Origin of the sequence: Pseudoalteromonas sp. MM17-2, assembly GCF_022347945.1 — a bacterium.
Classification (GTDB): domain Bacteria; phylum Pseudomonadota; class Gammaproteobacteria; order Enterobacterales; family Alteromonadaceae; genus Pseudoalteromonas; species Pseudoalteromonas ruthenica.
This window is the reverse complement of record NZ_JAKRFV010000028.1, coordinates 1-43,042: the sequence shown is the minus strand read 5'-3', so window position 1 is coordinate 43,042 and position 43,042 is coordinate 1. Positions and strand designations below refer to the sequence as shown.

General features: G+C 47.8%; 34 protein-coding genes and 1 rRNA gene. 13 read left to right on the top strand and 22 right to left on the bottom strand.

The features are described 5' to 3' along the window. Positions 1-1,397: ribosomal RNA gene (locus MHM93_RS17805) — 23S ribosomal RNA — on the top strand; the annotation flags it as partial. A 422-nt stretch (positions 1,398-1,819) separates the two neighbouring features. On the opposite strand, the gene MHM93_RS17800 is transcribed toward MHM93_RS17805, so the two are convergent. The 10 genes from MHM93_RS17800 to MHM93_RS17755 form a co-directional block, all read right to left on the bottom strand. Then, on the bottom strand, positions 1,820-2,653 hold the full coding sequence (locus tag MHM93_RS17800) for a chemotaxis protein (protein ID WP_239450054.1): 834 nt from the start codon (positions 2,651-2,653) through the stop codon (positions 1,820-1,822). 73 nt (positions 2,654-2,726) lie between these two features. Then, the gene (locus MHM93_RS17795) at positions 2,727-3,809 is read right to left on the bottom strand and encodes an ABC transporter substrate-binding protein (RefSeq protein WP_239450053.1); all 1,083 of its coding nucleotides are present in this window, start codon (positions 3,807-3,809) and stop codon (positions 2,727-2,729) included. Between the two features lie 8 nt (positions 3,810-3,817). Further along, positions 3,818-5,881: a GNAT family N-acetyltransferase gene (locus MHM93_RS17790; RefSeq protein ID WP_239450052.1), complete on the bottom strand. Its 2,064-nt coding sequence runs from the start codon at positions 5,879-5,881 to the stop codon at positions 3,818-3,820. Further along, positions 5,859-8,024, bottom strand: a complete 2,166-nt coding sequence (gene uvrD, locus MHM93_RS17785; RefSeq protein ID WP_239450051.1) for a DNA helicase II — start codon at positions 8,022-8,024, stop codon at positions 5,859-5,861. Before uvrD ends, MHM93_RS17790 begins: the two co-directional genes overlap by 23 nt. Positions 8,025-8,166: 142 nt before the next feature. Next, positions 8,167-8,571: a GNAT family N-acetyltransferase gene (locus MHM93_RS17780; protein ID WP_239450050.1), complete on the bottom strand. Its 405-nt coding sequence runs from the start codon at positions 8,569-8,571 to the stop codon at positions 8,167-8,169. 10 nt (positions 8,572-8,581) lie between these two features. Continuing rightward, positions 8,582-9,274, bottom strand: a complete 693-nt coding sequence (locus MHM93_RS17775) for an HAD-IA family hydrolase (RefSeq protein WP_239450049.1) — start codon at positions 9,272-9,274, stop codon at positions 8,582-8,584. A gap of 2 nt (positions 9,275-9,276) precedes the next feature. Continuing rightward, positions 9,277-10,209, bottom strand: coding sequence for a tyrosine recombinase XerC (xerC, locus tag MHM93_RS17770; protein ID WP_275444320.1), 933 nt, complete (start codon positions 10,207-10,209; stop codon positions 9,277-9,279). Further along, positions 10,206-10,817: a DUF484 family protein gene (locus MHM93_RS17765; protein WP_022943591.1), complete on the bottom strand. Its 612-nt coding sequence runs from the start codon at positions 10,815-10,817 to the stop codon at positions 10,206-10,208. The genes xerC and MHM93_RS17765 overlap by 4 nt, the downstream gene beginning before the upstream one ends. After that, positions 10,814-11,644, bottom strand: coding sequence for a diaminopimelate epimerase (gene dapF, locus MHM93_RS17760; RefSeq protein ID WP_239450048.1), 831 nt, complete (start codon positions 11,642-11,644; stop codon positions 10,814-10,816). The genes MHM93_RS17765 and dapF overlap by 4 nt, the downstream gene beginning before the upstream one ends. A 66-nt stretch (positions 11,645-11,710) precedes the next feature. Continuing rightward, the gene (locus MHM93_RS17755; RefSeq protein WP_239450047.1) at positions 11,711-11,896 is read right to left on the bottom strand and encodes a lipoprotein; all 186 of its coding nucleotides are present in this window, start codon (positions 11,894-11,896) and stop codon (positions 11,711-11,713) included. Between the two features lie 146 nt (positions 11,897-12,042). Between MHM93_RS17755 and cyaY the strand changes: the two genes are divergently transcribed. The 8 genes from cyaY (at position 12,043) to add (ending at position 21,610) form a co-directional block, all read left to right on the top strand. Continuing rightward, positions 12,043-12,363 (top strand): iron donor protein CyaY, encoded by a 321-nt coding sequence (gene cyaY / locus MHM93_RS17750; protein WP_026110922.1) that lies wholly within the window; start codon positions 12,043-12,045, stop codon positions 12,361-12,363. Beyond that, on the top strand, positions 12,364-13,023 hold the full coding sequence (locus MHM93_RS17745; RefSeq protein WP_235420180.1) for an alpha/beta fold hydrolase: 660 nt from the start codon (positions 12,364-12,366) through the stop codon (positions 13,021-13,023). It begins immediately after the preceding gene. 22 nt (positions 13,024-13,045) lie between these two features. Next, a complete protein-coding gene (locus tag MHM93_RS17740) occupies positions 13,046-13,921 on the top strand; it encodes a DUF2914 domain-containing protein (protein ID WP_239450046.1) in 876 nt (291 codons plus the stop codon). 18 nt (positions 13,922-13,939) lie between these two features. Further along, positions 13,940-14,881 carry a hydroxymethylbilane synthase gene (gene hemC, locus MHM93_RS17735; RefSeq protein ID WP_239450045.1) on the top strand — a complete coding sequence of 314 codons (942 nt, stop codon included), beginning with the start codon at positions 13,940-13,942 and terminating at the stop codon, positions 14,879-14,881. 15 nt (positions 14,882-14,896) lie between these two features. After that, complete coding sequence (locus MHM93_RS17730; RefSeq protein ID WP_239450044.1) at positions 14,897-16,735, top strand: uroporphyrinogen-III synthase; 1,839 nt, start codon at positions 14,897-14,899, stop codon at positions 16,733-16,735. A gap of 1 nt (position 16,736) precedes the next feature. After that, a complete protein-coding gene (locus MHM93_RS17725; RefSeq protein WP_239450043.1) occupies positions 16,737-17,849 on the top strand; it encodes a heme biosynthesis HemY N-terminal domain-containing protein in 1,113 nt (370 codons plus the stop codon). Positions 17,850-17,876: 27 nt separating this feature from the next. Then, positions 17,877-20,543, top strand: a complete 2,667-nt coding sequence (locus MHM93_RS17720; RefSeq protein ID WP_239450042.1) for an ATP-binding protein — start codon at positions 17,877-17,879, stop codon at positions 20,541-20,543. 62 nt (positions 20,544-20,605) lie between these two features. Continuing rightward, the gene (gene add / locus MHM93_RS17715; RefSeq protein ID WP_045979492.1) at positions 20,606-21,610 is read left to right on the top strand and encodes an adenosine deaminase; all 1,005 of its coding nucleotides are present in this window, start codon (positions 20,606-20,608) and stop codon (positions 21,608-21,610) included. Position 21,611: 1 nt separating this feature from the next. Here add and MHM93_RS17710 read toward each other — a convergent pair whose 3' ends face one another. The 4 genes from MHM93_RS17710 to MHM93_RS17695 all read right to left on the bottom strand — a co-directional run bounded on the left by MHM93_RS17710 (position 21,612) and on the right by MHM93_RS17695 (position 24,790). After that, positions 21,612-22,025, bottom strand: coding sequence for a CBS domain-containing protein (locus tag MHM93_RS17710; RefSeq protein ID WP_239450041.1), 414 nt, complete (start codon positions 22,023-22,025; stop codon positions 21,612-21,614). Positions 22,026-22,176: 151 nt separating this feature from the next. Continuing rightward, positions 22,177-22,890, bottom strand: a complete 714-nt coding sequence (fre, locus tag MHM93_RS17705) for an NAD(P)H-flavin reductase (protein ID WP_045979494.1) — start codon at positions 22,888-22,890, stop codon at positions 22,177-22,179. 69 nt (positions 22,891-22,959) lie between these two features. Beyond that, on the bottom strand, positions 22,960-24,426 hold the full coding sequence (ubiD, locus tag MHM93_RS17700) for a 4-hydroxy-3-polyprenylbenzoate decarboxylase (protein ID WP_239450040.1): 1,467 nt from the start codon (positions 24,424-24,426) through the stop codon (positions 22,960-22,962). Positions 24,427-24,484: 58 nt separating this feature from the next. Further along, the gene (locus tag MHM93_RS17695; protein ID WP_082342288.1) at positions 24,485-24,790 is read right to left on the bottom strand and encodes an MliC family protein; all 306 of its coding nucleotides are present in this window, start codon (positions 24,788-24,790) and stop codon (positions 24,485-24,487) included. 368 nt (positions 24,791-25,158) lie between these two features. On the opposite strand from MHM93_RS17695, the gene MHM93_RS17690 reads away from it, so the two are divergent. After that, positions 25,159-27,117, top strand: a complete 1,959-nt coding sequence (locus MHM93_RS17690; RefSeq protein ID WP_239450039.1) for a S9 family peptidase — start codon at positions 25,159-25,161, stop codon at positions 27,115-27,117. 109 nt (positions 27,118-27,226) lie between these two features. Here MHM93_RS17690 and MHM93_RS17685 read toward each other — a convergent pair whose 3' ends face one another. The 5 genes from MHM93_RS17685 to MHM93_RS17665 form a co-directional block, all read right to left on the bottom strand. Beyond that, positions 27,227-28,513, bottom strand: coding sequence for a hypothetical protein (locus tag MHM93_RS17685; protein ID WP_239409445.1), 1,287 nt, complete (start codon positions 28,511-28,513; stop codon positions 27,227-27,229). A gap of 121 nt (positions 28,514-28,634) precedes the next feature. Then, a complete protein-coding gene (locus tag MHM93_RS17680) occupies positions 28,635-29,486 on the bottom strand; it encodes a tetratricopeptide repeat protein (protein WP_239450038.1) in 852 nt (283 codons plus the stop codon). Between the two features lie 64 nt (positions 29,487-29,550). Next, the gene (locus MHM93_RS17675; RefSeq protein WP_239450037.1) at positions 29,551-30,945 is read right to left on the bottom strand and encodes a M20/M25/M40 family metallo-hydrolase; all 1,395 of its coding nucleotides are present in this window, start codon (positions 30,943-30,945) and stop codon (positions 29,551-29,553) included. A 114-nt stretch (positions 30,946-31,059) separates the two neighbouring features. Beyond that, a complete protein-coding gene (locus tag MHM93_RS17670) occupies positions 31,060-33,129 on the bottom strand; it encodes a TonB-dependent receptor (RefSeq protein ID WP_239450036.1) in 2,070 nt (689 codons plus the stop codon). A gap of 51 nt (positions 33,130-33,180) precedes the next feature. After that, positions 33,181-33,780, bottom strand: coding sequence for a DNA-J related domain-containing protein (locus MHM93_RS17665; RefSeq protein WP_152440082.1), 600 nt, complete (start codon positions 33,778-33,780; stop codon positions 33,181-33,183). A gap of 72 nt (positions 33,781-33,852) precedes the next feature. Here MHM93_RS17665 and MHM93_RS17660 point away from each other — a divergent pair, with 72 nt between their 5' ends. Further along, positions 33,853-36,639: an ATP-binding protein gene (locus MHM93_RS17660; protein ID WP_239385987.1), complete on the top strand. Its 2,787-nt coding sequence runs from the start codon at positions 33,853-33,855 to the stop codon at positions 36,637-36,639. Here MHM93_RS17660 and MHM93_RS17655 read toward each other — a convergent pair. From MHM93_RS17655 to trxA, 3 genes are all read right to left on the bottom strand, one after another. After that, positions 36,631-37,893, bottom strand: a complete 1,263-nt coding sequence (locus MHM93_RS17655) for a methyl-accepting chemotaxis protein (protein WP_239450035.1) — start codon at positions 37,891-37,893, stop codon at positions 36,631-36,633. The genes MHM93_RS17660 and MHM93_RS17655 overlap by 9 nt on opposite strands. A gap of 117 nt (positions 37,894-38,010) precedes the next feature. Then, on the bottom strand, positions 38,011-39,270 hold the full coding sequence (gene rho, locus MHM93_RS17650) for a transcription termination factor Rho (protein ID WP_022943569.1): 1,260 nt from the start codon (positions 39,268-39,270) through the stop codon (positions 38,011-38,013). A 173-nt stretch (positions 39,271-39,443) separates the two neighbouring features. After that, on the bottom strand, positions 39,444-39,770 hold the full coding sequence (gene trxA / locus MHM93_RS17645) for a thioredoxin TrxA (RefSeq protein WP_022943568.1): 327 nt from the start codon (positions 39,768-39,770) through the stop codon (positions 39,444-39,446). A 91-nt stretch (positions 39,771-39,861) separates the two neighbouring features. Between trxA and rhlB the strand changes: the two genes are divergently transcribed. Then, on the top strand, positions 39,862-41,127 hold the full coding sequence (gene rhlB / locus MHM93_RS17640) for an ATP-dependent RNA helicase RhlB (protein WP_053911841.1): 1,266 nt from the start codon (positions 39,862-39,864) through the stop codon (positions 41,125-41,127). A gap of 55 nt (positions 41,128-41,182) precedes the next feature. Beyond that, positions 41,183-42,676 (top strand): guanosine-5'-triphosphate,3'-diphosphate diphosphatase, encoded by a 1,494-nt coding sequence (gppA, locus tag MHM93_RS17635; RefSeq protein WP_239450034.1) that lies wholly within the window; start codon positions 41,183-41,185, stop codon positions 42,674-42,676. The last annotated feature ends 366 nt before the right edge of the window (positions 42,677-43,042 follow it).

The following is a 43,042-nucleotide window of genomic DNA, read 5'->3' as shown; positions in this document are numbered from 1 at the left end:
TAAGGCTGAGAGTCGAGACGACACTCTACGGAGTGGAAGCTGTTGGTGCCATACTTCCAGGAAAAGCCTCTAAGCTTCAGTCTATATCGAATCGTACCCTAAACCGACACAGGTGGTCAGGTAGAGAATACTAAGGCGCTTGAGAGAACTCGGGTGAAGGAACTAGGCAAAATAGTACCGTAACTTCGGGAGAAGGTACGCCCACATTAGGTGAAGGACCTGCGTCTGGAGCTGAAGTGGGTCGCAGTGACCAGGTGGCTGGGACTGTTTATTAAAAACACAGCACTGTGCTAAATCGTGAGATGACGTATACGGTGTGACACCTGCCCGGTGCCGGAAGGTTAATTGATGGGGTTAGACTTTGTCGAAGCTCTTGATCGAAGCCCCGGTAAACGGCGGCCGTAACTATAACGGTCCTAAGGTAGCGAAATTCCTTGTCGGGTAAGTTCCGACCTGCACGAATGGTGTAACCATGGCCACGCTGTCTCCACCCGAGACTCAGTGAAATTGAAATCGCAGTGAAGATGCTGTGTACCCGCGGCTAGACGGAAAGACCCCGTGAACCTTTACTACAGCTTGGCACTGAACATTGAGCCTACATGTGTAGGATAGGTGGGAGGCTTTGAAGTGGTTACGCCAGTAATCATGGAGCCATCCTTGAAATACCACCCTTGTATGTTTGATGTTCTAACGTTGGCCCCTGAATCGGGGTTGCGGACAGTGCCTGGTGGGTAGTTTGACTGGGGCGGTCTCCTCCCAAAGAGTAACGGAGGAGCACGAAGGTTGGCTAAGTACGGTCGGACATCGTACGGTTAGTGTAATGGTAGAAGCCAGCTTAACTGCGAGACAGACACGTCGAGCAGGTACGAAAGTAGGTCATAGTGATCCGGTGGTTCTGAATGGAAGGGCCATCGCTCAACGGATAAAAGGTACTCCGGGGATAACAGGCTGATACCGCCCAAGAGTTCATATCGACGGCGGTGTTTGGCACCTCGATGTCGGCTCATCACATCCTGGGGCTGAAGTCGGTCCCAAGGGTATGGCTGTTCGCCATTTAAAGTGGTACGCGAGCTGGGTTTAGAACGTCGTGAGACAGTTCGGTCCCTATCTGCCGTGGGCGTTTGAGAATTGAGAGGGGCTGCTCCTAGTACGAGAGGACCGGAGTGGACGAACCGCTGGTGTTCGGGTTGTTTTGCCAAAGGCATTGCCCGGTAGCTACGTTCGGAATCGATAACCGCTGAAAGCATCTAAGCGGGAAGCGAGCCTCGAGATGAGTTCTCACTTGGCGTTAAACGCCACTAAAGGGCCGTTGAAGACGACAACGTTGATAGGCAGGATGTGGAAGCGCTGCAAGGCGTTAAGCTAACCTGTACTAATTACCCGTGAGGCTTAACCATACAACGCCAAAGTGGTTTGTATGTGACTGTTTAAGCCGAACTCAGAAGTGAAACGGAACTGCGCCGATGATAGTGTGGGTTCGCCCATGTGAAAGTAGGTCATCACCAGGCTCCTAATTAGAGAGACCCGTTGCATTAGTGCAGCGGGTTTTTTTATGCCTGTAGGCCAGGCTTCAGCCTTGCGTCACCCTAGTCAGGGTAAACCCTGACCCACAACACAACCAAACAACAGCAGAGACCCACACCCGTAGGCAAGGCTTCAGCCTTGCAGCACCCTAGTCAGGATAAATCCTGACCCACAACAGAACTAAACAACAGCAGAGCCCCTCACCCGTAGGCAAGGCTTTAGCCTTGCATTATCCCAATCAGGGAAAAATCCTGACCGACAACACAGCAACCTAGCCAGGATAAACCTCTACTGTTCAGAATAATCCATATGCGGGCGTTTCTTCTGGACTGTGAGAAAGGTGTTCAGGCCTAAAAATAGCACTGGGCTCTATGATCACTGAGTGACTATCGCCGAGCTTTATTAATCCGGCCATCATATGTTTGGTTTCATTATCTATATTGAACCCAACCGACGTTAATTCACTTAATGACTTAATATCATCTTGCTCTACACTGATACTGTCTTCCACTCTGTCTATAAGCAAACCAATATAGGGGTTTAGACCATCTTTAGTGGTAAAAACGATGATAGGCTTATAGTTGTATAAGATCTGATCTTTGGCGGTTTCTAATAAGCGATTGAGGTGAGCAAAGCTGTGATGCTTTTCATAGCTCAATATTTCACGCCCTTGTTCTTGTGTGGCAGTGCGCACCAATTTAGCTTGCTCTAATAGACGCTGATGGCTGTCACTTAAGCGCTGTAGGATATCTTTTAGGTCACTGTCGTGGGCGTGCATATTGTGGTACCAGCGCACAAACTGACGAATATCATCGTCGTACTCGTTGGTCATGGCTTGGGTATTTTCTACGGCGTTCTCCAGCGCTGTAAACCACGTTTTATTTAATGTAATAAACTGGTCCAACTTATGCGCCAAGTTTGCATTACTCTGCTTCGTGGAGATACCATTGAGCATAATACCTAAATCGAATACCGGTGTTGGTATATCCATATAGTCTTTAACCCCTAGAAACGCTTTGTGCTCATTAGGAAGACTGGTGAGGTTATCGTCGTAACGCTCAGTGAGTAAGATATCAAGGATCTTTAAAGAGATGGTTTTAGCGCCAATACGAAAATTAACAAAGTCCATAAAAGTCTAAGAGTTGCCCGCAATCGTTATTCTAAAGCTTAGTCTAGATAGACTTTTTAACCAGCAAATACAGTTAATTAAGTGGAACGATGTAACTATTCTCACCAACGGGCTTTGAAAGCTTGAAGAGTGTTGCAAGCTGTGGATCTTGAGAGCTGATGAGTGCGCCATTTTGAGCAATGCAGGATGACATAGGGGCTTGCCTTTGCTGGCAGAATTCAGCAATCAGTGTCATCGCATAAGCATTTAAGTAACCTTCAAAATGTAAGCGATTGGCGTTACTCATGCCTGCGGCGGAGAAATCCCGCCGAAAGGCTTCACATAGGGGTTGCTGACACGTGTTAGGGTCGGCCACTACCTCTGTGACTATAGCTCGAGAGCTTTGCTTAAGGTGAGGCCGTAATGCACTTTCGGAAGTAAATGACATTGCCGCGAACCAAGGTTCCTGCCCTTGTTCTGCTGCGGTATTTATAAACTCAGCAACCGGAACGTAGGTTCCTATCAACACGATGGCATCAAGACGCAGAGGCAAAAGCTTCTTTAGCGCGATGGCTAAATCTTGTGTATTGCGCCGAAATCGTGCCGTTTGTTTAACAGCTAACCCTTTGCTGGCTAGTGCTTTTAGGGTGCTAGACCCTGCTTCGAGACCAAACTCATCAGCCTGAATAACTATCCCCACACTTTTTACACCTCGATCTTTAAAGTACTGGGCATGAGCCATAGCCTCATCGTCGTAGCTAGTACGCAGATTAATAACATTGGATGTTTCTAGGTTGCGCAGAAAAGCTGCTCCAGAGTAGGGAAATAATAGCGGGACTTGGTGTTTGGAAATTAAATCGACGATGGCTGCAGTAGTCGGTGTCCCCATATAGCCAAACAGGGCATCGACCTTTCTTTGTGTGATGAACTCATGGGTATTGGCCACAGTATTAATTGGTTCATAACCATCATCCAAGACCGTCAGGTTGATGATGGTATCACTGTGTCTATTATGATTATCAAAGTAGAGTTGGGCGCCAATCTTAAGTGCCTTACCAATTTCTTGTGCGGGGCCGGTGAGTGCACATGACATGCCCAAACTCAGAGATTGCTTTTGCTTCGTCGCCACGGGCATTGCAACGTCAAGGGTGAGCGAAAGCAGTAGAGCACTGAGCATGCTGATCCTTAGGTTAGTATTAGTGAAGCTAAAGCTATTAATACCTTATTAGTCTGCTTTTTGCTTTGCTGCAAATCAACCACCCGCTTATTTATACCTAAGGTATGCAAGATAAGCGCTTGGGCTTCATCGTCCACGTTGAACAGCAATGACCAATTACCTGCGATTGCGCGGTACAGGGCTCCGTAGCATAGGTTCAATGGTATCTCATTATTCACAAAGCGAGTTAGACAAAGCCTGTCCGCTTCGGTGAGTGGCCTTGTTGGCGCTTCTTTTAACAGCTGTAATGTTAACTTTGGTGCTATGTCATTAAAGCAGTGGCTTAGCAACAGTGGCATATCTTGGCACCAGCTCTGACTCAGAGTCGCAACACTCGAAGCACCGAGGCTATTGAGACTTTTTACCATTAATACACTATGTTCGCCACTGACATGGTCGCGTTTACTACCTAGTTTGATAGTGTGGTAGTTGGCCGATTGCCAAAACGCAAGCAGCGCTGCATGCGCGCCAAAGCTAGTACCAATAACCGCTACCTGCGACTGCCTTAAGTCTTCCTCAATAAAGGACAACAATAAATGGCCCAACCCTTGATGATGCAGCTCAGGCACAATGGCGATGCGCACTATGCGTGCATAACTTAGTTGTCCGAGCTGTGCGTCACCGGACATATTAATCATACTTTGCGCTAATAGATGGCCCTGAGGACGGCGCTGGCCGATGGCAATTGAGCTTGATATATCCTGATCTAACTCCCCCTCCATGCTGACAAGCGCCACGCCGATAACCTTGGCGCTATCCCGGCAGATATAAAGGTGTTGTGACGGTGCATCAAGCAGTTGCCGCAAATCGTTGGCGGACGTCTGGTAGTGAGCGAGTACCAATAAGGAAAAGCATTGCTCAAGTAAGGCGGCATCAGTCAGCAAGCTATGGGCTGGCACTTTAAGCAGCTCCACCTCGCTGTTGTCCACCCTTTGTGCGGGCACCGGTGTGCGCATATCCAGTAACAGCAGTCGGTTGATGCTTTGCTCTAGTGGATCGCCGTTAGCAAAACGTATGGGGGTAACCATATTGAAGGTGCGGTGATTCTTATAGGCTTTTTTCAAGAAGTCTAAAAATCGCAATGTATAGCCGCGACCGCTGCCTTCATAGCCGGCCATAGTGCTGGCAAATACAACCCGAGGATAAAGCGTTAAGAGTTGCTTTAGTATCGGAATGGGTATGGTGGCCGCTTCATCAACAAATAACACGTCACATTGCGGCTGCTCACTGATTAATTTATCCGGCGGCATAAATCGTACATTAGCCAGTTGATTGCCGTTGTCTGCATCGAGTTGTGTCTGCTCTGCTAAGTGCTTAAAAGCGCTGTCGAGGGAGCGGCGCTGAATGGCACAGAGGATAATATCTTTGTCAGGCAGTTTCGCGGCACTTATGCCAAGCGCTGCTGATTTCCCGCGACCCCGATCAGCACTGAGCACCAAGGGCCGGTGGGCACGCCCTGTGGCTGTTTTGATGATCAACTCTATAGCTTTCTCTTGCTCGCTGTAGTCCTGAGAACTCGCGGTCGTGTAAGCTAGCGATTGATAAGTAAGGGCTTGGTGAGTTTGCGTTGATTGACAGAGGCTAAGTGGCTTACAGTCGACTAATTGTTGCTCAAACCAGCGCCAAAACAAGCAACTCTCGGGTTGAGGGTGGCCATAAGGCAGAATTTTATTGATACCAGGGTCGACAAAGTCGTGGGTATTTTCTGGCAGCATAACGACCATTAGGCCCCCGGCTTTAACAGTGCCAGCGGCTGCAGCTACCTTATCGGCATAAAAGCCGCTGTAGCAATCGTAGGCAACAAAGCTATGCTCTTGTCCAAGAACTTGGTGCAGATGCTCCGGCCATTGGTTATCAACACAGTGGTTAGATTTACTTAAAGTGAGCCAGTCGCTGCCGGTATCCTGTTGCAAATATTGCAGTTGCTGTGCGCACCATGACGGCTCACCCCGCAGCAGCAGCAGTTGCCGCCAACGCCGCTGGTTTAAGCCACTCAGTAACGAGGCTAGCTCAGATTGCTTGTAAGCGCGCATAAGCGGTGACCAACCATTTGCTACCAACATCGTCGAAGTTTACTTGTACCCGTGATTGCGGGCCAGCTCCTTCGTAGTTAAGCACGGTACCCTCACCAAACTTAGCATGGATAACTCGCTGGCCGAGACTAAAGCCGCTGTCGGCAAACGCTGCTTGAGTCAATGAAGGGCTAAAGCGGTTAGCTTGTTGTGGCGCTGAGATTTTTGTTTTAACGCGGATCTCCTCTACACAGTCTTCCGGCATTTCTCGTAGGAACCGTGACGGGCTGTGATACTTTTCTTGGCCATATAAGCGCCGGCTTTCAGCGTGGGTAATATAGAGTTTATCCATAGCTCGGGTCATGCCCACATAACATAGGCGGCGCTCTTCTTCTAAGCGACCACTTTCCTCTTGGCTTTGTTGTGACGGGAACATGCCTTCCTCTACACCGACCATAAATACCAATGGAAACTCTAAGCCTTTGGCGGAGTGCAGAGTCATCATTTGTACCGCGTCTTCGTGTTCTTCGGCTTGACCCTCTCCGGCCTCTAAAGAGGTATAGGCTAAAAAGCCTTGCAGTGGTGAGGAAAACTCTTCATCAACGGGTAATTCATATTGCTCGCAAGCGTTAATAAGCTCTTCTAAGTTTTCCACGCGAGCACGGCCTTTTTCGCCTTTTTCGGCCTGATACATGGCCATCAAACCGGTATTCTCTATGGTGTATTTTGCCTGCTCTGCAAGGGTCAACTCAGCAATACGCTGCTCCACATCCTCAACCAACTCAATAAAGCGATTGACTGCTGTGGCGGCGCGACCAGACAAATGTTTCTGCTCTAAAATAGCCTTGGCGGCATACCATAATGGCAGCGACTCGGCTCGGGCACAGTCACGAATATGACTGAGCGTCTTATCGCCAATGCCTCGAGTTGGGGTGTTGATCACACGCTCAAAGGCGGCATCATCTTGACGATTACTCACCAGGCGCAAATAACATAATGCATCTTTGATTTCTTGGCGCTCGAAGAAGCGCATGCCGCCATAAATACGGTACTTTAACCCCTCTTGTAACAAGGCTTCCTCTAAGACTCGAGATTGCGCATTGTTACGGTAAAGAATTGCGGTATCGGTTAGCGCATTGCCTGCATCCATCCAGGTTTTTATTTTGCCAACAATAAAGCGCGCTTCATCTAGCTCATTAAAAGCAGCATAAATGGAAATAGGCTCGCCTTGATTGCCGTCGGTCCACAGATTTTTACCCATGCGTTCTGCGTTATTCTCAATCAGAGAGTTCGCCGCTTTCAAGATGGTGGCAGTCGAGCGGTAATTTTGTTCAAGACGAATGGTTTCGGCGTCGAAGTCGTCTAAAAAGCGTTTGATATTCTCGATACGGGCACCACGCCAGCCATAGATACTTTGATCATCATCGCCGACAATCATCATGCTGTTGGTATCGCCTGCGATCAGTGCTAGCCAGCGGTACTGAATGGTATTGGTATCTTGAAACTCATCCACCAGAATATGCGCAAAGCGCTGTTGATAATGGCGCAGCAAAGTGGGGTTTTGCTGCAGTACCTCGTAGCAGCGCAACAGTATTTCTGCAAAATCGACCAGTCCAGCGCGATCGCAAGCTTCTTGGTAAGCTGAGTATACACGCAGCAATAGCTGCTCGTTGACATCATAGGCTTGAATGTCACCCGGGCGCAGGCCCTCATCTTTTTTGGCGCTGATATACCACGCAAGGTGTTTGGCTGGCCACTTCTTCTCATCAATATTCATGGCCTTGAGTAAGCGGCGGATCATTCGCTGTTGATCATCGCTATCAAGAATTTGAAAAGACTCAGGTAGCTTGGCTTCGCGGTGATGGGCGCGCAAAATACGGTGTGCCAAGCCGTGGAATGTGCCTACCCACATGCCGCCAACAGAGCCTTGAATGGTCTGCTCGACACGAGCACGCATCTCTTTTGCGGCTTTATTGGTAAAGGTTACGGCGAAGATGCTAAAAGGCGAGGCTCCTTCAACTTGAGTAAGCCAAGCGATGCGGTGCACCAAGACTCGGGTTTTGCCCGAGCCAGCTCCTGCTAATACCAGCATATTTTGCAACGGCGCTGCTACCGCCTCGCGTTGCTTGTCGTTTAAGCCATCAAGTAATTCAGATACATCCATCGCCGCTTTCCACCTGTCATAATTGCCACCAGTATAACAAGAGTTCCAGCTTGGCTAAATAGAATACTGTTTTTATAACCAGTGCGCTGTCTCTTTGTCATGAGCTATGGTTTTGCAGGCCCGAAACTGGCACTTGATGGCTTTATAGCAGCTTGCTAAATACAATCTTAGTATCGGCATCAATTTGGCTGTTGGCAGTGAGTTGTAGGTACTGGTGCTTTGCTAACATGGCACGCATAGCGCTAAAGCACAGCATGCTCTTAACTTGAATTTCTTGATAGCCACGGGCCTTGGCCCAGCGCTCTTGATATTGCAGCAGCGCACTGGCTACCCCTTGAGAGCGATAACTGGGCACCACACCGCCAAGCCAGCTATAAAAACACTGTGGTGACAACGCAAAGCCCAGTTTAAAACCGATAATATGGTGTTGCTGATAAGCCACGAGAGCAAGGAAAGGAGCCGCCGCGATTTTTCGCTCATAGCGAGCCAGGCTGGCCCCAGTGGCAAGCTCTGGAATACGACGCTGAGCTGTTAAACACTCGGACAAACTAACCTGTTTAAGTGAGAATCTCGAGCTCATGGATATCGCTAATCTCCATATCCGCTAGCCCCTTGTACTGGTAGCTAATCGCTTGGTTATTTAGCCATACACTCTTACAACCAGCATTATTAGCGCCTTGTACATCGGTGTCTAAGCTATCGCCGATATGGATTATTTGCTGCGGTGTGACCGCCATTGCTTGCGCTGCTTTGTGGTAAAGGTCGCTATAAGGTTTTGCACGACCGTCCGGGCCGGCCATAAACACGGCATCAAACTGGTCATGAAGGTTAAAGCGGGTGACATCGACATTACCGTTGGTGATGGCTATCAGGCGAAAGCGTTGGCGCAAAGTGTCCAATAATGCCAGCACACTGTCGGCAACAACAATGTCACTACGAGCCTTGGCAAACGCCCGATAGGCATGCTCAGCATGGCTGCTATCAACGCCCATGTGAATCATGGCATGAGTAAGTGCTTGCTTACGTAGGGCGGTAACATCATGCGCTAATGCTGGCTGCTGCATTAACGCCTGTTCGCGACAGTATTGCCAAAAATCAGCTTCTTGCTCGCGCCACTGCGGCAATGTTTGTAAGTAATCATGTTGCGCCTGCAGTGCAGCCTTAATGACCGGATGATTGTTATACAGTGTGTCATCCAAATCAAAACTGAGCACTTTGGCTTGCTCTAAGGCGCGATTAAATCGAATCATAGTTACTTCTGTTTTTTGGCTCTAGGGTGGGTATTATCATACACCTTAGCAAGATGTTGAAAGTCCAAATGGGTATAAACCTGAGTGGCGGACAAGCTGCTGTGTCCAAGTAACTCTTGCACCGCGCGCAAATCACCACTGGACTCAAGCACATGCGAAGCAAAAGAGTGGCGTAGTTTGTGTGGGTGTACCTGGGCACTAATCCCTTGTTTGACGCCCCATTCACGCATGCGCTCACGCACGTGACGAGCAGAAATGCGCAACTTGCGCTGTGATAAAAATAGCGCATCAGAGTCTTGGCCGATCAGCGCTGGGCGTATTTTTAGCCACGAGTTTAATGCGCTAATGGCTTGGCGGCCCACAGGAACAATACGCTCTTTACGGCCTTTACCTAGGACCCTAACTTCTCCGCCACGCACGTCTATATCGGTTACATTTAAGCTCACCAGTTCGCTGATCCGCAAACCACTGGAATACATCAGCTCCATCATGGCTTTATCACGAACTGCAAGCGGGTCATCATCATCAATATCCAACAATTGATGCATTTGGTCTACATCTAAGTTACGAGGCAGGGGCTTATCGAATTTTGGTCCTTTTACGTACTGCGCCGGGTTGTCGTGGTGCTGGTGGTAAAGCTTCAAATAGCGAAAAAAAGCCCGCAGACAACTTAATTTTAAACTGACGGTACGAGCGCTTAGGCCTCGTGCTCGCAATGACATGGCGAACCGGCGAATATCATCAGCGCTTAAGGTCAGCCAACCATCACGCTCTTCATGATAATACCTCGCTACTTCAAGAAGTTGCCGTTGATATTGCTCTAGTGTGAGTGGCGAATATTGTTTTTCAAAACGAAGATAATCGCTGTACGATTGGACAGGTGCGGCCCAAGTATCAGCCATGGTCGAAAATGTTAGCGCCTGCGACTCGCTCATGAACTGGTAGCGAGACGCTCTTGTAATGCTTTCACAAACTCGAAGATAAAAAAGCTGTCCTGCGCGGGCTCAAAATGCAGTTCATCTTCGCTGGCAAATGCGAGCAATGCTAAGGGCGCATCCGGTTCACCAATTAAGTACAATGCCGCGCTCTTGCAGGTATGATTAAAGATCAATGCCTGCTCTTGCTCCGAGAGACGTCCTAAATAATGGCCTTGTGCATGTAAACGGCTATTTATTAGCGGTTGCAGAGCATCATTGTACTGAACCAACTTGCACTCGTTAAGCTGCAGTTGCTCGCAAATAAGTTGCTCTAGGCTACTGGCAAGCTCGACAAATTCACAGTCACTCATAAGCTGGCGATGACAGGCACTGAATACTTGGTAAACCTGTTCGTTTTGCTTCGCTTGACTTACAAGTTGTTGTAATTGTTCTTGAAGAGCAAGGTTTTGTTCTCTTAATAGCTGCTGCTGGCGCAGTTGTAAGGAAGCGACGCTCTCATGCTGAGAGCCAAAGTTCATACAAGCAAACACGCCCGGATTTTCTAAAAAGAAGTCTGGGTTCTGTTGTAGGTATTCACTGACTTGCTGTGTAGTTAATTCGCTCATAAGGCTATTTGTCCGTCAAAAACATGCTCAGCGGGGCCCGTCATCTTGACTGGGTGACCTTCACCTTGCCACCGTATTTGCAATGCTCCGCCTGGTAGGTCTACCTTGACGTTGCGCCCAAGCTTGCTTTGCAACTGGCCGACAACGGCGGCTGCACATGCACCGCTGCCACAGGCTAAGGTTTCACCTGCGCCACGCTCCCACACTCTGAGTTTAATATGAGACTCGTCAATAATCTGCATAAAACCGACATTGGCACGCTTTGGAAAGCGTTCATGCTGCTCAACAGCTGGACCTAGGGTGTGCACCTCGGCGGCAGTAATGTCTTCAACCTCGATCACACAGTGTGGATTGCCCATCGATGCGGCGCCCATAAATAATGTATGTTCTTGGTGGCGAAGAATATACGTTAGCTCACGCTTATTGGCTTGCAGCGGTATTTCTTTGGGCTCTAATATTGGCTGCCCCATATTGACCGTCACTTGCCCGTCTTTTTCAATATACAGCGTCATATTGCCGCCTTTAGTAGAAACGGTGATTTTATGACGATTAGTGAGTCCCTTCATACGTACGAAGCGAGCAAAACAACGTGCGCCGTTACCGCATTGTTCAACTTCGTTGCCATCGGCGTTAAAAATGCGGTAATGAAAGTCTAAATCCGGTGAATAAGGTGCTTCCACCATGAGCAGCTGGTCAAAGCCAACGCCAAAATGGCGATCCGCCAAGCGCTTGATCTGGTCTCGGGAGAGAAAAATATTTTGGGTAACATTGTCCACGACCATAAAGTCATTACCCAAACCATGCATCTTTGAAAAGTTAACTAACATAACGCTTTATAATCGCTCACTCTATGCTGTTACTATGCCTACAAAGTTGCGCCAAGGCCATTGCTTTTACTGCTGTGGCGACGGCTCTGCGTTATCGTTTGCGGTTTCCTTGGTATTTAGCGGTGTTTCTGCTTGTTGGTTATCTACTTGTTCTTGTTGTGGCAAATAGAGTGCGCCGCTTTGACCACACGCACTGAGAAGCGTTAAGCTGGAGGCTGCAAGGATACGAAGCAAACGATGACTTTTGTACATAGCGATTCGATAGATAATTAATATGACTCGTTTTATAATCGCAGAGTAACAGAAAATACAAAAAATGTAGTCGTTGCTGTTGAATTATTTCCCATCGAACGTTACTGCGAGCATATAGGAGCGCAGCCACAATGAGCGAAACCACCATGACCGATACCGAATACCATCAGTTAGCCGATGCCTTGATGCTAACAATAGAAGAGCAGATAGACGATATTGATGCGGATTTAGATTATGAGTCTGCAGCTGGCATATTAGAAATTATCTTTGCTGATCGCAGTAAAATTGTCATTAATAAACAAGCGCCATTACATCAAGTTTGGGTCGCTACTAAGTTTAACGGACACCATTTTGAACTACGCGGCGATACTTGGATTGATAACCGCTCTGGTGCGGAATTTTGGCAGTTTATGTGTGATGCGGCGAGTAAACAAGCGGGTGTTGAAATCCGCTGGGAGCATGATTAAGTGAGTAGCTTTGACGGCGTGAGTGTGTTTGATGCGCCAGAGCACAAATGTACAGTTATCTGGCTTCACGGTTTAGGCGATTCTGGTGAAGGGTTTGCACCTGTTGCTGCACACTTAAACCTACCAGCCGAGCTCGGGGTCAAGTTCCTCTTCCCACACGCCCCGGTGCAAGCGGTGACCATCAATGGTGGTATGGAGATGCGGGCTTGGTACGACATCAAATCTCTTGATCTAGATAAACGTGCAGATGCCCAAGGTGTGCAACAATCGGCGCAAAGTATCAGTGCATTAATAGACGAGCAGATAGCGGCCGGGATCCCTGCGGATAAAATTATTCTAGCTGGCTTCTCTCAAGGGGGAGTTATCGCCTTACACTTAGCGCCGCGTTACCATCATAAGCTGGCCGGTGTTATGGCGCTATCAACCTATATGTCTGAGCCTGAGCGCTTAACGGATGAGGCCCGCCATCGCGATCTTAATATTTTCATGGCTCATGGCGATTTTGACAATGTGGTGCCTTTAGAAGCAGGTAAACAAGCCTATACTTACCTGCAAAATGAAGGCATGAACGTGTCTTGGCAATCTTACGCTATGGCCCACCAAGTCTGTGATGCCGAGCTGCACGCTATTCGACAATGGCTGCTTGAGCGACTAAGTTAATAATGATTCAGGAACAACGGTAATGGGACAAAAAATCGTGATCACAGCGAATATGAATAACAAGACTCAACGTATTGAGCGCAAGGAAGTGCAATATCAATGGCATTGGCGCCGCATCGTTGGTGCTGCAACGCTTGGTTTGTGTTCTGTGGCTGCGATTTGGTACCTTGCATTTACGCCTGCCAACGCCGAGCAGGGCGAGGTGAATACGGCGTCCTCCGATGGTATACAGAGTCAGGCTGAAGCGTCTAATGAAAGTGCGCAAGAGGTCACGGTTGCAAAAGCAGCACCCGTCGCGTCAGCTGCGCAGGCACCAGTGCAATCGAGCCAGCCCCACAAAGAAGATGAAGTAGAGGCTGACTCAAAGAGCGCCATGGTGGAGTCTGAGCAAACGCTGGTGGCACAAGTGAGTACCAATGAAACGAGCACTGTTGAGAGCTCCACGTCCGCGTCCTCAACTGAGGCACAGGCGAATGACACGGCAGTGGATGCGCCTGCGCCCGAGAGTGAGTTTAATACTGAGGCTAAAGTAGCAAGCTTGTCTCAAGGCACCAAAATTGACACCGACAAGGTAAGCCGAGCGGTGCTCACAACCGCTGTGCAAGACCGTGAACCGATTAACTCTCTTGGCCAAGAAGTAAAAACCAGTGACTTCCAGCAACAGCTGTTTTTCTTCACCGAATTACATGGTTTACAAGGACAAAAAGTAAAGCATGTGTGGTACTTTAATGACCAAACTATGGCCAACGTTGAGCTCGGTGTTCATACCACTCGTTACCGTACCTTCTCGTCTAAGAACATCATGCCAAGCCAGCTCGGCACATGGCGAGTAGAGCTGAGAGACGAAAATAATAAACTATTGGCTACCCGAGCATTTCGCTTGGTTGGCTCACGATAAATTCGAAGTAGGAATTTCATGACCAATTCGACCGCGCGAGTGCGTATTGCTACTCGCAAAAGCGCCTTAGCGCTATGGCAAGCTGAGTTTGTAAAAGCGCAACTAGAGCGTTATCACAGGGGTATTACCGTAGAGCTCGTCACCATGACCACCAAGGGTGACATTATTCTTGATACGCCACTGGCAAAAGTGGGTGGAAAAGGCTTGTTTGTTAAAGAGCTTGAGCAAGCGATGCTGGATGGTCGCGCTGATATCGCTGTGCATTCAATGAAAGATGTCCCGGTAGAGTTTCCCGAGGGTCTCGAGTTACACACCATCTGCGAGCGTGAAGACCCTCGTGACGCCTTTGTTTCGAATACGTTTGATAACATTGATAGCTTGCCCGCAGGTGCTGTGGTCGGCACGTCCAGTCTACGTCGGCAGTGCCAACTTAAAGAGCAGCGCCCAGATTTAGAGGTGCGTGATTTACGAGGTAATGTGAACACCCGCTTGGCTAAACTAGATGATGGTCAATATGACGCCATTATTCTTGCTGCGGCCGGTTTAATACGGTTGCACATGCCCGAGCGTATTCGCAGTTATATCAGTGCTGAGCAATCACTCCCTGCCAATGGCCAAGGGGCTGTGGGTATCGAGTGTCGCAGTGATGATACGGCGATTAAGGCATTGCTAGCACCGCTGGAGCATCGCGAAACCCGGATTCGAGTTGATGCCGAGCGAGCGATGAATCGTCGACTTCAGGGAGGCTGCCAGGTTCCAATAGGAGCCTATGCCGAGCTCAACGAAGATCACGTTTATTTACGTGGTTTAGTGGGTTCGGTGGATGGTCAGCAAATTTTACGGGCTGAGATCACCGGTCCAGCTTCTGAAGCTGAGCAGCTTGGTATTTCGCTAGCGGATGACCTGTTAGCGCAAGGGGCGGGAAGTATTCTTGCCGAAGTATATGGCGAACTAAAATAATACGGATTTATTACTATGGCGCATATTGTGGTCACCCGCCCTCAAGGCAAAGGAGAAGCACTCGCTGAGCTGTTGATTGCTGCAGGTCATCGCGTCAGTACCACACCTGTGCTGCAGATTGACTATCTCTCGGTCGACGCAAATCAGCTGGCTACCCTTGATGAGGCTGATATCGCTATTTTTGTGTCGCAAGATGCTGTGCAAGGATTGTATCAACAGCGCGATACCTTACCCGCCAATTTGGCTTGCTTTGCGGTTGGACCCACGACCGCTCAAGCCCTTGAACAGCAATTCTCATGTAATGCCAAGGTGCCAAAAAAACAGCATGACTCTGAAGGGTTATTGAGATTACCCGAGCTGCAGCAGGTTGAAGGTAAAACAGTCGTGTTAATCAAAGGCCGAGGTGGGCGCACTTTGATTGCCAAAACGCTGAAAGACCGAGGTGCTTTTGTTAACTCACTGGTGACTTACGAGCGCAAAGCTGTCAACGGTAGCAGCAAGGCATGGTTACAGCAGTGGCAGCAGCAGGGTGTTGAGGCGTTGGTAATCACCAGTAACAGTGGTGCAGATGCTATTTTTGCTTGCCAAGATGAAAGCCTGTTACAGTGGCTTAAATCAAGGCAATTTTATATTGTAAGTGAGCGCACTAAGGCGCACCTAGTGAAGCTTGGGGTGAAAGGCGAGCAAATTAAGGTTGCAGCCGATGTCGACAACGAGGCCATTGCCGCATGTATTGGTGCCGAGCAGGAAGGAAACATGAGCGAACAACCAAAAAACACACCAAAGAGTGAGCCTGCGCCAAGCGCAACACAACCTAAAGCAGTACCATCACAGAGTAAACCAATGACACAAAAAATAAGTAAAACAGCCGTTCTAGCGTTGCTGGTGGCATTGGCTGCGGCTGGGGTAACTGGATATCAATATTGGTTACAACAGCAGGCGCAAGACCAAGAACAGAACCAACTACAACAGCATTTAGAGCAGCTACAAAGCGATAATCAAGCGCTCAATCAACGCCTCGAAGCATTGGCCAACGCTCTGCAACAACAGCAGCATAGTGCTCAGCAATGGCAACGACAGTTTAGTGATAGAGTTAATGGTGAGCTAAGTGCTAATCAACGTGCCGTAGCTGGGCAAATAGAGCAAGCCATTGATGGCTTGAACAATCAAGAGCAACCGCCGTTAGACATCAACGAAGTGAAGCGCTTGGTCGCCATGGCTGATTTTCAACTTTGGTCGGAAGCGAACTACGCAGGCGCTGCAGCAACGCTGAAGCGACTCGATGCATTACTGGCAAGTTATCCTGGGAATGCCCAATTAAGACGCGCTATTCACACTGATTTACAGCAGCTGGCCAGCATCGAAGTGGCCGATGTTGAAGCGGTGGTGCTTCGACTTCACGGCCTTGGTGGTCAGGTCGATAAGTTACAATTTAATATGGTTGAATTGGCGCCTACCAAAAGCAATGGCGAGCAATCACAGGCATTGTCGGACAATGTATCTGATTGGCGACGCAATTTAGCTGCAACCTGGGATAAGCTGGTGGATGATTTTATAAAAGTGCGCAAGCGCGAGGCCGTTATAGAGCCATTATTAGATAACCAGCAGCAGCGACTTATTAAACAGCGACTTCACTTTTATCTCGATCAGGCAGGCTTTGCCGCTAGCCATAAACATCCCAAGTTGTATACACAAGCTTTGCAGAGTGCCGCCGATATCGTGACGCGTTACTTTAACCTGCAACAACCGCAGACCAGCCAGTTTTTGGGTCAGCTTAAACAGCTCCAATTAAAAACCTTGGTTCCTCAGCAGCCAGTTACGCTCAGCTCTGTTCAGGTTGTGGGGGAGTCTTAATATGGCGCGTTTATTAATTGTTTTTATTGTTATTGCTGCAGTTGCAGCGATAGCGCCTTGGCTGATAGACGAAAAAGGTTATGTTCTTATTGCGTTCGGTCAGTGGACTGTAGAGGGAAGCATTGTAAGCTTCACCATTCTTACTGCCTTGGCGCTGTTTCTTGGCTACTTAATTTACAGCTTGGTGCGCTATGGCTGGGGCAGTTACCGCAATTTGCGTCATGGCTTTTTCGCGCGCGCCAAAGAGCGCAAGCAGGCCGTATTGGAGCAAGCGATTTGGGCGTTGATTAATGACGACATGGAGCAGCTGCAACATACATTGAGCAAAGGCAAGGTGGAAGACCATTGGCAGGATTTTGCATTGGCAATGCGCGCCAAAGCAAGTTTGCGTCAAGATAAGCCAGATCTAGCCCTAAACTTGCTTGATGAACTCTCGGATACCAACCGTGCGAAACCTGCGGCACTGTGGTTAGAGAGCCACTCAGATGCAGAGGTATTAGCGACCTTACGGCAACAGTGTAATAGTAAAAAAGCGACATCACAGCAGCTAAATTTGTATGCACAGGTGCTACTAAGATTACGCAAGTACAGTGAATTTGCAGAGCTAGTGCCGCGTTTGGTGAAATCACAAAGTCTTAATGAATACCAATGGGACTGGGCGCTACGACAATATTTCCAAGGAGCAGATAGAGCTCAGCTCGATAAACGCCAAAATGAGCTGCCAAAGCATATCCGTGAGGCGGCACATACACACTATTTACGTGCTGTTGTGCGCATAGGCGACATTGCGTCGGTGACTGATGCCCTGAAGAAGTTATTGAAACGCGGTGAATATTCGCAATTATTGTCTATCCTTAGTGAGATAGAGCAAGGTGACGTTGAAGCGCTGCAAAAGGCACTGCAACAAGAATTGAAGAAGCAACCTGACGAAGCAGAAATGCTATTGTGCCTCGCTTACTTGGCACAAAGCCAAGGAGAGCATGACCTCGCATCGCGTATTTTCGATAAGGTGCTAGCACAACAACAAACCCTGCCTCATCCGCAGCGTGCGATGCGTAGTTATCGCGCAACGCAGCAAGCTGAAAAAGCATTATTGGTTCTCGATCACAGCTAAGACTTAAGACCAGAAGCAGGGAAGGTAATGAAGAATCTCTTTAACTTAACCTTTGTAGTAGCACTGGGTTACTTCATTACCGGCTTTTTAAGCAATGCGCTACTGGCTATTGATGGCTATGCGGTGGCTTCCTGGCCTCCCTCAGGCATAGCGTTAGCGGCATTATTGATTGCAGGGCGGCGAGCGTTGGTTGGCATTGTGCTTGGCGCGTTGATGACCAACTTACTTCACCTTGAAGTGGTCGCCGACATCTTACACTGGCAAGTTGCTTTGCATGCGGCCTCTGTGACCGCAGCTTCAACTGCTCAGGCCTTTCTAGGCTACTGGGTCATCACTCGAATAATAAAAGCGCCTCTGGATCTCTCAGACCTCAAACTGACCATCACCAGTATTATTTTTGGTGGACCAGTTGTTTGTGTCTTTGCCGCTGCAGTGGGGACTGAGCTGCTGATCACTAATGAGGTTATTCCTGAGGTGGCGCGATGGGACAGCTTCGTCACTTGGTGGATAGGCGATAGCATCGGAGTTATGATTTTTACTCCGTTGTTGTTGGCAGGTTTCAACTTCGCGGTGATGCGTCATCGCTTACAAGTGATTGTGCCATCCATGGTGATTTATGCGGCCATTAGCCTGACCTTTTATGCTGCTGCAACCAATAAGCACAATAAAGACCAAGAATTATTCCAAGCTCAAGCTCAGGTCGTTGTTGACCAATTCGACGAAATTCTTACTCGCCTGCGGGCCAATACTCAAGTGCTAGCATCCTTCATTGGTAATCAACAGTCGGTGACTCGTGGCGAGTTTCGTGAGTTCACGGCTAAACAGATGAATTACAATCCAGAAATCAACGCGCTGGTGTGGATGCCTAAAGTAAAAAGCCAAGATATCGCTCAGTTTGAACAATCTACCACGGTGGAAATGAGTAACCCTTTCAAAGTGTTTGCCCGCTATGAGCGCGACGCTAATAACGGCGCGCACTTTCCGGTTTACTACGGCCACTTTTCTCAAGGAATGCGACAGGTTTTTGGTTTAGATATCAGTGCTGAGCCTTATTTTAAGCACCTTCAAGCATATAAAGGTGAACTCTTTGTCACTGATACCTTTGCGCTAGAGAGTAGCCCTCAAGGAGACTTAGGGTTTTTGGTGTTGTCGCCTGTCAGAGCCAAAGATAAAAGTATCAGAGGGTATGTGGCTGCGGTGGTTAGCTTGCCCTTGCTGCATCGCTCGGCGATGGCCAACCTGACCTTTAATAATGTTGGGGTTGAGCTGGTGGATATGAGTGCACAGCCTCATAAAGTTATTTTACCTTTAGCGCAGTCCGGACCCGTTATCATGCGTCATGACTTTGCGATCGCTAACCGCCAATGGCAACTTACTTTGCACCGCCTAGGGATAGCCCACGCATGGTCTGGCTACTGGTATGCACAGGTCATAGGCATGTTGTTTGTGTGGTTACTAATTACTTTTTTAATCGCCATTACCGGCAGTAATATTCGGGTGCGTGACCAAGTAGCAAAACAAACCCGGGTGTTACGAGAAGAAAAAGCCAAAGCTGATAGTGCCAATGACGCTAAGTCTCAGTTTCTGGCTAACATGAGCCATGAAATTCGTACGCCAATCAATGGCATTAAAGGTTTGCACTATTTAGCGTTGCAACAACAAGATTGGCCACAAGCACAGCAATATATCACTCAAGCCGACAGTGCTCTGAGCGTATTACTTCGGGTGCTCAATGATATCCTCGACTTTTCGAAAATGGAGGCAGGCAAACTAGAGTTGTATCAAGAGCCTTTAGAACTTGAAGAGCTGTGCAAAGAACTAAAACACCTTATGAGTGTGGAAGCGGGTAACAAAAGTTTAGTGATTGACTATGAAATAAACGAGGGAGTGAACCCTGTATTCCACACCGATGCGATTCGCTTGAAGCAAGTGTTATTAAACCTGCTGAATAACGCCGTTAAATTCACCCAGCAAGGGGCGATCCGCCTAAAGGTAGACGAACACGATAACGAGCTTTGCTTTAGTGTCACGGATACCGGCATGGGCATTCGCGAAGATATTCAAAAGCAATTGTTTAAGCCCTTTTCTCAAGCCGATGGCTCCACCTCGCGACGCTTCGGCGGCACAGGGTTAGGTTTGAGTATCTGTCAGAAACTGGTCACTTTAATGGGCGGGCGTATTTCCCTAGAAAGTGAAGAGGGGCTAGGCTCGTGTTTTCGTGTCTATTTGCCCAAACAAAGCCCTTTAGCTTTGCGTCCCGATGTGCCCAAGGCGAAAGAGCAAGCCACTTTGGAGTTAGACCTCACCGGCGTCGCTATTTTGTTAGTTGAGGATAACTTATTAAACCAACAAGTTGCCAAAGCCATGCTCGAGGGCAAAGGAGCTCAGCCTGATATTGCTAATGATGGTGTCGAGGCTATTGAGATGGTGAGTGAAAACCACTACGACCTAGTATTAATGGATATTCAAATGCCGAACATGGATGGTTTAACCGCAGCTAGAGCTATTCGCAATGAGCTACTGCTAGACGACTTGCCAATTATTGGGCTCTCTGCCAATGCTCAAGAGCATGACTTTAAGCTAGCTGAGCACTACGGCATGAATGATTATGTGGTCAAACCCATAGACGCGGAGCGGCTATTTAGTAGTATCGCCATGCAATTAAAACAGCACCCAGCGAAGCAGCACGCGTAGCTTGAATTTATCCCTCAAGTGCGTATGATCCGCGAAATTTTATCGAAACCTAGGGGGTCATTATGATCAATCGCCAGTTACCATTGCTCGACTTACACCGCCACCTTGATGGCAATGTGCGTGCCAAAACAATTTTAGAGCTTGGTCAGCAGTTTAATCTTGACCTTCCAGGCAGCGATCTTGAATCGCTACGCCCTCATGTTCAGGTAATCGAGGTTGCACCAGACTTAGTCTCATTTCTGGCTAAGCTGGATTGGGGAGTGAAAGTGTTAGGGGATTATGACGCCTGTCGTCGTATTGCTATTGAAAACGTCGAAGACGCAGCGGCACAAGGTATTGACTATACCGAGTTGCGCTTTAGCCCCTATTACATGGCGATGAGTCATGGTCTGCATCCGCAAGGTGTCGTGGAAGCGGTGGTTGATGGCATCCACAGCGCGGTGCAAGAGCATGACGTTCAAGTCAACTTAATTGGCATTTTATCGCGTACCTTTGGCCAGCAAAAGTGTCAGCAAGAACTCGATGCCATCTTAGCCTTCAAAGAGCACATGGTCGCCGTTGATTTAGCTGGTGATGAGTTGGGCTTCCCCGGGGAGTTGTTTGTTGATCACTTTAGGCAAGTTCATAAAGCCGACTTGCGAGCGACTATTCACGCTGGCGAGGCCGAAGATTCACGCAGTATCTGGCAAGCCATTGAAGGATTAGGAGCTGACCGCATCGGCCATGGCGTTAACGCCGCCAAAGACCCTAAGCTTATGGATTATTTGCGCGATCACCGTATCGGTATTGAATCTTGCTTGACCAGTAACGTACTGACCAGCACAGTGGCACAAATTGATACACATCCGCTCAAACAATTTTTAGAGCATGGCATTTTGGCTAGCATCAACACCGATGACCCAGCGGTGCAAGGTATCGAGCTTGCTAATGAGTATCAGCATGCTGCATACCAAGCCGGCCTCAGCCAAGAGCATATCACTCAGGCCCAAGAAAACGCCCTGACTATTGCTTATTTAAGTGACGGTGATAAAGCTGCATTAAAAGTGAAAGCGGCGCAGCGTTCATAAATTAGGCTGCATTGCAGCTTTGATAGCTGCGACTTAGCGCATGTAAAACCTGAGTACGGCTAATGATGCCTATCACTTTGTTTTGCTCCACTACGGGGTATTGCTTGGGTTTATGAGGTTGTTGCATTTTTAGCGCAACCTCCAGCAGTGGCGTCTGTGTGGATGTTGTGAGCACATCTTGATGCATCACATCAGCCACTGTAATGCGGCCATCACAAAAATAGCTATTGATGGTCAGCGGCGCCAGACAATCCTGCTCCGACAAGTAACCCACCACCTGTTGTTGCTCATCAACAACAGGTGCGCCTATAACCTGATGTTTCTTGAGCAGCGCAATGGCCGCTGTTAGTTCCAAGTCTGGGCTGAGAGAAAGAAAGCTGCGGCTCATAGCATGCTGTACTTTTAAATCGAACATAATCTGTCACTCCTTTAAGTCTTAGGAGCAGTGTAGGCTTGTCTTTTTGATAGGTAAAAGGGAATAAATAAATGGAAGTGTTCGATTTAACGGATGGTTGAGTGAGAGTTAGCCCTACATCGGTGGAATGTAGGGCTTTAGCTTGCTGCCTCTATTTGATAAAAGCAAATGCGTCGGCAAACATATATTCGCGCTGGGCACCATGCTCAATGAAGTCGTCGCGTACAATGCCTATCATATCGAAGCGTCCCGCCATATAAATAGAGTAAGGCTCCAAGGAAACAATATCTTTCATCACCGCGTGGTGCACAAGGCCGGTATGACCATGCCATTCACCTTGAGGCTGCTCAACCACCGGGATAAAAGTGAAGTTACTGCGTTTAGCTGCCCACTGCTGCATTTCCTCTTTGGCATATAAAGCATCTTCATGCTTCACACCCCAGTAAAAAAAGACGGGACGGTCACAGTCAATTTCAGCTAGGTGGTCGGCCATTGATTTTACGTATGAAAAACCGGTGCCACCGGCTAACAATACCACCGGACGGGTGCAGTCGATGCGTAACTGCGATACGCCTAAACCTACTTCAATCAGCGCTTGGGTGCCATTTTCATGGTGCTGGCGCAAATGATCGAGGGCTTGCATCGCATAGCTATCAGCGCCCGATGCGCCGATATGCAGCTCAATTTGCTGTTTTTGGCTTGGGCGGCTGGCGATAGAGAAGGCGCGCTTATCTTTCTCGGCTAAAACGAGCTGCAAGTAGTGACCCGCTTCAAACTCAGCTGGCTGCTCGGGTGCCAAGACAACCTTGGAAACAAATTCTGTCAGTGGCGTGATGCTTACCACATCCGCTTTTAGTGTTTGCATGATTAACCTTTATGATTTTAGCTGCGCCACAGCGTATCACATAAGCGGCTGTGGCGATAAGTCTGCACTTTAGTCGATACCTAGGGAATCCCAGATTTCGTCAACGCGTTGTTTGACCTTGTCATCCATAACGATAGGCTCACCCCATTCGCGATCCGTTTCTCCTGGCCACTTATTGGTTGCGTCCATGCCCATTTTCGAACCTAAACCAGAAACAGGTGAAGCAAAGTCGAGATAATCGATCGGGGTGTTTTCCACTAGGGTGGTGTCACGAGCGGGGTCCATACGGGTGGTGATCGCCCAAATGACATCATTCCAGTCGCGTGCGTTGACATCGTCATCACAAACGATGACGAACTTAGTGTACATAAACTGGCGTAAGAACGACCAGACTCCCATCATTACGCGTTTTGCATGCCCTGGATACTGCTTTTTCATGGTCACTACGGCCATGCGGTAGGAGCAGCCTTCTGGGGGCAGGTAGAAATCGACAATCTCTGGGAATTGCTTTTGTAGTATAGGTACAAACACCTCGTTCAGGGCGACGCCTAAAATAGCCGGCTCATCGGGTGGGCGGCCAGTATAGGTGCTGTGATAAATAGGGTTTTCACGGTGCGTAACATGCGTCACCGTCATAACAGGGAAGTCATCGACCTCATTGTAATAACCGGTATGGTCACCATAAGGGCCTTCCGGGGCGCGCTCGTCTTGAGCAATGTAACCTTCAAGCACGAATTCGGCACTAGCGGGAACCTGTAAATCGTTGGAAACGGACTTGACCACTTCGGTCTTACTGCCACGAAGTAAACCTGCAAAGGCGTATTCACTCAGAGTATCGGGCACAGGTGTTACCGCGCCTAGTATGGTGGCAGGGTCGGCTCCGAGGGCAACCGACACCGGATAAGGTTCACCCGGATGCTCTTTACACCACTCTTGAAAGTCAAGCGCACCACCGCGATGGGATAGCCAACGCATGATGATCTTGTTTTTCCCCAATAATTGCTGGCGATATATACCGAGGTTCTGACGTTTCTTGTACGGGCCCTTGGTAACGGTTAAGCCCCAAGTGATCAACGGTGCAGCATCACCTGGCCAGCAGTGCTGAATGGGTAGGCGGGTTAAATCTACTTGCTCCCCAGCTAATACCACTTGTTGGCATGGGGCTTTCTTCACTTCCTTCGCTGGCATATTAAGCACTTGCTTGAACACCGGCAGCTGGCCTATAGCTTCTTTAATACCTTTCGGGGGCTCAGGCTCTTTTAAAAAGGCCAACAGCTTACCTACTTCACGCAAGGCCTCTACATTATCTTGGCCCATACCTAGGGCTACGCGTTCAGGAGTGCCAAAGAGGTTAGCTAATACCGGAATGTCGTAACCTTTGGGGTTTTCAAATAACAGGGCCGGGCCTTTAGCGCGCAATGTGCGATCGGCTATTTCCGTCATTTCTAGGTAAGTATCGATGGGCTGGCTAATTCGTTTGAGCTCGCCGCGCTTTTCCAGTAACGCGATAAAGTCGCGAAGATCTTTATATTTCATTACGCCTCGTTAAGCCTGAGTGTTTGCAGCATTATACTGTAAGCCAATGGAAAAGCGATCAGTGGCTACGGTGACACTGCCAGGTTTCATTCCCTATCATTAGCATTGCTTCATCGCCCTTGCCCCAGAAGGTCATTTCACCGTTAGTATATTTGTTTCCGGAGGCCGAGCGTTCTCCCGATAAACTGTAAGTATCGCCGTCCAGCGTTAATGTGGCCGTGCTGTCGTTATATTCGACCTTTAATGTCGATCCAGAATCACACCGATAGCTAATGCCAACGGAATTTTCTGATGGTTCTATGGATAACTCTGAACACGCAGATAACAAAGTGACAAGTAATAATATTATTAGGGAGGGCTTCATAAGTGAAAGACTCCTATTTTGTGGACAACTACAGTGTAGCGTATGCACTTCACTGGGCCTATTACCCTTTTTTAGGATTTATTGAAGCTGCGTTAGCTCTCTGTTTTTTTGCTATGACATGAGCGCCCGACCCTAGGGGAGAGCGACGATAAATGAAGTTACCAGTAAGAACAAAAAATCGCGGGCGCATTCAGTGCTGGTATTGCGCTGATTCTGCATCGCACACAACGTTGGGTTAGATACAGGTTTAATAACCCTTTCATCTGGCCCGTAGCTGGAACCGTAATAGCTATCGCGGTACACTCTTGTAACTTATTTAACAAAAATAAAAAGTACTACTTTTAAAATACATTTCATGGAGTGAAATAATGAAATTATTTATTGCCCTGCTGTTGGGGCTTGTTAGCACGGCCGTTGGTGCCGAGGAAGCCAAAACGGAGCTTATTCCTCTAGAGCATTTCTCCCGTAGCGCACAGTACCACTCTCTTAAATTATCTCCCGATGGCGCCTACCTAGGGGCGATGACCAAAAAAGAGGGCAAGGATGTCCTGATTATTCTTGATACCGAAAACTTCAAAGTGCATCACGGCGTCAGCTTTCCCAGCAACGCACAGGTTGGCAATTACCAGTGGGTCAATAATGAGCGCGTGGTGTTAAGCAAAGAATACTTACGAGGCTGGAAAGACCATCCTGAATACTATGGCGAATTATTCGGCGTAAACGTCGATGGTAGCCGCTCTAAATATCTGATGGGCTATCAGGGTGAGCAACAGACGGGCTCGCGTTTACGTAAGGCGACCTCCGTATACGGCACCTCTTATATTCTTGACCCATTGGTTGATGATGAGCGACATATGCTGGTGGTTACCTACCCTTGGACTGGCAGCAAGGAGCCCCATACCATCGTTTATGAAGTGGATGTGTATCGCGGGTTACGCCGTCAGGTCACCCGCTCACCGTCGCGTATGGCGCAGTTTTTAACTGATGAGCAAGGACGCTTACGGGTATCGGTCTCTACTGATAATTACACCGACCAAGAGATTCACTTACGTGACCTTGATGAGGGTCAGTGGGTTGAGCTTGAGCGCGGGGCTATGGGGTTGTCAGATATCAAGTTGCATGGCTTTAACCAAAAAGGGGATGTCGTGTACGCCAGTGCCTCTAAAAATGGTGAACCAGCTGGCCTTTATAAGTTGAACTTAGAGACTAAAACCCATGAATTGGTCTATCAAGAAGAGCATGTCTCTCCTAGCAAGGTATGGGTTGATGAGGTCGATAAATCGGTATTCGCGATTGAGTACGAAGCGCAATATCCTAATTATGCTTTTGTCGATAAGAATGCGCCTATGACAAAGCGTCTTAAGGGGCTTTTGCAAGCCGTTCCCGGGCGCCAAGTGCGTATCACCAGTAGCACCGAAGACGGTAACCTGAGTGTGGTGTGGACAGGTAGCGATCGTCACCCCAGTAGCTTTTACCTGTTTAATGCCAGTACCAACGAGTTGAAGTTTTTGTTCTCGTCGCGGCCTTGGATTGATACTACGCAAATGTCACAAACCAAGCCCATTCAGTATACTGCGCGTGATGGGCTGAATATTTACGGTTACTTTACCGTGCCCCATGGTAAGGAATTAAAAGACTTACCATTAGTTGTACTTCCCCACGGCGGCCCCCATGGTCCTCGTGACTGGTGGGGATTCGATCCCGAAGTACAGCTCTTGGCTAGCAGAGGCATAGCGGTGTTGCAGGTAAACTTCAGGGGCTCAGGCGGCTTTGGTGGCAACTTCCAGCGTGCAGGGTATCGCAAATGGGGCAGTGATATTCAGTATGACATTATTGACGGTGTTAACTACGTGGCAGAGCAAGGCTGGGTTGATAAAGATAATATGTGCATCATGGGAGCCAGCTTTGGCGCTTACTCAGCATTGCAAAGCGCTATTATTGAACCCGATATGTTCCAATGTGCGGTGGGCGTAGTCGGGGTCTATGATTTACCGTTGATGTTTGATGAGGGTGACGTGGCTGCTCGCGATAGTGGCCAGCGCTACTTACGCAAGGTCTTAGGCAGCGACAAGAAGCAGCTAAAGGCGTTCTCACCGAGTTACAATGTCGATAAATTAAAGGCGCCCGTACTCATTGTTCATGGAGGAGAAGATCAGCGCGCCCCTATTGAACAGGCTGAGTCTTTGATAGCCGCCTTAGATAAGGCCGAACATCCGTATCAATATGTGTTGCTGGAGGATGAGGGGCACGGCTTTTATAACGCCGAGCACCAACTTCATTATTACCAGCAGATGATCGCGTTTGTCACTGAACACCTTAATTTATAAAAGGTTTAGCTTGTGATTGAGCGATGTAAAAAGGCCCTGTTTTAAAACAGGGCCTTTTAGTAAGAAAATGGCCTACAGCCGCAAGGGCAAGCAGGCCACGGGAACAAACCTAGTGTGCGTGGTCATGCTCATCTTCAGCGATACCTAACCACTGCAATTTACTGGCAGCAAAGTTAAGCTCTTGGGTCGCAGTGATGGCCTGCGACTCTAAGTCCACTTTGTGTAGCATGTTCTCTTGCTGATTGAGCACGTAAAGAGCTTCCTCGTCTGCGGCAACCGCTAACTGGTAGTTCTCTGATACCTCAGAAAAAAGGTTGAAGTGAGTGCTGTGATGCCAGCCTCCATCGCCTTCAAAAACGTGTAAGTCACCGTGATTATCGAGAATAAAGTAAGCACCGTGATGAGCGCTAAAGGTGCTAGCCAAAGCATCGACGTCGGCTTCATCACGCCATAACACTTCGGTCATATCATGATTCTCTGGGTCAAGGTTGAACAATCGCTTTGCTGAGGTAATGGCAAGCAGATCATGCGAGTTATGGCTTGCTTTGATGGTGCCAATGCGACCCTCAAGCCCCTCAGGGTTGGCTATCTTATGAGCACTGAAGCTCGTATCTTGCTGCTCTATTAGCAGTACTCCATCGCTACAACCAAAGGCGATATGTTCTTCATTTTGCGCGCTGCCGTGGAGCATCGGGCAGGTTGGTGCAAAGCGTAGTTCATGGTGAAGATGATCATCATGGCGGTGAAACAGCTCAACTTGGCTAGGCAATACAGTGTCACTGCTGGCCTCTCGATAGGTTGCTAGCACGTAGTCGCCGCGTATCTGTGCGGCACCATGCATATAAGTAGCAAACTCATGGTGGGCAATTACCTCACCTTCGCCAATATGATGATCGTCAAGCAAGGTGACTGATGCGTTGACCGTGTTTTGTTTATCACCATCGAAAAATAAGGCCGCTTGTTGCTCTGCAGCGTCAAAGTGTGTCGGCTTAGCACCACTAAGTTGTAACGATGACAAGCTAGGGGCTTGCTCGTAAGGGTGCATATGGTCGCCATGGTCTTCGCTATAAACGCCACCATCAATAAACTCTACTAAGCCTTGGTCTCGCTGGATTAGCGCGGCGTAACGCAATGAGGGTGTAGCGTACATGCCAGATACCACATGCGTTGTCGGTAGTAGCTCGACGAGGCTTAAGTCCTCAGCGTTAAATACGCTTACTTCAGCCTGTTCTGCCGCCGAAATTAACAGGCGCCCAGCGATGTGTTCATCATTATGCTCATGCTCTGAATGCTCTTCAGGTACAGCTTCTGTGGGTTGATTTAGGTCATCGATACTGTCGCCACAACCCCACAATAATGTCGTCGCAACTAATAATGGTAAATAACGTAAGCGCAAAGCAAGCTCCTTAATAATTATTCTGGCTCCATGTTTTGTTATATAGTAACAGCAAGATGTTGTATTGCAACATAACATTGCTTGGCGTCGGCTTTTAGTAACAACTAGGAGCTATCGCTTACTAGCTACAGTGCTTTAGCGCTATTTTAGCTTTAGGATGGTTTTGTTCGGCGGCTTTTTTGAACCACAGACATGCTTGTCGAGTGTCTTGTTCAGTGCTTTGGCCTTTTAAATACATGTCACCTAAGTTGTATTGTGACCAGGCATCACCTTGCTCCGCTCCTCGCTGAAAAGCGCTCAATGCCTCAGCCCACAAGCCTTGACGAAAATACTCAATACCTTTTTGGTTGGCTTGATTTAATTTAGGTCCTTCGTAGAGAGGTTTTGGCTTAGGCCGTGGACGAACGATGCCGCCGTCAATGTAGATATGCTCGGGGCGACGGGCTGAAATAATCGTGCCCTGCGCAAATAAAGGGGCGAGCTGCTGACGCTCAAGAGAGATGGAGTTTGTTAAAAAGTAGCTATCAAGCATTAAATTATCCATGCTGATGGCTTTGTCTGTGCCGCTTTCTCGCTTATAAGTGACACTACTCACTTTGAAAGTGACGGTATCAGGATCAACAGCTTTAACCTGAAGCACTTGATACCCCGGCGCTGCGTCTTTGCCAAGTGCACGACTTAAGCCTTGCTTTTCGAAGACGTACACATCCCAAACTTTGGGCGCAGCTAAGTTGGCAGCCATTTGTTGCCCTTGTTGGTGGTTATGATTAACAAGCAAAACCACTAATGCTGCAATAAGCCACAAGCCCAAGCTATGGTAAGTCGCCCAAATGAACCAATGACTCAGAGCTGCGCCGGGCCTGCCTAGCGGCATCAAGGGCAAGCCATAAGCACTGAGAACTGAATAGCGGCCAAAGCGTTTATTGATATGAGTCGGAGCGAGTCGCTCGGTGGGGACGGCAGAGACTGGCATACTAACATTCCTTGTTGCGCAAGTATTTTTCACACTAGCGCAACTAAAAAATGTTAGCAAGATTTTATTTTGCTTGAATTTTGTCCTTAGCATCGGCGGCCATATAGGCAAAAACGGCATACGCAGCGGTATTTTGCTTTAGCTTATGTGGTTCGATTTTATCTAGAGTGTCATCAGCGGTGTGATGGTAATCAAAGTAGTCGGTGCCGTCTTGATGCAAGGCAAATATAGGGCTCGATTGTGCTCGTTCAAACGGGATTAAGTCCGGCCCTCCTCGGGCTGAGTTTGCGCCGATATAGGTTACATCGAGAGGTTTCAGTTGTTCAGCAATCGCGCGCACTATGGGTAAGGATTGGGCATGCACGTTCGACTCGAACGCATACACGACATCGGCGCCAAAATCCGATTCGGCGGCGGCAACGATGTGATCTAACTCATCACTATGTGCTTTGACATAATCTTTAGCACCCCATAGGCCAAGCTCTTCAGCGGCAAAGAGGACAACACGAATACTTCGCTGCGGGCGTTTCACCTCTGCCACATGCTTTGCTGCTGCCATGGTGATTGCAACCCCTGCGCCGTCATCTAAGGCACCGGTGCCTAAATCCCATGAGTCAAGGTGGCTAGCTAAGAGAACGTACTCATCAGGTTTACTATGGCCAGTTATCTCACCAATCACGTTGTAGCTCTCGCCCTGTCCTAAGTCTTCGGTTTGTATATTGATGTGCACAGTGACTTGTTCGCCGAGTGCGATAAGTCGCGCAATTTGATCGGCATCTGGGTTGGCAATAGCCACATTGGGGATCTTGCTTACCCCTTCTTTATAGTGGCTGCCACCGGTATGAGCAAAACGGTGATGACTGGTGCTGACTGAGCGCATCATATAGCCAATTGCGCCTTTTTGTGCTGCGACAACGGCGCCTGAACTGCGTGCTTTCACTGCAGGCCCATAACCGTTGCCATCAATATCACGGTTCATGCGATAGTTCACATAGGCAATTTTTCCTGCTAGCGAGCCGGTGGGTGCAGCTTGTAACTCTGCCAGCGTTTCAAACAATACGATAGGGGCGGTGAGGCCGTCTTTTGCGGTGCTGACGCTGTTGCCTAAAGCCGTTAGATGCAGCGGTTGTTTGCTAGGAGTGAGTATATGTCCTGATTCATGATAGCGGCGCCAGTGCGGGAAATGGGCTTTTTCGAGCCATACTTTATCGAAGCCGAGCCGTTCGAACTGAGCTTTGGCCCAAGCAACGGCCTTTTTATCATTCTCGGTACCCGGCAGGCGAGGGCCGACCTCGGTGGTAAGGGACTCTACGAGCTGCCAACTTAACTCGCTGTTTTGTGCCTGCTGACGAATTTGTGCGGTGTGTTGTAATTGCTCAGTGGTAAATTGCTCTGCGGCTGCTTGCTGTATTGGCGCTAATGCGAGTAGGGGCAGTGCCAACAAAGAGACAAACTTCATGGTTGTTCCTAGGTCTTGAGATAAAAGTGTATTTAATCACATCCTTACTCATGGTGATAATTTATGCGGTAGGTCGGGAGGGAAGAAGGCCGCCGAGAGGCGACCTCTTTATGGTTAGAAGCTGAACTGGGCAGCAAGGCGGAAGTTCGTGCCTTCGCCAACAGTGACATTACTGACGCCACCGCCGGCAAGGTAGTCAGTATCAAATAGGTTCTCAATATTGAGTCTTAAGTCAATGTCATTACCGGCAAGCTTAAGCGCGTAGGTAGCACCGACATCGACGCGCGTATACGCATCTTTCTCAACGGTATTGGCACTGTCGGCAAAGCGTTTTCCGGTATAAAAAACACCAGCATTAAAGGCCAGGGCATCGTTAAGCTCATAGCGTGACCACAGTGAAGCCGACCACTTAGGTGCATCCGCAGGGCGGTTACCCTCATAATTCTCATCACGTTCGTATTGAGCATTTAGATACATGGTGGACGCCATGACGAAAAAACGATCGGTGACCGCGCCCTGTGCGGCGAGCTCTAGGCCCTTATGACGCTGCTCGCCCACCTGTGTAGTGATTGAATCATAATCAGGGTGTTCAACGAGCTCAGTGACTAAGGTGCCGTCTTTACTGATATCAAACAGTGAGCCGCTTAGCAGTAAACGGTCATCGAACAACTGCCACTTAGCACCGAGCTCTATTTGCTCAGAAGTCACAGCGTCAAGTTTCATATTATGATTCTTATCGGTTTCATTATTGAGCTTATCGGCGCCCTGCGGCTCGAAGCCTTCTGAGTAGCTGAGGTAAATCGTGGCGGTATCCAGTGGGTGGTAGAGTACGCCTAGTTTAGGAAGTACAGATTCATTGTCGGCACCGGTTTTATTTTGCTTATCGTAACGTCCACCAATAGAGACTTGCCACTGTGGGTTCACAGTGATCAAATCCTGAATATAGATACCATAGTAGTCATATTCTGCGGTGTATAAGCTATCATCGCTCTGATAGCTTACATTGGGGCGGCTTGGCTGTTGCTGCGCGAGCGTGTAATCCACTGCATCTGCGCGGGTGCGAAGCTGCCCATAATAGTAATCTAGACTATTGGCACCAATCAGTAGTTGGTGTTGCATATTGGCCAGCTTAAACTCGCCAACAAAGTCGATGTAGGCGGTAGTAAATTGCCAATCATCAAAGCGATCATAGGGGCGCGAGGTGTAGCTATCACCGACTTGGTAGTCGCTCGGTTTGCGCGGTGCTGACTCAAAACGTTGGCGCTCGAACGTTTGCTCGTTGTAGCCTACCTTCACCTGCCACTGGTTATTAATGAAATGGCGTACATCAAGACCGATATTTTCCACAGTAATATCAGTGAAAGCCCAAGAAAAATCGTAAATCGTTTTATCGTCACCGATAAGCTCGCCATCGTTGTTTAGCCAAGCCCCAGTGTCTAACCCTGTTTTATCATCGGTGCGGTCGTAATGTACACGTATTAAGGTGTCGTCCGTGAGGTCATAATCTAACACCACAGCGCCCAAAAAGCGGTCTCGTTCGCGTTCTTCGCCATTGGGGTATTCGCGCCAGAAGTTCACATCTTGCTTGACTAAAATGCCGCGTCCGCGCAGGCGTTCATCTTCGGTTAGTGCAGAGCTTGCATCAAGCATAAAGCGAGTGGAGCCGTGTTGATCGATATCTGCCGCAAGGTTAATAAATTGATTGGAGGTGGGCTTTTTAGTCACCATATTGACCAATCCGCCCGGACCAGACTGACCATAGAGGATACTCGAAGGGCCTTTGATAACCTCAACACGCTCAAGGATTTCAATTGGTTGTTGGTAATGAGACCAATGCTGGTGGCCATCGCGTAAGTAGCCAGTCGATGAACTTAAGCCAAACCCACGCATGTTGAATGTTTCTCGGTTACGCTGTTTCGAGCCCGATGTAAGGCTGGCGTCATTACTCAGTACTTCGCCGAGTGTGGTGGCCAGTTGCTCATTAACGATAGTGTCAGGAATAACAGTCACAGACTGAGCCGTCTCTAACAGTGAGGTATTTGTGCGTAAGGCGCCTGAAGCGCTATCCACTTTATAGTCGTTAAAATAGGAGCCGACGACTTCGATCTTTTCCATGTTTTCAGTTGCGAGAGTCGCGGTAGGGAAGGCAGCTGCGATTGCTAAGGTGAGCGCGTGGCGGTTCATAATAATTACCTAGATAAAAAACAACGTTGCGCATGTTAATGAAAGTAATTATCAATTGCAATTGTTATTTTTTACTCGTACATATTGAAGTAACTGTTGGTATTCATTATGAATTTGTTGAAAGTCTGCGTTACTGTGGGTGTTTTTATCCGGGTGGTGCGCCAGCGCAAGCGCGCGCCATCGCTTTTTTAGTGCCTGCATTTGAATCGGCTGTGACAATTTCCAACGTTTGTTAATACGTGCTAGGGTCGTATCGTCTAAAGTGTTAATGGGCAAGGCTTGCCAAAACTGGTCTAACAAGTCTATAACTTGCTCGCGAGATAAGGCGTAATTCTGCCAATTGAGGTAATATTCTCGCAATGAATCGTTGCTGCTAGGTCGTTGTTTTGGGTGGCCGTAAACGAGCTGAATATGTAAACTAGATATGGACAAATAGCAGTCGCTTTTGAGCAATTCATCTTGCAGCTGAAACAGTGCATTCATAATGATGAAGTTGCGTTTAGCTAAATCGGCCATGGAGTCTTCATCAAGGCGGCCAAGGTGACCGTGTGCTTTTAATTGGCTAGCCAGGGTATGGACTTTCCAACTTTGACCGTCCGTTAAGAGCGCTAAAATAGGCTCTATGAGTGGGTTGTAATGTGAGTCGTCCATAATAAAACCGTTAACGTAATTGAGATTGCCCAGCGTAGGGTGTACAGGGTTTAAAATACAGTGAAATGGAATATGTCGCAAAGGAAGCTCCCTCGGTTACTGGTGTGTATCCAGTTACTTGTATGCTCACTTTTTACTAGCCTGAGCTATGGTGATGCGCTGATTGACGATATTCGCTCCCAACCTCAGCAATTACAACGCGATTACGCCATCAGCAAACTCGCTCAACCTCTTTCTGAACCACAACAATTAGCAGTCAATGCCTTTATCGCCAAACAGTTTTTTGAAGACAGTAACTACGAAAAGGCAGCTCGCTACTATTTACGCGCAGAGCAACTAGCTGCAAAACACGGCACGGTAATTGAGCATTCGCGATATGCACAGATGCAAGGCGTTAGCCACTACTACCGGGGTCAAGATTTAACCGCTATTGAAGACTATCTTCGCGCCATCGAGATCATCGAGCAAATCGACAAACCCATTATTGCGGCCCATTTATATAATAATATTGGCCTGGCTTATTCTGGCGCAGACCAAATCGAAGCGGCCATCGCCTCTTATTCAAAGGCAAAAGAGCTTTACGATGAATATGGCGACGAATATGACCAAGTTAATATCATGCACAACATCGCCGTTGCTTACATGGACTGGTACCGCTTCGAAGCTGCGTTCGATATTTATGAGCAAATAGGTGATAGCTTTGAGCGTTTGGGCGATACCATAGGGCAAGCGCAAATGGAGACTAACTTAGGCTCTATTTACCAATCACGTATGGATTTCGAACAAGCAGAAATTTACTACCAAAAAGCTCTGGTGAAATACCAAGAAAATGGCGACCGCCCAAACCATATTGTCAATCTTATTCGCTTAGCTGAGTTAAACTTCGTGCAAGGACGTTTTGATGCCGCTTATACGCAAATGCGTGACGCCCAAGCGCAGGCTGAGGTAATGGATAATTTGCATTACAACAGCAATATTAAAGAGATTGAAGCCAAGTTGCTGTTCGCTAAAGGCCAATATAAGCAGGCACAGCAAGCGCTGCGAGAGGTTTACACCATGCGCGAGCAGGTGACCGATGACAAAGCTTCTCCTGCGATTTCCTTAATTGAATTACTCGTGACTGCGGCGCAGGGTGATCATGTCAAAAGCGCATTGCTATACGAGCGCTATGAGCGCCAGCAGCAAGAGATGCTAAGCAATAAAATAGCCAGTTCTTTGAATGATTTCCAAGCTAAGTACAATGCCACAGAACTACAACAACAGGTTGACTCGCTCAAGCAACAGCAACAGTTAGACAAACTCGAAGCGCAGCAGCGTCGTCAAATGACATTTCTAGCTGCAGGTATACTGATATTGGCTTTTATCAGTATAGTGCTGTTATTCCGGCGCTCTGCCGAGCGCAAAGCAACGGCAATGCTAGAGGATAAAGTAAAGCAACGTACCAAAGAACTGGAGGAGCTAGCCGATCAGCTCAGTGCGGCAAACGAAATAAAAAGCCAATTCTTGGCCAATATCAGCCATGAAATACGCACCCCCCTGACCTCTATTATGGGTCAAGCGCAAGCAATCATCGAAGGCGATGTGCCCGCCGAGCAAGTAGCCAAGGAGCTACGAGTTATCTACAACAATAGCCAACATCTTGGAGAGCTGATTAACGATGTACTCGATTTGAGTAAAATCGAGGCCAACAAGCTGGAGTTGGTTATTTCAACAGTGAGTATTTGTTCCTTGCTTGCGGATATAAATGCCATGTTCCAGCCAAGCGCATCACAAAAAGGCATTCTTTTTCGTATTAATAATAAGTTGCCAGCAAGCTTCGGCGCGGAGTTTGACTACATTCGAGTAAAACAGGTGCTGGTGAACTTATGCTCTAATGCGGTGAAGTTCACTGAGCAAGGTGAGGTTGAACTTGCTATTACTGCTGATGAGCAAGGCGTGTGCTTTCGTGTAAAAGACACCGGGATTGGTATTGCTGAAGATAAGCTTGATGCCATTTTCGCGAACTTTAGCCAAGGAGATAACTCAATCAGCCGACGCTTTGGTGGCACTGGCCTCGGCCTTAGCCTATCGCAGCAACTAGCGCAGATTATGGGTGGAGATATAAGCGTCTCCAGTGTTTTGGGACAGGGCAGTACATTTAGCTTCTATATCCCTTGTCGTTGTATGGAAATGGACGAGCGCAGTAACGACACGATTCAGGCAGCACGGGCCTTGAGTTTTTCCGGTGAGGTGGTACTGGCCGAGGATCATGAAGATAATCGTAGATTAATTGAGCGTCTGCTTACCAATCTAGGTATTAAAGTGCACAGCGCTGCCAATGGTGAACAAGCTGTAGAACTGACCTTGCAGCACTGCCCTGATTTAGTGTTGATGGATATCCAAATGCCAAAAATGGATGGTCTTGAGGCTCTTAATTTGTTGCGCCAATGTGGCTATACGCAACCGATCATCGCTTTAACGGCGAACGCCATGACCCATGATATTGAACGGTACAAAGCTGCTGGGTTCACTAATCACTTGGCGAAACCCATCGAAAAAGAAGAGTTTTGCCGCACCCTAGAACACTTTTTGAATGTTGAAATAGACGCTCGTGCGGCTCAGAGTGTGGATATGAGCGACTTACACGAAAGCTTTATGCACACCTTGCCAAGAGAGATCGAAAGCTTGGTTAGCGCACACGCTCGTAATGACCTCGATGAAATTAAGGCCGTCGCCCACCGCTTAGCAGGGGCTGCGCAGATGTTTGCCAGCCAAACCATTGCGGAGTTGGTATGCGATATTGAACTTGCGGCAAAGTATCAGGATAAAGAGCAAGTCGGCGTATTAATCGAAGACTTGGCAAATCTGGAACTAGAATAAATCAATATCACCCGTAAGATCCTCACTATGGCTCGTCTTTTGCGGCAGCGCATCTTTGTGTTTTCGGCTGGGATCATTACGTCTGCGGGTATCATAATGTTCTTCACTGGTAATAAATAAGCTTATCTTCTGCTCTATACACTGTGCGAGGTTGAGCAAGTCTTGTGATGATACCGATTGTATCCGCGAGCTAGGCAGCGCGTCTGAGTTGAGCTCTTGCATGGCATCGACGCAGCTTTGCGCTCTATCAGACAACGTATGCTGTTGCTGCAGTTGACTGCGGATTTGTTCTGAATGGGCGCTAATGTCGAGCATAGAATGCTCTATTTGGTCGACCTCGTTAGTCGCTTGCGCGGATAATTCAACGGTTTCCTGTGTCAGCGAGATGCTTTGTTGCATCAACTCGGTGACCCGCTGCGTCCCTTGCTGAATATGTTGCACCATTTCCCGCACTTCACTGGTGGATTTGGTCGTGCGCGCGGCGAGGTGGCGAACCTCGTCAGCGACCACAGCAAAGCCTCGACCCATTTCACCCGCGCGTGCCGCTTCAATCGCGGCGTTTAATGCCAGTAGATTGGTTTGTTCAGCAATGGCATTGATAACATCAATCACCGAACTAATTTTTTCACTGTCTTGTTGCAACTGCGCTAATTCATCATTGGTTTGTGCTATCTGTGATGACAGTGTTTGCATGCTGCGCTGGCTTTTATCAGCGTCGATTTTGGTTTGTTTTACTGAGTTTGTTGCCAGCTCCAACGAGCCACAAATATTATCAATGCCATCACCGAGTTGGGTCGTAATATGCATCATGTCATTAAATGAGTTTACCATGTCGTTACCATGGGTACTTTGCATCATCGCTTTTTGAGTTACTGAGGAATGGGTATCGGTGAGTTCATCAGCCATCGGAAGAAGGCGTGCAGCGCTGGCATGAATCTCCATGATTAAATGCTCAATGGTGGCTAAGCAGCTATTAAATACCAGATAAAATTGGGGAGTGTGTTTGCTGTCATCAAAGCGAAAACTGACGTTCACTTTTTCTCCATCTACCAAGTGCTGTGCTAGGGCAGCGGTCAGCTCATGGTCTTGTACAGAGCCTCGCTTCAAAACGTAGATAAATAAGGCGAGGATAACTACAGTGGGCAATAAAATAAGTGCGGTGTGCCACCACGATGACGTGAACTGGTAGGCCACTATCACTTGCGTGAATGTTAATACCGCCACAAAGAGAAGGTAAAAATTTCTAAGATTCATTAGCTTACTGATTATATTTTGCCCTATCTAAGATATAGACTAATCTCGTCTAGGCGCAAAATAAAAAAGGCCGCGACTGCAAAACAGTCACGGCCTACGAGTAAGTTAAAGCAGTTATTACTTGCGCTTCATCGAATCAAAGAATTCATCGTTGGTTTTACACATGGCAAGCTTGTCGATGAGGAACTCCATGGCATCGATTTCCGACATGTCATGGACAATCTTACGTAAAATCCACATCTTCTGAAGCTCATCTGCCTTGGTAAGTAATTCTTCGCGGCGTGTACCTGAGCGGTTGAAGTCAATTGCTGGGAATACGCGTTTCTCTGCAATCTTACGGTTAAGGTGCAGTTCCATGTTACCTGTACCCTTAAACTCTTCGTAGATGACTTCATCCATTTTTGAGCCGGTATCAATTAGAGCTGTAGCGATGATGGTCAAGCTACCCCCTTCTTCAACATTACGCGCTGCACCGAAGAAGCGTTTTGGTTTATGTAGCGCATTCGCATCAACACCCCCGGTCAGTACTTTACCTGATGATGGGATTACGGTGTTATAGGCGCGGGCTAAACGGGTAATGGAGTCTAAAAGAATAACCACGTCTTTTTTGTGTTCAACCAGACGTTTGGCTTTCTCAATCACCATTTCGGCTACTTGTACGTGACGGCTGGCAGGTTCATCAAATGTTGACGCTACTACTTCACCTTTCACCAAGCGCTGCATTTCTGTTACTTCTTCCGGGCGCTCGTCAATCAGCAAAACCATCAACTCACAATCAGGCTGATTGTAGCTGATAGACTGGGCAATGTTTTGCAGCAACATGGTTTTACCCGCTTTTGGCGGAGCGACAATCAGGGCTCGTTGACCCTTACCAATTGGTGAGGCTAAATCCAGCACCCGTGCGGTGATGTCTTCGGTACTACCATTACCACGCTCCATGCGTAAACGTTCGTTTGCGTGCAGTGGAGTAAGGTTTTCGAAGAGGATTTTAGTACGGGAGTTTTCAGGTTTATCGAAGTTAACTTCGTTCACTTTTAATAGTGCGAAGTAGCGTTCGCCATCCTTAGGTGGACGAATCAGTCCCGCAATCGTATCGCCAGTACGCAAACTGAAACGACGAATTTGGCTTGGCGAGACGTAAATATCATCAGGGCCGGCTAGGTACGAGGCTTCAGAGCTACGTAAAAAGCCAAAGCCGTCTTGCAAAATCTCCAAGACACCGCCGCCATAAATGTTTTCACCGCTTTTGGCGTGCGCTTTTAAGATTGAGAAGATAATATCTTGTTTTCTAAGGCGGGCTACGTTTTCTAAGCCCATAGACTCGGCTAGTTTTACAAGTTCTTTGATAGACTTGTCTTTCAGTTCGCGTAAATGCATATTGGTGGGTTCTTTAACTATTTATCGTCTCGAAATGGAAGTATCCCGAGTGAGGTTTTTGGATAAACTTAGGATTGTTGGGGTTATAAACTAGCAGCTCGAAAGCGCATCGTCCAGTGTTTAAACACAATTGTAGAGTAAAAAAGGGCCAAAGCCCTTTTTTAACGGCGTGATTACAGGTTGTTCTCTAAAAACTCAACTAGCTGAGCTTTAGATAATGCACCTACTTTCGTTGCTGCAACTTGGCCATCTTTAAATAGCAATAAAGTTGGAATACCACGAATACCGAACTTAGGTGGAGTGCCTGCGTTTTGGTCGATGTTGAGTTTGCCAATGCTTACACGGCCGTCAAATTCGCCAGCTACTTCGTCAAGGATTGGCGCAATCATTTTACAAGGTCCGCACCATTCAGCCCAAAAGTCGACTAGTACAGGCTTGTCTGATTGCAATACGTCAGCGTCAAAGCTGTCGTCAGTTAATTGGATAATTTTATCGCTCATCACGTTCTCCGTTAATTTTGGCGAATTTATTTAGTGCGTATTTAAACACTCTTGTTTCTTATTGCAAGTTTAAGCGTTATGCTTTATCGCTATGAATAAGACACATTTAACCGATAAAAAATTTGCAGACTTTGCTTTAGCACCGGAAGTGGTTGCCGGATTGCAAGCAAGTGGCTTTGAATACTGCACGCCAATTCAGGCAAAGTGTATGCCATACATTATGGCTGGCCAAGATATTGCTGGTCAGGCACAAACGGGCACCGGCAAGACTTTGGCGTTTCTTACGGCCACTTGCCATTACTTATTGCGTAGTCAAAAGCCATCGGGTCAGCAACCAAGAGCCCTGATCATGGCTCCCACTCGGGAGCTCGCGATTCAGATCCACAAAGACGCAGAAATCTTGGCGCCACACTGCAACCTTAAACTAGGTTTATTATATGGTGGCGAGGATTATGAAAAACAACGGGCACAGCTGGAAAAAGGTGTTGATATCTTAATTGGCACCACAGGACGATTGATCGACCTTTATAAGCAAGGTTGTTACACCCTGAATGATATCGAGGTAGTCGTCCTTGATGAAGCCGACCGTATGTTTGATCTTGGCTTTATTAAAGACATCCGTTATATGTTTAGGCGGATGCCGGAAGCAAGTGAGCGACTGAACTTATTGTTCTCGGCGACACTGTCTTATCGTGTCCAAGAGCTTGCGTTTGAGCACATGACAAATCCAGAGCATGTGCAAATTGAGCCGGATGTGAAAACGGGTAAGCGTATTCAAGAGGAGCTGTTCCATCCTTCACAAGAAGACAAGATGAAGCTGCTGCTAACCTTAATTGAAGAAGAATGGCCAGATAAAGCGATTGTATTTGCTAATACTAAACACAGTTGCGAAACGGTATATGCTTGGCTTAAAGCTGACGACCACAGAGTTGGGCTATTAACAGGCGACGTTAATCAGAAAAAACGTCAGTCTATCCTGGCGCAATTCACTAAAGGTGATTTAGACTTTCTGGTAGCTACGGATGTAGCCGCTCGCGGATTGCATATCCCGGAAGTAAGTCATGTATTTAACTATGACCTACCGGATGACTGCGAAGACTATGTGCATCGCATCGGTCGGACTGGGCGCGCTGGTGCTTCAGGACACGCTATTAGCTTTGCCTGTGAGCAGTATGCATATAACCTTCAAGAGATAGAAGAATATATAGAGCACAGCATTCCATTATCCCATTATGACAAGAGTGCATTGTTGGATGACATCAAAGCACCAAAAATGATTAAACGCCGAGGGCCGCAAGGACGCTCTCGTAATGGCGGTCGAGGCCAAGGGCAAAATCGGCGTCGTCAGCCGCGTTAGAAGTAAATGATCCCCAAGCTTGGCCTATGCCAAGCTTTTTTTGAGGTAATAACAAGTGGTGAAACCTTCCCTCCAAGATGATTTATATGCGGTAATCGATCTTGGCTCAAACAGTTTTCACATGCTGATAGCTAAGACCGTTGCTGGCTCTTTGCAAACAATTGGTCGGGTTAAACGTAAAGTACGTCTTGCTGCAGGGCTAGACGCGCAAATGTGCCTGAGCCAAGAGGCGATGGAGCGCGGTTGGGAGTGCTTGGCCTTATTTGCTGAACGCTTGCAGGATATTCCTGCCCATCAGGTGTGCATTGTTGCCACGGCGACGCTGCGCTTAGCCACTAACGCCGAAGAGTTTAAGAATCGTGCGCAAGAGATTCTCGGTCACCCGGTGAATGTTATTAGTGGTGAAGAGGAAGCTAAAACCATTTATCAAGGCGTTGCACACACTTCTTCATGCAGTGGCAAACAACTAGTTATTGATATTGGTGGCGCGAGCACCGAGGTGGTGATCGGTGAAGGGTCCCACCCTATACATTATCAAAGCCTCAATATGGGATGTGTTACCTACCTAGAAGCTTATTTCAAAGACGGCGCTTTAAGCCAAGAAAACTATAATGCTGCTATTGCTGCGGCGAAAAATATTGTCGAGCCGATCGCCGCTAAGTATAAACACACCGGATGGGACTATGCCGCTGGTGCATCAGGCACCGTACAAGCAATCCAAGAAATTATGGTCGCACAGCGTCAGGACGAAACACTGACCCTGGATAAGCTCCATGATATTCGGCAGCTAACGGTACAATATAGCAATATTGATAGCCTTCAACTTCCTGGCTTAAGCGAAGAACGTCGTTTGGTCTTTGTCTCTGGATTAGCAATCCTCATTGCTATCTTTGAAGTGTTAGAAATTGAAGCGATGGGCTTGGCCGGTGGTGCGCTTCGCGAAGGGGTGCTCTATAGCATGATCCCTGAACTACAGCGTAAAGATATTAGACAACGTACTATCGACAGCTTTGTTACCCGTTACCATGTAGATCATAGCCAGGGTGAGCGCGTAGCCTGTATTGCCAAATTACTCGCCACACAACTGGCCAATGATTGGCATTTGAATGAGACTGATCACGCTTTGCTGCATAGCGCCGCAAAACTCCATGAAGTGGGTTTATTAATTGAATATAAGCAATATCCAAAACACGGCGCTTATATTCTTAAAAATACCGATATGCCAGGGTTCACTCGTCAACAGCACTTATTAGTGACTATGTTAGTGCAAAGCCACAAGGGGGACTTGAGTGCAAACCAGTTTGAGTCCCTTGGTGCGCACCAACAATTAGCGATATGTTTGGTTAGAGTTTTGCGTTTAGCTGTTATTCTCTCTATGCGCCGTAAAGATGATGTACTACCGCAACTAGCCATTAATGCTCAAGGTGAGGCACTCATCTTATCTATAGACTCGCAATGGTTAAAGCAACACCCGCTTATGCTAAGCGAACTTAACCAAGAGGCACTCTACCAACGTAATGCTGGTTGGAAGTTAACCATCCAACAATAAAAGTCCTACAATAAAGCCGCCGAACAGCGGCTTTTTGTATTAATTTAAGCCGTAATGCCTAAATTAAAAGCAAACGATCTGTTTTTTGCAGTTTTCTTTAAAAAAGGGGTTGCGTGGAAATCGAATCTCCCTATAATGCGACCCCACTGAGACGGCAGGCAGCAACGCATAGCGAAGCGGTAGCTAATCAGGGAGTCAAGTAAAACTAAGTTTTAAAAGACGCATTGAAAAATGCAAACTTCTTAAAATAAAGTGTTGACAATAAAACAGGGTTGAGTAGAATGCACAGCCCTCGAGACGCGAAAGCAACTCGAAACCGGGTAACCGGACTGTTCTTTAAAAATATGAAGCAATCATCTGTGTGGG

Bases quoted from the DNA above. Each gene is read 5' to 3' on its own strand.
- MHM93_RS17800 (WP_239450054.1), bottom strand. From the start codon at position 2,653: ATGGACTTTGTTAATTTTCGTATTGGCGCTAAAACCATCTCTTTAAAG.
- MHM93_RS17795 (WP_239450053.1), bottom strand. From the start codon at position 3,809: ATGCTCAGTGCTCTACTGCTTTCGCTCACCCTTGACGTTGCAATGCCC.
- MHM93_RS17790 (WP_239450052.1), bottom strand. From the start codon at position 5,881: ATGCGCGCTTACAAGCAATCTGAGCTAGCCTCGTTACTGAGTGGCTTA.
- uvrD (WP_239450051.1), bottom strand. From the start codon at position 8,024: ATGGATGTATCTGAATTACTTGATGGCTTAAACGACAAGCAACGCGAG.
- MHM93_RS17775 (WP_239450049.1), bottom strand. From the start codon at position 9,274: ATGATTCGATTTAATCGCGCCTTAGAGCAAGCCAAAGTGCTCAGTTTT.
- xerC (WP_275444320.1), bottom strand. From the start codon at position 10,209: ATGAGCGAGTCGCAGGCGCTAACATTTTCGACCATGGCTGATACTTGG.
- MHM93_RS17765 (WP_022943591.1), bottom strand. From the start codon at position 10,817: ATGAGCGAATTAACTACACAGCAAGTCAGTGAATACCTACAACAGAAC.
- dapF (WP_239450048.1), bottom strand. From the start codon at position 11,644: ATGTTAGTTAACTTTTCAAAGATGCATGGTTTGGGTAATGACTTTATG.
- MHM93_RS17755 (WP_239450047.1), bottom strand. From the start codon at position 11,896: ATGTACAAAAGTCATCGTTTGCTTCGTATCCTTGCAGCCTCCAGCTTA.
- cyaY (WP_026110922.1), top strand. From the start codon at position 12,043: ATGACCGATACCGAATACCATCAGTTAGCCGATGCCTTGATGCTAACA.
- MHM93_RS17740 (WP_239450046.1), top strand. From the start codon at position 13,046: ATGGGACAAAAAATCGTGATCACAGCGAATATGAATAACAAGACTCAA.
- hemC (WP_239450045.1), top strand. From the start codon at position 13,940: ATGACCAATTCGACCGCGCGAGTGCGTATTGCTACTCGCAAAAGCGCC.
- MHM93_RS17730 (WP_239450044.1), top strand. From the start codon at position 14,897: ATGGCGCATATTGTGGTCACCCGCCCTCAAGGCAAAGGAGAAGCACTC.
- MHM93_RS17725 (WP_239450043.1), top strand. From the start codon at position 16,737: ATGGCGCGTTTATTAATTGTTTTTATTGTTATTGCTGCAGTTGCAGCG.
- MHM93_RS17720 (WP_239450042.1), top strand. From the start codon at position 17,877: ATGAAGAATCTCTTTAACTTAACCTTTGTAGTAGCACTGGGTTACTTC.
- add (WP_045979492.1), top strand. From the start codon at position 20,606: ATGATCAATCGCCAGTTACCATTGCTCGACTTACACCGCCACCTTGAT.
- MHM93_RS17710 (WP_239450041.1), bottom strand. From the start codon at position 22,025: ATGTTCGATTTAAAAGTACAGCATGCTATGAGCCGCAGCTTTCTTTCT.
- fre (WP_045979494.1), bottom strand. From the start codon at position 22,890: ATGCAAACACTAAAAGCGGATGTGGTAAGCATCACGCCACTGACAGAA.
- ubiD (WP_239450040.1), bottom strand. From the start codon at position 24,426: ATGAAATATAAAGATCTTCGCGACTTTATCGCGTTACTGGAAAAGCGC.
- MHM93_RS17695 (WP_082342288.1), bottom strand. From the start codon at position 24,790: ATGAAGCCCTCCCTAATAATATTATTACTTGTCACTTTGTTATCTGCG.
- MHM93_RS17690 (WP_239450039.1), top strand. From the start codon at position 25,159: ATGAAATTATTTATTGCCCTGCTGTTGGGGCTTGTTAGCACGGCCGTT.
- MHM93_RS17680 (WP_239450038.1), bottom strand. From the start codon at position 29,486: ATGCCAGTCTCTGCCGTCCCCACCGAGCGACTCGCTCCGACTCATATC.
- MHM93_RS17675 (WP_239450037.1), bottom strand. From the start codon at position 30,945: ATGAAGTTTGTCTCTTTGTTGGCACTGCCCCTACTCGCATTAGCGCCA.
- MHM93_RS17670 (WP_239450036.1), bottom strand. From the start codon at position 33,129: ATGAACCGCCACGCGCTCACCTTAGCAATCGCAGCTGCCTTCCCTACC.
- MHM93_RS17665 (WP_152440082.1), bottom strand. From the start codon at position 33,780: ATGGACGACTCACATTACAACCCACTCATAGAGCCTATTTTAGCGCTC.
- MHM93_RS17660 (WP_239385987.1), top strand. From the start codon at position 33,853: ATGTCGCAAAGGAAGCTCCCTCGGTTACTGGTGTGTATCCAGTTACTT.
- MHM93_RS17655 (WP_239450035.1), bottom strand. From the start codon at position 37,893: ATGAATCTTAGAAATTTTTACCTTCTCTTTGTGGCGGTATTAACATTC.
- rho (WP_022943569.1), bottom strand. From the start codon at position 39,270: ATGCATTTACGCGAACTGAAAGACAAGTCTATCAAAGAACTTGTAAAA.
- trxA (WP_022943568.1), bottom strand. From the start codon at position 39,770: ATGAGCGATAAAATTATCCAATTAACTGACGACAGCTTTGACGCTGAC.
- rhlB (WP_053911841.1), top strand. From the start codon at position 39,862: ATGAATAAGACACATTTAACCGATAAAAAATTTGCAGACTTTGCTTTA.